Source organism: Tenacibaculum sp. IB213877 (assembly GCF_034043975.1).
GTDB lineage: Bacteria > Bacteroidota > Bacteroidia > Flavobacteriales > Flavobacteriaceae > Polaribacter.
This window is the reverse complement of record NZ_JAXCHH010000008.1, coordinates 1-57,671: the sequence shown is the minus strand read 5'-3', so window position 1 is coordinate 57,671 and position 57,671 is coordinate 1. Positions and strand designations below refer to the sequence as shown.

The following is a 57,671-nucleotide window of genomic DNA, read 5'->3' as shown; positions in this document are numbered from 1 at the left end:
TATTTTTTAATCAGTAAATTTACTGTATGAAAAAAACTATTGGAAAGTATGTTCAAGACATACAAATAATGCCACTGATATCTTGGGATATTTATTCTCAATTTACATTAACCAATAAAGAGTCACTCTCACAAGATCTTAAACAATTATCTTTATATGCTTCTAAATTTAATTGGGAACATAATTTCAAATCAATTTTACAGAATAACACCTATGATGCTCTAGTTTTAACTAATAATTTAAAAGAAATTATATGGGTAAACAAAGGTTTTACTAAAATGACAGGTTATACTAAAAAGCAAGTCATAAATAAAAAACCTAGCTTTTTACAAGGAAAGGATACTTCTGAAAGTAAAAAAATAGTCATCAGAAAAAAACTCAACGGAAAAATCCCTTTTAAAGAAGTAATTTTAAACTACAAAAAAGATGGAACACCATATAAGTGTGAAATCTATATTATTCCTATAAAAAAAGAAAAAGTAACACATTACTTAGCTTTAGAAAGAGCAGTGTAACAACTTATCAGTTATCTCAATTAGCTTCTTGATTATAGTTAACTTTTATTTGTTAACTTAGGCACTAATCTTATCTAAAAACAATGAAAACACACCAAGTTTTTAATCAATCTCCAGTTTTTGAGAACGTAAATTTATACGAGTTTGATGCCATCATGCAATCTTTAGTCAAAAAGCAAGATATAAGTTGGATTGAAGATACACTTAAAAATTACGGTAAACATTTAGGAGATAAAGAATGGATTTATAAAGGAAAGTTAGCTAATGAATACACTCCAAAATTCCACACACATAATACCAAAGGCTTTAGAGTTGATGAAGTTGAATTTCATCAATCGTATCATGATTTAATGCAATTAGCAATTAAAAATGAAGTACATAGTTTACCTTGGGTAAGTCAACAAAAAAATGCACATGTTGCCCGTTTGTTTCTTAATTATTTAGATAATCAAAATGAAGCAGGAACCAGCTGTCCGTTAACCATGACGTTTTCTGCAGTTCCTCCGTTAAAAAAATATTTTCCGCAAGCGGATGAATGGTTGCCGAAGATTCTAAATCAGGAATACGATCCGTCAAACAAACCTTATTTTGAAAAGAAAGGACTCACCATTGGTATGGCAATGACCGAAAAACAAGGAGGTACCGATGTACGAGCCAATACAACTGTTGCAATTCCTGAAAACACAAAAGAACGCGGTGCTGTGTATCATTTAACAGGACATAAATGGTTTTGCTCTGCACCCATGTGTGATGGATTCTTAACCTTAGCGCAAACCGAAGGCGGACTATCCTGTTTTTTATTTCCTCGTTGGAAACCAGACGGAACTAAAAACAACTTCAGAATTCAACGTTTAAAAGACAAATTAGGAAATAAATCAAACGCATCCAGCGAAATTGAATTTGATGGTGCTTTGGCTTGGTTAGTCGGTGATGAAGGAAGAGGCGTACCCACCATTATTGAAATGGTAGCACTTACCCGTTACGACTGTATGATTGGTTCTTCCGGATTGATGCGCAGAGGCTTATCAGAAGTTTTACATCATATTAAATATAGAAGTGTTCTTAGTAAAGAACTCATTAACCAACCTTTAATGCGTAATGTGGTTGCCGATTTATGTTTAGAGTCGGAAGCGTCTTTAACCATGACATATCGAGTAGCACAATGTTTAGATAATTTTAAAAATGAAGAAGAGCAATTATTACTTCGTCTTTTAACTCCAATTGGTAAATTTTGGATCACTAAAAGAGCTATTACTTTTTTAGGTGAAGCTATGGAATGTTTGGGTGGTAACGGTTATGTTGAAGATAGTATTTTACCAAGACTCTATAGAGAAGCTCCTGTAAATGCCATTTGGGAAGGTAGTGGTAATGTTCAATGTTTAGATGTGTTAAGAGCTTTTCATAAATCACCAGAAATTAAGGATGTTTTGTTCCGTTTCTTAAATCAGGAAAAAGGAAAGATTGAAGCTTATGATGCGTATGTTGAACGTTTAAAAAATCGTATCAATAGCACAAAAAATATGGAAGGTAATGCAAGAATTATGGCTTCAGAAATGGCTTTAAGTATTCAAGCCTCTTTAATGATTACATATTCTACTGAAGAAAGTGCATTAGCTTTTTGCGAAACTAGATTAACTGGTGGAACTGGATATCATTTTGGATATTTAACCGAAGAAAAGTGGATTGATCATATTTTAGAAAGAAATAGTATGTAACAAAAAATCCGTTGAAAGCTTTCAACGGTTTTTTTTATGTGCATAAATAAAGAGGTTACGCTTTTTCAGAAGCGATATACTCATCAACTTTATTTTCTAAAACATTTAATGGTAACGGTCCGTTTGTTAAAACCACATCGTGGAATTTTCTAATATCAAACTTTTCTCCTAGTTCTTTTTTAGCTTTTTCTCTTAACTCAACAATCTTCAGCATTCCAATTTTATAAGCTGTTGCTTGACTAGGCATTACAATATGACGTTCTACCATTTTTACAGCATCTAACTCAGTATTTGGTGTGTTTTCGGTATAATAGTTAATTCCTTGCTCACGCGTCCATTTTTTAGCGTGAATTCCTGTATCAACTACTAAACGACAAGCTCTCCATAATTCCATTGCTAAACGACCAAAATCTGAATACGGATCTGAATAGAAGCCCATTTCTTTCGGAATTAATTCAGAATATAAGCCCCAACCTTCAACATAAGCTGTATAGCGAGCAAATTTTCTAAACATTGGCACATCTTTCAATTCTTGTGCAATCGCAAATTGCATATGATGTCCCGGAATACCTTCATGATATGCTAACGCTTCCATTTGGTATGTTGGCATACTACTCATATCATATAAATTTGCATAATAGGTTCCCGGTCTTGAACCATCTAAAGCTGGTTGTTGATAAAATGCTTTTCCTGCTGATTTTTCTCTAAAAGCTTCCACCGCTTTTACTCGAATATCTGCTTTTGGTTTAGTGATAAACAATTCATCTAAACGAGTTTTCATACTATCAATAATATGGGTTGCTTTCTTTAAGTAGGCTTCTTTTCCTTCGGCTGTATTAGGATAATAGAATTGTTTATCAGTTTTCATAAACTTAAAAAAGTCTTGTAACGAACCTTCAAACCCAACTTTGTTTTTAATACCTTCCATTTCACCATGAATTCTACCAACTTCTTTTAATCCGATTTCGTGGATGTCTTCAGCAGTTAAATCGGTTGTAGTTGTTCTTTTTAATGCATTGTTATAAAATGCTTCTCCGTTAGGAAATTTCCAAGCTCCATCATCTGTAGTAGCAACTTTCTCTTGCTCTTCTAACGTAGAAATTAAATTTTGATAAGCGGGTAATACTCCGTTTAATAATGCTTCTTTACCCTTACTTAACAATTCATTCTTTTCATCTGTTGAAATATCTAATCCGTTTACTTTCGATTCAAAATCATTTAATAACGTTGATTTTTTTGCTGATTTATCAAAAGGCTGACCTTCAATAACATTTCTAGAATCTTCTAAAACCTTTGCAAAAACAAATTTTGGAATCATGATTCCAGCTTCTTGTCGCTTTTTTAAATTAGCCGATAATTGCTCAAATAAAGGCTTCATATTTAGCAAACGACTGATATAGTCTTCAGCACCTTTTTTATCTTTTACCTGATGCATATTGATTAAAAATGCAGGAATTTCAGCTTGCATCCCGTGCATTTGGTTTACAGGGTATGTATACAGTCTGTATTTGTCATCTGCAATAGTATTTTCTAAGTTTTGTTTGAATAAATCTAGACTCAATTTAGCATCAGAATCTAAAGCATCAACTTTTACCGAATCTTTAATCCATTGTAACGCTTGTTTAGTTAACTCTAATTCTTTATCTGCAAACTCATCAGAAATATTGTTCCATTTATCAGCATCTTTAGTAATACCTAAATAGGTTTGATACATTGGATGACGATCTAAATTCTCATCAAATTGCTTTTGAAAAAAAGCATTTACTTTGTCTGATTCTTTTTTAATTTCTTCAGCTGTATATGTTTTGGCAACCTCTTTTTTACAAGAACCCAAAACTAGTAAACCAACAACAGCTGTTACTTTTACAAAATTTGATTTCATTAATTATGTTTTAAAACTGAAAGATACTAAAACCAAATTGTTTGCTAATTTAATTTCTATTAACTTAGCTATCTATGAATATCCACAATTAAAACAAATGGATATTCTTTTACCTTTTGTAAGCAATTCTCGAAATAATGCAAAAAATCATATTATTTTCTTTATTACTATTCATTAATTGTTCGAACTCTGAACAAAAAGACAAAATCAAAAAAGTAAAAACTACTGTTGAGTTATCAATCAAAAGAGTCTCTTCTAAATCAAATAAAATAATTTGGGCTTTTAATGAAAAAAAGGCAAAAGGAATTGATAATTCAGATGAACTTCAAAAACTTTATGAAGAAGCTTCCATTACCAATAAAGCTTGTAGAACATTATTAGAAAATCTGGAAAATATAGATTCTAAAATCGATTTAAAAAAAGAGGCTATAAAGTATGTAGATTACAGTGAAGTATTATTGACAAAATTCTCCAAACCAATTATTAAAACTAATCTAGATACTCTAGCAAACGATACAAAACTTATTGAAGAAATGTTTCGAGTTGTAAAAGAAGGAATGGAAGTTACTCAAAAAATGAATGATAAGTTATTTGCTTTTTGTAAGGAACATAAGCTAAAATCAGAATTTACAACGTATGATAAGTCTGAATTTGATGAAAAAGTTGAGGAAGTTGAAAGATTAATAATTGAAAGAAAATAACTGCTTACAATAATAGCTAAACATTAAAATATAATCCATAAAAAAACCGAAACTCATGAGTTTCGGTTTTTTGTTTTATGCTTCACCAGTGGTTCCACCAAAATTCATAGGAATAGGCGGTTGTTCATAGTCTTTTATTTCACCATTATTCTGCTCAAACTTTCTAATATTATCTGCTAATGCTTTACTTAAACGTTTGGCATGCTGAGGTGTTAATATGATTCTTGATTTTACTTTTGCCTTAGGTACACCTGGCATAATATTAATAAAATCTACAATAAACTCAGATACTGAATGATTGATAATTGCCAAGTTACTATACGTTCCTTCTGCAATTTCTTGATCTAACTCAATATTTAATTGAGGTTCTTTGTTCTTATTATCTTCCATTAAAATTCTTTTAAAAAAGAAAGACCTCTAAAATTAGAGGTCTTTACATATTGAATTATAAACTTTTTTCAATTTCTTCTTTAGAACCTACAATAATGTTTTCGTATTCCTTCATACCTGTACCAGCAGGAATTCGTTTACCTACAATAACATTTTCTTTTAATCCGTCTAAAGTATCTACTTTTCCATTAACAGCTGCTTCATTTAACACTTTCGTTGTTTCCTGGAACGATGCTGCTGAGATAAATGACTTAGTTTGTAACGAAGCTCTTGTAATACCTTGTAATACTTGTTCTGCTGTTGCAGGTTGAGCGTCTCTTGCTATTACTAAATTTTTATCTGCTCTACGTAAAATTGAATTTTCGTCTCTTAATTGACGTACGGTAACTAATTGTCCTGACTTTAAGTTTTGAGAATCTCCTGCATCCTCAACAACTTTCATTCCGTAAATATCATCATTTTGTTGGATAAAATCATTCTTATGTACTAGTTGGTTTTCTAAGAATAATGTATCTCCAGAATCAATGATTCTTACTTTTCGCATCATTTGACGTACAACTACTTCGAAGTGTTTATCATTAATCTTCACCCCTTGTAAACGATATACTTCTTGAATTTCGTTTACTAAGTACTCTTGTACTGCAGATGGCCCTTTAATTCTTAAAATATCTTCTGGCGTTGTTGCTCCATCAGATAACGGCATACCTGCTTTGATAAAGTCATTCTCTTGAACTAAGATTTGATTAGAAAGTTTTACTAAATACTTTCTTATATCTCCAGTTTTAGATTCTACAATAATTTCACGGTTACCACGCTTAATTTTACCAAATGTTACCACACCATCAATTTCTGCAACTACTGCAGGGTTAGATGGGTTACGTGCTTCAAATAACTCCGTTACACGTGGTAAACCTCCTGTAATATCTCCGGCTTTACCAGATTTACGAGGTATTTTAACCAATGTTTTACCCATTTCAACATCGTCTCCATCATTTACCATTAGATGTGCTCCTACTGGTAAGCTGTATGAACGTAAAGCATTACCATCTTTATCTTCAACTATTAAAGAAGGTATGATTTTCTTATTTTTAGAATCTGTAATTACTTTTTCTTGGAAACCTGTTTGTTCATCAATTTCAACAGAATAGTTTATACCTTGTTCTAAGTTATCAAATCTAACTTTTCCTCCAAATTCTGATACAATAACTCCGTTAAATGGATCCCATTGACAGATTGCATCTCCTTTTTTAATGGTATCTCTATCTTTATTAAAAATAATAGAACCATAAGGAATGTTATTAGTACTTAAAGTAATACCTGTACGTTTATCAACAATCTTAATTTCAGCTGTACGAGAAATTACAATATCCACTTCCTCTCCTTGACTATCTTTACCTTTAACGGTACGTAAGTCATCAATTTTAACATTTCCTTCAAATTTAGCAACTAAAGTGTTTTCTTCAGAAATGTTTCCTGCTACCCCACCAACGTGGAATGTACGTAATGTTAACTGTGTACCTGGTTCTCCAATAGACTGTGCGGCAATTACACCAACAGCTTCTCCTTTTTGTACATTAGAGTTGGTAGATAAACTCTTACCATAACATTTAGCACAAATACCTGAATCAGCCTCACATGTTAATGGTGATCTTACTTCTACTCTATCAATACCTGATGCTTCAATTTTCTCAGCAACAGGAATAGATATTAATTGACCAGATTTTACTAATAACTCATCAGATACTGGATCATATACGTCATGTAAAGAAACACGTCCTTCAATTCTATCTGATAAAGACTCAACAATCTCATCATTTTTCTTTAAAGGAGTAACTTCTAATCCACGTAAAGTACCACAATCTTCTTCATTAATAATCACATCTTGTGAAACATCTACTAAACGACGCGTTAAGTAACCTGCATCGGCTGTTTTTAATGCGGTATCGGCAAGACCTTTACGCGCACCGTGTGTAGAGATAAAATATTCTAAAATTGAAAGACCTTCTTTAAAGTTAGATAAAATTGGGTTTTCAATAATTTCTCCACCACTAGCTGTAGATTTTTTAGGCTTAGCCATTAATCCACGCATACCAGTTAACTGACGAATTTGTTCTTTAGATCCACGTGCTCCAGAATCTAACATCATAAATACTGAGTTAAATCCTTGTTGATCTTCACGTAAACGCTTCATAGATAATTCTGTTAAGCGGTTGTTTGTAGAACCCCAAACATCAATTACCTGATTATAACGTTCTTTTTGGGTTAACATACCCATGTTATAGTTCATTACAATTCCATCAACTTCTTTGTTTGCCTCAGCAATCATCGTATGTTTTTCTTCTGGAATAATAATATCTCCTAATGAGAATGATAATCCTCCTTGGAATGCAAACTTATAACCCATGTTTTTGATTTCATCTAAGAAGTTTCCTACAGAAGGAATATCAGTAACTTTTAAAATACCACCAATAATTCCTCTTAAAGATTTCTTAGTTAAAACCTCATTAATATATCCTGCTTGTTCTGGTACTACTTCATTGAATAATACACGACCAACAGTGGTTTCAATAATTTTAGTTACAATCTCACCATTTTCACCAAGGTCTTTTGTTCTAACTTTAATTCCAGCATTTAAATCAACTCTTTCTTCGTTGAAAGCGATAATTACTTCTTCTGGTGAATAGAAAGTTAATCCTTCTCCTTTAATTGGCACTTCTGGAGTAGATTTTCTCTCTTTAGTCATATAGTAAAGACCTAATACCATATCCTGAGATGGTACAGTAATTGGAGCACCATTTGCAGGGTTTAAGATATTGTGAGAAGCTAACATTAATAATTGTGCTTCTAAAATAGCCTCTGGACCTAATGGTAAGTGAACCGCCATCTGATCCCCATCAAAGTCGGCGTTAAATGCCGTACATACTAATGGATGTAAACGAATAGCTTTTCCTTCAATTAACTTAGGTTGGAATGCTTGAATACCTAAACGGTGTAAGGTAGGGGCACGGTTTAACAATACCGGATGTCCTTTAATTACATTTTCTAAGATATCCCAAACAACAGGCTCTTTTCTATCTATAATCTTCTTTGCAGATTTTACTGTTTTAACAATTCCTCTCTCGATTAACTTACGAATAACGAAAGGCTTGTACAATTCAGCTGCCATATCTTTTGGCAATCCACATTCGTATAATTTTAATTCTGGACCTACAACAATTACAGAACGAGCAGAATAATCAACACGTTTACCTAATAAGTTTTGACGGAAACGACCTTGTTTACCTTTTAAACTATCAGATAACGACTTTAATGGTCTGTTTGATTCTGTTTTTACTGCAGATGATTTACGTGTATTATCAAATAATGAATCTACAGATTCTTGTAACATACGTTTTTCGTTACGTAAGATTACTTCAGGAGCTTTGATCTCCATTAATCTTTTTAAACGGTTGTTACGGATAATTACACGACGATATAAATCGTTTAAGTCTGAAGTAGCAAAACGACCTCCATCTAATGGAACTAATGGACGTAATTCTGGTGGAATCACCGGAACTACTTTCATGATCATCCATTCTGGATTGTTCTCTCTATTTTTTTGAGAATCTCTAAATGCTTCAACAACATTTAAACGTTTTAATGCTTCGTTTTTACGTTGTTTAGAAGTTTCTGTATTTGCTTTATGTCTTAATTCATAAGAAAGTTGATCTAAATCAATTCTTTCTAATAAATCAATTAAACATTCTGCTCCCATTTTAGCGATGAACTTGTTAGGGTCAGAATCTTCTAAATACTGATTATCTTGTGGTAAAGTATCAACAATGTCTAAGTACTCTTCCTCAGTTAAGAAATCCATTTTTTGTAATGGCTCTCCTTCTGCATTTTTAGCAATACCTGGTTGAATTACTACGTAGCGCTCGTAGTAAATAATCATATCTAACTTTTTAGATGGTAAACCTAATAAGTATCCCATCTTGTTAGGTAATGATCTGAAGTACCAAATATGCGCAACTGGTACTACTAAATTAATATGACCTACTCTATCTCTACGTACTTTCTTTTCAGTTACTTCAACACCACAACGGTCACACACTATTCCTTTATAGCGAATTCTTTTATATTTACCACACGCACATTCGTAGTCTTTTACAGGTCCGAAAATACGCTCACAAAACAAACCATCTCTTTCTGGTTTGTGTGTACGGTAATTAATGGTTTCTGGCTTTAACACCTCTCCTTTTGATTCTGCTAAAATAGACTCAGGAGATGCTAATCCAATTGAAATTTTGTTAAACTTCTTAACAGTGTATTTTTCGTTTTTTCTTGCCATGATAATGGATTCGAATTAAAAAAATTGACAGTCTTTAAAAGACCAATATTGAAAAAATGATTTGCCTCTGAGCCAAAACTCAGAGACACTTCACTGTACTTATTCTTCTAACTTAACGTCTAGTCCTAAACCTTTAAGTTCATGCATTAATACGTTAAAAGATTCTGGTAAACCTGGTTCTGGCATAGGTTCTCCTTTAACAATACTTTCGTATGTTTTAGCTCTACCTAATACGTCATCTGATTTTACCGTTAAGATTTCTCGTAAGATACTTGATGCTCCATAAGCCTCAAGTGCCCAAACCTCCATTTCTCCGAAACGCTGACCTCCAAACTGTGCTTTACCTCCTAATGGTTGTTGTGTAATTAACGAGTAAGGACCAATAGAACGCGCGTGCATCTTATCTTCAATCATATGTCCTAACTTAATCATGTAAATTACTCCAACTGTTGCTGGTTGATCAAAACGCTTACCTGTACCTCCGTCATATAAATAGGTATGACCAAATCTTGGAATTCCGGCTTCATCAGTTAATTTATTAATTTCATCTAATGATGCTCCATCAAAAATTGGTGTTGCATATTTTTGACCTAATTTTTGACCTGCCCATCCAAGTACAGTTTCATAAATCTGACCAATGTTCATACGCGATGGTACCCCTAATGGATTTAATACGATATCTACAGGTGTTCCGTCTTCTAAGAAAGGCATATCTTCTGCACGAACAATTTTTGCAACAATACCTTTGTTACCATGTCGACCTGCCATTTTATCACCTACTTTTAATTTACGTTTTTTAGCAATGTAAATTTTAGCAAGCTTTAATATTCCGGCTGGTAATTCATCTCCAACAGAAATGGTAAACTTCTCACGACGTAATACTCCTTGTAAATCGTTTACTTTAATTTTATAGTTGTGAATTAATTCACCTACTAATTTATTTAAGTCTTTATCAGTAGTCCAACTTCCGCTTAAATGAGTAAAATCATCTACAGAGTTTAACATCTTTTGGGTGAATTTCTTTCCTTTAGGAAATACTTCTTCTCCTAAATCATTAAAAATTCCTTGAGATGTTTTTCCGCTGATTAAACCGAATAATTTTTCTACTAATATATCTTTTAAACCTTCAAACTTAGATACAAAAGATGCTTCTAAAGCAGCAATTGCTTCTTTATCACGAGCACGCTTGTTTTTATCTTTTACTGCACGTTTGAATAATTTCTTGTCAATTACTACTCCTCTTAATGATGGTGAGGCTTTTAATGATGCATCTTTAACATCACCTGCTTTATCACCAAAGATTGCACGTAATAATTTTTCTTCAGGAGTTGGATCAGACTCTCCTTTTGGAGTAATCTTACCAATTAAGATATCTCCAGGATTTACTTCTGCTCCAATTCTAATCATTCCGTTTTCATCTAAGTCTTTAGTAGCCTCTTCAGAAACGTTTGGAATATCGTTAGTTAACTCTTCTGCTCCTAATTTTGTATCACGAACATCTAATGAATACTCGTCAATATGAATAGAAGTAAAGATATCTTCACGAACAACTTTTTCAGAAATTACAATTGCATCCTCAAAGTTATACCCTTTCCAAGGCATAAAGGCTACTTTCATGTTTCTTCCTAAAGCTAATTCTCCTTTTTGCGTTGCATACCCTTCACAAAGAACCTGACCTTCTTCAACTCTGTCTCCAACTTTTACAATTGGTTTTAAGTTGATGTTTGTTCCTTGGTTAGTTTTTCTAAATTTAATTAAGTCGTATGATTTTTCATCAGAATCAAAACTTACTAAACGCTCTTCATCTGTTCTGTCATACTTAATTATAATTTTGTTTGCATCTACATACTCTACCGTACCTGCACCTTCTGCATTGATTAAGATACGAGAGTCTTTTGCTACTCTACGCTCTAAACCTGTACCTACAATTGGTGATTCTGGACGTAATAATGGAACTGCTTGACGCATCATGTTAGATCCCATTAATGCACGGTTTGCATCATCGTGCTCTAAGAACGGAATTAACGATGCAGAAATAGATGCAATTTGGTTAGGAGCAACGTCCATATAATTAACTACATCTGGAGTAACTACCGGAAAATCTCCTTCTTCACGTGCAATTACTTTATCTCTATCAATAGTTCCGTCTTCTTTAACTTCAATATTAGATTGTGCAAACTTCATTCCTTCTTCTTCTTCCGCACTTAAATAGATTGGATCTTCAGAAGAAACTTGACCATTGTCAACCTTTTTATATGGGGTTTCAATGAAACCTAAGTTATTTACTTTAGCATACACAGCTAAAGATGAAATAAGACCAATGTTAGGTCCTTCAGGAGTTTCAATCGGACATAAACGACCATAATGTGTATAGTGAACGTCACGAACCTCGAAACCTGCTCTTTCTCTTGATAAACCTCCTGGTCCTAATGCCGATAAACGACGCTTATGAGTAATTTCTGCTAATGGATTTGTTTGATCCATGAACTGAGATAACTGGTTAGTACCAAAGAATGAGTTAATAACTGAAGATAATGTTTTTGCGTTAATTAAGTCGATTGGTGTAAACACCTCGTTATCACGAACGTTCATACGCTCACGAATTGTACGAGCCATACGTGCTAAACCTACACCAAACTGACCTGCTAACTGCTCTCCTACTGTACGTACACGACGGTTAGATAAGTGATCGATATCATCAACTTCAGCCTTTGAATTGATTAGCTCAATTAAATACTTAATGATGGTGATAATATCATTCTTAGTTAATACCTTTTGATCGATATCTTCATTTAAGTTTAATTTGGTGTTCATTCTAAAACGACCAACTTCACCTAAATTATAACGTTGCTCTGAGAAGAATAACTTATCTATAATACCACGTGCAGTTTCCTCGTCTGGCGGTTCTGCATTACGTAATTGACGATAGATATGTTCTACGGCTTCTTTTTCAGAGTTTGTAGGATCTTTTTGTAATGTATTATGAATGATTGCATAATCTGCTTGCTGATTATCTTCTTTATGTAATAAGATAGTTTTAGCTCCAGCTTCGATTATTTCATCAATATGTTCTTTCTCTAAAATGGTATCACGGTCGAAAATAATTTCGTTACGTTCAATTGAAACAACTTCTCCTGTATCCTCATCTACGAAATCTTCAAACCAAGTTTTTAATACTCTTGCTGCTAATTTTCGCCCTAATACTTTCTTTAATCCAGCTTTCGATACTTTTATTTCTTCTGCTAGATCAAAAATTTCTAAAATATCTTTATCTCTTTCAAAACCTATGGCTCTGAATAATGTAGTAACTGGTAATTTTTTCTTTCTATCAATGTAGGCGTACATTACCTGATTGATATCGGTTGCAAATTCAATCCAAGATCCTTTAAAAGGAATTACTCTTGCTGAATATAATTTTGTTCCGTTAGCATGAAAAGATTGTCCGAAGAACACACCTGGTGAACGGTGCAACTGAGATACAACAACTCTTTCTGCCCCATTAATAATAAAGGTTCCTGAGTTAGTCATATAAGGAATTGTACCTAAATATACATCTTGAACAATAGTTTCAAAATCTTCGTGTTCTGGGTCGGTACAGTATAACTTTAAACGTGCTTTTAATGGAACGCTGTAAGTTAATCCTCTTTCAATACATTCTTGAATGCTGTATCTTGGTGGATCTACAAAATAATCTAAAAATTCTAATACGAATTGATTGCGTGTATCTGTAATTGGAAAGTTGTCCATAAAGGTTTTGTACAAACCTTCTTCACCTCGCTCTTCAGCTTTTGTTTGCAATTGGAAAAAATCTTGAAAAGATTTTACTTGAATATCCAGAAAATCTGGATAGTCTGTTCCTAATTGTGATGATGCGAAGTTAATTCTTTCAGTAGTGTTTATTGTTGCCAAAAGAGTATCTATTTTTTAATTAAAAATATTTAGATGCAACCCTTAATACATTGGGTATTGCAACACTTAGTATTAATATTGAGTGTTATAAAGTTAACAATCAATATTTTAAGATAAAAATATTACAAAACAAATTTTGTAATAAATTGATTAATGAATATATACACAAAATGGTTTAGGGCTAAAGCTAATGCTTTAGCGCCTAAACCTGTATTTGTTTTTCCCTTTTTATTCGGGAGTGTAGATTACTTTAACTCTACTTCAGCTCCAGCTTCCTCTAAAGACTTTTTAAGACCTTCTGCCTCATCTTTAGATACTCCTTCTTTTACTGCTTTAGGAGCGCTATCTACGATTTCTTTAGCTTCTTTTAATCCTAATCCAGTTAATTCTTTAACTAACTTTACTACAGCTAATTTAGAACCTCCTGCTGCTTTTAAGATAACGTCAAATTCAGTTTTCTCTTCACCAGCATCTCCTCCAGCTCCTCCTGCAGGACCTGCTACTGCTACTGCTGCTGCAGCTGGCTCAATACCATACTCTTCTTTTAAAATATCAGCTAATTCATTAACTTCTTTTACAGTTAAGTTAACTAATTGTTCTGCGAAATCTTTTAAATCTGCCATTTTAATTGTTTTTTAAAAATTTTATTATTTAGTTTATTAGTGCGCTTAATTATTTTTCTGATAATGTTTTTAAGATACCTGCTAATTTACCTCCACCTGATTTTAAACCAGAAACAACGTTTTTAGCTGGTGATTGTAATAACATAATAATATCTCCAATAAGTTCTTCACGAGACTTGATGTTAACAAGTGCGTCTAATTGATCATCACCAATATAGATAGCTTCTTCTACGAATGCTCCTTTTAATAATGGTCTATCTTTAGACTTTTTTCTGAACTCTTTAATTACTTTAGCAGGTGCATTACTTGCTTCAGCAATCATTAAAGAAGTATTACCTTTTAATGTGCTTGGTAATTCTCCAAAATCTTTATCAGAAGCCTCCATTGCTTTTTCTAACAATGTATTCTTCACTACAGCCAATTGTACGTTTGCTTTAAAACAAGCTCTACGTAAATTTGATGTGGTACCTGCATCTAGTCCAGAAATATCTGCTAAATAGACTACATTAGTATCTGCCAATTGCGCTGTTAAATCTTGAATTACTTGTGATTTTTCTTCTCTAGTCATAATTGAAAAGTTTTAACTGCCTTATGATACAGATTTTACATCTACAGGAACAGAAGGACTCATGGTTGAAGACATAAAAATGCTTTTAATATAAGTACCTTTTGCCGCTGTTGGCTTTAATTTAATAAGTGTTTGAACTAATTCATTAGCGTTTTCTTCAAGCTTACTTGCATCGAAAGACGCTTTTCCTATTGCTGCATGTACAATACCAGTTTTATCAACTTTAAAATCAATTTTACCAGCTTTTACTTCTTGTACTGCTTTACCTACCTCCATAGTTACTGTACCAGTTTTTGGGTTAGGCATTAAACCTCTTGGACCTAATACACGTCCTAAAGGACCTAATTTACCCATTACTGAAGGCATTGTAATAATAACATCAACATCAGTCCAACCTCCTTTAATTTTTTGAAGGTATTCATCTAACCCAACATAATCTGCGCCAGCCTCTTTAGCTTCTGCTTCTTTATCTGGAGTAACTAATGCTAATACTTTTACATCTTTACCTGTTCCGTGTGGTAAAGTTACCACTCCACGTACCATTTGATTTGCTTTACGAGGATCTACTCCTAAACGCACTGCTAAATCTACAGATGCATCAAATTTTACGTTTGTTATCTCTTTTACTAAAGCTGATGCTTCTCCTAAATTATAAACTTTTGAGCTATCAATTTTAGCACGAGCTTCTTTTTGCTTTTTTGTTAATTTTGCCATTTCGAATCTCTTTTAAGTTTAAGCAGGAGCATCACCTGTTACTGTTAATCCCATAGAGCGAGCTGTTCCTGCAATCATTTTCATTGCTGATTCAATTTCAAAGGCATTTAAATCTGCCATTTTATCTTCTGCAATAGTTTTTATTTGATCCCAAGTAACACTTGCTACTTTTTTTCTGTTTGGTTCTCCAGAACCTTTTTTAACTTTGGCCGCTTCTAATAATTGTACTGCAGCTGGTGGTGTTTTTACAACAAATTCAAATGACTTGTCTGTATAAACTGTAATAACAACTGGTAAAACTTTACCTTGACTGTCCTGTGTACGAGCATTAAATTGCTTACAGAACTCCATGATATTAACACCGGCAGCACCTAAAGCGGGTCCAACTGGTGGCGATGGATTCGCAGCACCTCCCCTAACTTGTAGTTTAACTAACTTACTTACTTCTTTTGCCATTGTTTAAAATTTAATGATATGTTTAAAATTGGAAGCTAAAAACATATCTTTTTCAAAATATATTAGTTGTAACAATTATATTTTCTCTACTTGCATGTAACTTAATTCTAATGGTGTTTTTCTTCCGAAAATTTTCACCATTACTTCAAGCTTACGTTTTTCTTCATTTACCTTTTCAATAGTACCATCAAAACCATTGAAGGGTCCATCAATAACTTTTACAGTTTCTCCTACTGTATAAGGAATTGCAACATTTTCATCTTTAACAGAAAGCTCATCAACTTTACCTAACATTCTGTTAACTTCTGATTTACGCATTGGCACAGGATCTCCTCCTTTTGTTTCACCTAAAAAACCAATAACACCTGTTACTGATTTGATTACGTGAGGCACTTCACCTGCCAAATTTGCTTCAACCATAATATAACCAGGAAAATAAACTCTTTCTCTATTTATTTTCTTACCGTTTCTTATTTGAACAACTTTCTCTGTTGGCACAATTACCTGACTTACATAATCAGATAATCCTAAACGAGAGATTTCAGTTTCAATGTAGTTTTTAACTTTATTCTCTTGACCTCCGATTGCTCTCACAACATACCATTTCATCACCGAATCAGCCATCATTAAAACATTTTAAAGAAGTTATCTAAACCTGTTTGAAAAACTTTATCTATCGCCGCTACTGCTAAAGCAAATAAAATAGTAAATACAGCTACAACTATAGTAGACTTTTGTGCTTCTTCACGAGAAATCCAAGTCATATTTGTATTTAATTCTTCAAAAGAATCTTTGATATATTGTATAAAGTTGCCCATTATTTTATTATTTGCACGGGTTGAGAGACTCGAACTCCCGACACCTGGTTTTGGAGACCAGTGCTCTACCAACTGAGCTAAACCCGTTTATTCATTTATAAAGGCGTCTCGAATGAATCGAGACACCCTTAAAATTTATTATAATTAAACTATAATTAGTCTAAAATTTCAGTTACCTGACCAGCTCCAACTGTTCTACCTCCTTCACGGATAGCGAACTGTAAACCTAAGTTTAATGCAATTGGCTGGATTAAGTCTACTGTGATAGTTAAGTTATCACCTGGCATTACCATTTCTACTCCATCAGGTAAGTTAATGTTACCAGTTACGTCAGTTGTACGTACGTAGAACTGTGGACGGTAGTTATTATGGAATGGCGTGTGACGACCACCTTCTTCTTTCTTTAAGATATATACCTCAGCTTTGAACTTAGCGTGTGGAGTTACAGAACCTGGCTTAACGATTACCATACCTCTCTTAATCTGAGTTTTTTCAATACCTCTTAATAAGATACCTGCGTTATCTCCAGCCTCACCTCTGTTTAAGATTTGACGGAACATTTCAATACCAGTTACTGTAGAAGTTAACTTCTCAGCACCCATACCGATGATCTCTACAGGATCTCCAGAATTGATAACTCCAGTTTCGATACGACCAGTTGCTACAGTACCACGACCAGTAATAGAGAATACATCCTCGATTGGCATTAAGAATGGCTTATCAGTATCTCTTGGTGGCTCTTCAATCCAAGCATCAACAGCTTCCATTAATTCTAAAACTGTATCAACCCATTTTTGCTCACCGTTTAAAGCTCCTAAAGCAGAACCTTTAATTACAGGACCATTATCTCCATCATACTCATAGAAAGATAATAAGTCTCTTACTTCCATTTCTACTAATTCTAATAACTCCTCATCGTCAACCATATCAACTTTGTTTAAGAAAACAACGATACGTGGAATACCAACCTGACGACCTAATAAGATGTGCTCACGAGTTTGTGGCATTGGACCATCTGTAGCAGCAACTACTAAGATAGCTCCATCCATTTGTGCAGCACCAGTTACCATGTTCTTTACATAATCCGCGTGACCTGGACAGTCAACGTGTGCATAGTGACGGTTCTGAGTTGCATACTCTACGTGAGAAGAGTTAATTGTAATACCTCTTTCTTTTTCTTCTGGAGCGTTATCAATTTGATCAAAAGCTCTAGCTTCTGAATATCCAGCATCAGCTAAAACTTTAGTAATAGCTGCAGTTAAAGTAGTTTTACCGTGATCTACGTGCCCGATAGTACCAACGTTTAAGTGTGGTTTCGAACGATCATAAGTTCCTTTTGCCATGATTATAAATTTTAATTCTTAGTTAAATATATTTAGTGTTATTTTAAACTCTTAAATAAACTCTAAAATAGAGCCAACAACGGGATTTGAACCCGTGACCTCATCCCTACCAAGGATGCGCTCTACCAACTGAGCTATGTCGGCAACAGTTTTGAGCGGGAGACCGGGTTCGAACCGGCGACATTCAGCTTGGAAGGCTGACGCTCTACCAACTGAGCTACTCCCGCATTTTTTAAGGATTTTGTGGGGAGAGCAGGATTCGAACCTGCGAAGTCGTAAGACAACGGAGTTACAGTCCGTCCCATTTGGCCGCTCTGGAATCTCCCCATAAACCTTAAAATATTTTAAAGAACTTGTTCTTTTTGAGCCGATAGAGGGACTCGAACCCACGACCTGCTGATTACAAATCAGCTGCTCTAGCCAGCTGAGCTATATCGGCTATTGTTATAAAAAAACAATCCGCTATTTCTAACGGACTGCAAATGTAAAAAGTAATTTTTAATTTCTAAAACTTTTTTTAATTATTTTTTAATCTTTTTACGACACTAAGGAATCTTTGTGTTTTTCTTTTGATTTTCTTAATTGTCGCTTTAAGGATTCTACGCCAACACTTATACCCTCTTCAAAGGTTTTTGCTACTTTTTTAACAATCATTTCATCACCGGGAACATTAATTTTTACTTCTGTTATTTTGTTCTCCTTATCACTTGTTTTTTGAACTTTTAAAAACACTTCTGCATCTACGATCTTGTCGTGAAATTTTTCTAAACCTCCTACTTTTTTTTCGATAAACTTAATTAAATCTCCATCTGCTTTGAAGTTTACTGATTGAGTGAATACTTTCATAGTGTTAATCGTTTTTGTTGCTCCTAGGATGAGCTTTGTTAAACATATCTTTAATTTGACTCAAATTATTGTGAGTATAAACTTGAGTTGATGCTAAACTTGAATGTCCTAGTAATTCTTTAACTGAATTTAAGTCTGCGCCTTCGTTTAGCAAATGTGTCGCAAACGTGTGCCTAAGTATATGTGGACTTTTTTTTACTTTAACAGACACCTGACTAAAATACAAATTTATTGTTCTGTAAACAAGTGTTTCGTAAATTTTTAACCCTTTTTTTGTTACTAAAAGTTCCTCTACTTTTGAGGGATATTCTTTTTTAAATTCGAGGTATTTTGTAAGAGTTTGAATAACAGAAGGCAACAAAGGCACAAACCTTTCTTTATTCCTTTTCCCTAAGACCTTAATCGTTTTATTGTAAAGATCAACATCTTTTTCTTTTATATTGATTAACTCATCTCTACGCATTCCTGTTGAATACAATAACTCTACAATTAATTTATTTCTTACGGACTCAAAATCATCTTCCTCAATACCTTCAATTACCTTATCTACTTCTTTTTGAGTGAATGGTATTTGCACATTCTTTTGGGCTTTTAATGCTTTATGTTTTTGTAATGGATTTACACTTATAACTTCCGTTTTTTGTAAAAATTTATAAAAGGTTTTTAAGGAAGTAATTTTTCTGTTGATAGTTCTATTAGTTAATCCTTGATTAACCATGCTCACAATCCAACTTCGTATTTGATTGTAATGGACATTTTCTAAATCTGTTTGATCGAATTCAACTTCGCAAAAATCTTTAAAAGCCATCAAATCTGTTTGGTAAGCCAATACAGTATGTTTGGAATAATTTTTTTCTAATAGAAGGTAATTAAGAAATTGTTGAATTAACATATACAAGTTACATGAGTAAAACTCAAATTTACAAAATGATGTGCAAATAAAAATCCCACACAATAACTTGTATGGGATTTTTTATTTTGATGAAGACATCTACTATCCGATTTCTTCTTGAGTTCTTAATCTTTGAACGTAAGATGCTTTAATCTTTTGAGCTCTTTTTGCTACAGATGGCTTAGTGAACTGCTTACGATCACGTAATTGTCTCATAGTTTTTGTACGATCAAATTTACGCTTGTAACGTTTTAACGCTCTATCGATATTCTCTCCTTCTTTAACTGGAATGATTAACATGTTTTTGCACCTCCTTTCATTGTAGTATCTTTATATTTTAAGTAATGAACAGACACTGATCTGCTTATTACATGATTAATTCTTATTTTTTCGGATTGCAAAGATACAAACTTCTTTTTATTGGACAATTATTATTTTTTAGTTTTTTTTGCGTTAGGGGTTGTAGTGGCATCCTTTTGCTTTGCAAAAGATATAACGAAAAACCCGACGGTTTTATTCATCGGGTTTTCTAAAAACAAGCTAAAAGCTTTGTCTGGGGATTATACTTGTAAATATTTTTTAAATAAAACCGGAACGCCCAAATTATTTTGGCGCCCAAACTGAATAACTTTTTGGTGGTACTTGAATTTTTACCCATTTGCCAGATTGTGTAACTGGTTCCCAGTTTGAGTGACCTGTGTAATCTTTTATAGTTGTGTTTGACCAATTGGTTTCTACCCAACGCTCTTGCCATGAATTTGAATTATTAATATACACTACAATTCCTGCGCTATTATAACCGTTTCTTTTTGCTATATACTCATCATTATCTGTATATAAAATTGAAGTGCTACCCGATGCTAAATTGTTATGTATCCAAATTAAATTGTTTAATCTTTCTTTATTTAACCACTCTTCATAATCTCTATAAAATATGGTTGGATACCCTTCGTGTGTTAAAATATAGGCATAGGCTAACATTTTTCCGTTAATAATTTCATCTGTATCATGATTGGTAACAAAAGTTACTGCTTTCATTGAGTTACGTTTCCATAACATATCATCATTCAAACGATTTAAATCATTTCCTTCAAAAGCATCTTTCATTCGATAATAACATGCAAAATCGAATGCGCTTACTTCTGCTTGACCCGACCACCAATCTAAAGTAGCTGCATTACCATCCCAATACTCTCCTACTGAGAATCCACCAACTTCGTTTTTCCAATCTTTCACTACCCAAGGTTCGAAACCTTTTACATAGTCAAAACGCCAACCGTCAAAGCCCATTACATTTTTATAATACTTAGCAACACTTTCAGCTCCTTTCCACAACCAATCCTGTACATAAGCTTGATCGTGACACAAATCTGGGAAGCCACCAAAAGCACCTGAATCATTATTGTGAATACCGTTTGGATGGAAATCATTATAGCTTCGGTAGAATTTTCCTGATAACGGATTGAAGTCAGTCCAGTTAGATTGACCTGTAAACGGATTCACTTCACTATCTCCTCCACTGTTATGATTGATAACAATATCTGCAATTACACTTAACTGTGCTGTATGCGCTTCGGTGATTAAACTTTGAAGTTCTGCTTTAGAACCAAAACGTGTTTCAACGCTTCCCATTTGATTATACTGGCCGAAATCATAATAATCAAAAGGATCATATCCCATTGAGAAAGCTCCGTTTTGAGCTTTAGAAGCTGGTGGTAACCAAATAGCATCTATACCTGCATTACTCCAATCTTGCACTTTGCTTTCTACTGTTTGCCACCAAGTTCCGCCTGCTGGCACATCCCAATAAAAGGCTTGCATCATAACACCTGATCCGATGGGTTTTAATCCGCTACGTGCTGCTACTTGCTCTTCTTTTTTGTTAATTTCTGTTTGAGTTTTTAATTGATCTTCTGTTTTTTCTGAAGAACAACCAACGCCTAAATATAGAATGACTATTAAGGCGCTTAATTTTTGAAGGGTTTTCATGGTTTGTTTGATTTTATTCACGGTAAGTTAAATAGAGAAAATCAAACTACGAAATCGATATAGAAACGAAATCGATTTCGTGTTAATAACTTATTGTTATTTCAATAAAAAACACAAAAACATAAACTAATTATAAATTTTAAGGTGTTTTTTTGACAACTAAATAAAAAAAAGAGCCTCCTTATCAAGAAAGCTCTTACAAAATATCATTTATAAAAATCTTATGTAGCCGGCTTATATTCCTTCTTATCAATTATCATTTTTGCGATGCGAGAACGCATTTTCGCAAAAATGAATTTATGTAGCTGGCTTATATTCCTTCTTATCAATTATCATTTTTGCGATAATCTCTTTTAAGATTTCAGAAGTACCACCACCAATTGGTCCTAAACGACTATCGCGTAACATGCGTGCCAGCGGATAATCTTCCATATACCCATAACCCCCCAACATTTGAAGTGCATCATAAATTACTTCGTCAGCCATTTTAGTCGACAATAATTTACTCATACTTGCTTCTTTTACTACGTATTGCCCATTATTTAAACGTTTAGCAATTGAATAGTTATACTCTTTACACATATCTACTCTACTTGCCATTTCTGCTATTTTATGGCGTAGTGCTTGAAACTTATCGATGGTTGTACCAAACGCTTCACGCTCACTCATATATTGTAAAGCGTATTCAACAGCGTATTCTGCGCGCGCATGAGCATTAATACCCATAACCAATCTTTCTAAAGCAAAGTGTTGCATAATGTATGGAAATCCTTTCCCCTCTTCTCCCATTAAATTTTCTGCAGGAATAACCACATTGTCAAAAGCTATTTCACCTGTATCGGATGCTCTCCAACCTAATTTATCTAATTTAGTTGATGAAATTCCTGGTGTATCTCTATCTATAATAAAAATACTCATTCCTTTATGCTTATCTTCTGGATTGGTTTTGGCTGCAACCACTAAATAATCTGAATACACCCCATTAGTAATAAAAGTTTTTGATCCATTGATTACATAAGTATCTCCTTTTTTAATAGCAGTGGTACGCATACCTGCCACATCACTACCTCCAAAAGGTTCTGTAATACATAAACAACCTATTTTATCTCCTTCTATACTTGGCGTTAAGTATTCTTTTTTAATTCTGTCATCCCCTTCTTTATTAACATGTGTCATGGCTAAATAAGCATGCGCCCACATGGCAGCTGCAAATCCACCAGAATTAATGCGTTGTAGTTCTTCTAGGAAAATAACGGTGTAAAACAAGTCAAGATTCAATCCTCCATACTCTTCTGGTTGGTTTAACCCGAAGTATCCCATCTCTCCAAACTTCTTCCATATAAAACGATCAATAGTTCCTGTTTTTTCCCATTTTTCAATGTGCGGAACTACTTCTTTTTGTAAAAAGTCTCTAAAACTCTGACGAAAAGCTTGATGCTCTTCGGTAAAATACATACTATTCATAAGTTAAAATTGGTTGTTTGTTTGTTATTTGGCTTCCAAATATAAGACTATTCTATCGTATTTTTCTACTGGGAAACCATCTATATTTTTTAACTCATCTATGTTTTGAAGTTCAGCCACTTCATCTCTATAGTCAAATATTTTTTTACAGAGTTCGTAATTTATATATGGATTTTTTAATACTTCTTTAAAACTAGCTGTATTTACATTCACTTTTTTAATGATTGGTTTATTTTGAATTTTGAAGATATTTAGCAACTTATCTACAATATTAGCCTCTAAACCCCAAACTTCATTTACTTGGTTTTCATAAGTAAAACCTTGTAATTTTGTTCTGTATTTTATAATTCTTTCGGATAATTTATCTCCTATTCCGTAAATTGTTTTGAAATCTTCTGACGTTGCTAAATTGATATCATTTGTGGAAATTTCTTTCTTTGAATATTCTTTTTGAAAAGATGATGTTGATTTGTTTGACTTATTCTTTTGCTTGTTTCTTTTCACCACCCAATCTGGGAATTTAAAATACGAAGAAAGTTTTGCCAACAAACTATCTGACACTTTTGTTACTTGTTGAAAATCGGATGCAGAGTTAATCCATTTATTTTGTTTTCTATATATAAGAAGTCTATCAATTTCTTCAACTGACATTCCTAATTGATATCCTTTAAAGTCAGTTATGTAATTCGGATTAAAAGGATATATTTTAGGTTTTCTTTTTTCAATTTCAACTACTTTTAAACTATCTATTTCATTTAAAAATGAAGTTATTTCATACTTATTTGTATCTACTCTTTCTTCCGAAGAAAAATCAACAAAAGCATAAACACATTGAAAAAGAATGATAAGTATTACTAAAAACAAAATCCCATTTCGTTGGCTTTTGGTATACCTGAAATGGGATTTTAATGTTTTCATATTGTCTATTTTATTCGATAGCTTCCTTTTTTAAATTGATGGCTTCTAAATAACGCTTTAGTTGTTTTTTCACAACCGGCATCAATAAATATAAACCAACCATATTAGGGAATACCATTGCAAAGATCATTGCATCTGAAAAATCCCAAATTGATTTCATACTTGCCGCAGCACCAATTACTACGAAAGTTAAAAATAATAATTTATACGTTAAATCTGCTTTTTTACCTCTACCAAATAAGAATTTCCATGATTGTAGTCCGTAGTAAGACCAAGAAATCATCGTAGAAACTGCAAATAATACTACCGCTATTGTTAAGAAAACGTTTGAATATGGAATGTATTTAGCAAATGCTTTTGAGGTAATTCCGGCGCCTTCATAAGCTACACCATCAATAAATACAGCACCACTCCCGTCGCCTCCATAATTAAACTCGCCTCCAAAGTTAAAAATGATGATTACTAAAGCTGTCATGGTACAAATAACAACCGTATCAATGAAAGGCTCTAATAAAGCCACTAATCCTTCAGAAGCAGAATATTTGGTTTTTACAGCTGAGTGAGCAATTGATGCAGAACCTGCACCTGCCTCATTAGAGAATGCCGCTCTTTTAAATCCTACCAATAATACACCTATAACACCACCAACACCTATTGCTTTCGGGTTAAAAGCTTCTGTAACTATTAAACTTACTGCATCATCAATTAAGCTAAAGTTTGCAAAAATGATATATAAACAAGCTACAATGTATAATACTGCCATAAAAGGCACTACTTTTTCGGTAACCGAAGCAATTCTTTTTATACCTCCAATAATAATGATTCCTACTAAAACAGCTAATACAAGACCTACGATAGCTCCTGCGCTTGTACTTTGCCAACCAAATAACTCTTTAATAACAACAGTTGCTTGGTTTGATTGTGCAGCATTACCTCCTCCAAAAGATCCTCCGATACAAAAAACAGCAAATAAAACTGCAGCAACTTTACCTAACATTCCATAACCTTTCTCCTTTAAACCTTTTGATAAGTAGTACATAGGACCACCATACACTGTTCCATCTTCACCAACATCACGATAATGAACACCTAAAGTACATTCAACAAATTTTGTTGACATTCCTAATAAACCGCATACAATCATCCAAAAAGTTGCTCCAGGCCCTCCTAAAGCAATTGCTAATGCTACTCCTGCAATATTACCGTTACCTACAGTACCTGATACTGCTGTTGCTAACGCTTGGAAGTGAGATACCTCTCCATCAGAGCTTTCATCTCTAATTGTATCTTTAATATCTCCGTCTATTTCTAAATCACTGTGAATTTCTTCAATATTTTCAATATGTTCTTCAATATCATCTACCTCGTTCATATCTACTCCTTGAGCAATACCTCCTTCTCCATATAACAATTTAGCTCCATGTTTTTCTATATCTTCATACTTTCCTCTCACAACATTAATAGCCGTCCAGAAATGACGAATATTTGGAAATCCAAAATAGATGGTAAAAAATGCTGCACTCACCACTAAAAGGATCAATACAAAAGGAGTACCTGCAATTTGAAAGAAGATAACGTTGCTAAAAAAATCAGAAAAAGGTTTAAACCATTCATCAATTTTTTGATCAATTCCTTTTTCTTGTGCAAACATCAACATCGGTGCTATAGTAAATAGCAACGTAAGTAGCTTTTTATTCATAATGTAATAATTATTTTTGAATTAGTGATGCGCAATATCTTAAAAAACTGACCTTTTGCCAACTTTTTATTGTTAAATCTGAATTTTAGTTTAACTTTTGTTTAAATCTATGTAAATCTTCTCTAAAAGATTTAAAGTGTAATCCTAGTTCCTTTTCTGTTTTAGCTAAATTAAACCCTGTTTTAGCTGGTCTTTTTGCTTTTTGATTGAGAGTTTGAGTTGAAATTGGTTTTAATAAAGATGTATCTAACTCAAAAACTTCTGCAATTTGTTGTGCGATTTCATAAATACTTAACAACGTGTTAGATGATACATTAAAAACTCCTTTCACCTTAGCGTCCATTGCTTTTTTACAGGCCAATGCTAAATCAACCACATACGTTGGCATTCTATATTGATCTTCAACAATAGTTAACTCTTTTCCTTCTTCTAATGATTTTTTTACCCAAAGTACAATATTATTCCTACTCATATCATGCACTTTTCCGTACACTAAAATAGTTCTTAAAATAGTATAATCTATTCCTGAGTTAAGAATAATTTCTTCGGATTTTAACTTAGACACCCCATAGTAGCTTAACGGATTAGCCTTATCATTTTCTTTATATGGACCATCATTTCCGTCAAAAATAAAATCGGTTGAAATATGAATTAAGTGACAATCTAATTTTTTAGATACATCTACTAAGTTTTGAACTAATTCTACATTAATCTTATCACACTCTTCTTTAAACTCTTCACAAGCATCTACATTGGTCATTGCCGCTGTGTTTATGATAAAATTAGGTTGGATTTGCTTAACGAGTGTATCAAGAGACTTTTTATCTGTTAAATCGATAGAAAAGTAATTATATCCTTTGGTTGTTGGATATCGATTCTTTCCTTTTGATAAAGCAAAAATTTGATATTCATGCTCAGGAAGCAATAAATCTAATAACGACTGACCTAACAACCCATTGCTACCAGTTATAAGTACTTTCTTCATTAAAAAATCTCTCGTAGTTTATTAATTTGTTCTGGGCGACCCAATACAATTAAATTAGAATCTTTAGTAAGTTCGGTAGAAGCTTCTGGATTAATAATATAATCTTGTTCAGAATTTTTAAACCCAATTACGGTACAGCCTGTTTTTCTTCTTAAATCTAAATCTAAAATGGTTTTATTTAAGTACTCTTTAGGCAAATCATTCACTGCTATTTCTTCTAAGTTTGTAGTAGTATCTCCAGAAATTGTTAACCTATCAACAAACTCTATAACATCAGGTGTAACTACTAAAGATGCCATATGAGCACCACCTAATTTATCGGGCATAATTACATTATCTGCTCCGGCAAACTTTAATTTTTTATAGGAACTTTCTTTAGAAGCCCTACTAATAATTTTACAGTTTTTATTCAATTGATTGGCAGTTAGCACTACAAATAAATTATCTGCATCTGAGGCTAATGCCGTAATTAAATACTTTGCATTTTCAATTCCAGCGCGCAGCAAAACATCATCTGACGTAGCGTCTCCTTCAATATTCAATACTTTATCGGCATCTAACTTTTTAATTAATTCTTTATCCTTTTCAACCACCACTACATCTCGTTTATAACTCTTTAATTTGGTCAAGGCTTGCTTACCGTTTCTGCCGAATCCGCATACAATTATATGTCCGTTTAATTGCTCAATTTGTTTTTGCACTTTTTTAATTTTTAATTGATAAAAAAATGTACCACTTATTAAATATTCTGAAAAGGATGATACTGCATAACCAAAAGTAAATAAACTAGAAATAATTAACCCTACTGTAAAAATTTTTTCTCCTACCGTAAAAGGATGCAACTCTCCAAAACCAACTGTAGTAACAGTAATTACGGTCATGTAAAGTGCATCTATGAAAGAGTAACCAAAAAATAGCTCATAACCTACAATTCCTATAAATAAGGTTAATGCTGTAAAAAAAATAGCTTTGTATAATCTAGATTGTAAAACAATGTTCATTATAAATCAAATACTGAAGTTCGTTTTGTGTAAATCATATCTTTTAATCGTAATAAAAAAGCTAAAGTAAGATATATACCAAATGATAAACCAACGGTTACAAAAGATATATAAATAAAAAATAAACGTACATTGGTAGCTCGCATACCCAACCTGTCTGCAAACCGAGAGGACACATTAAATCCGTGACGTTCAAAAAAGTGTCTTACCTCGTGAATAAATTTCATATACTCAATTTAATTTGCAAGATACTATTTTTGTTTTCAACACTACACGCAAAAATAAATTGGTTTTGGTAACTTTGCTTTTTTTCGTAAAAACCTCACATTGAAAGAACAAGAATATATTGAAGTTTACGGAGCAAGAGCTCACAATTTAAAAAATATTGATGTTAAAATTCCGCGTGAAAAACTGGTGGTAATAACTGGTTTGAGTGGTAGCGGAAAATCATCTTTGGCATTTGATACTATTTATGCCGAAGGTCAACGTCGTTATATTGAAACATTTTCTGCCTACGCACGTCAGTTCTTAGGCGGATTAGAAAGACCAGATGTTGATAAAATTGATGGACTTTCTCCAGTAATTTCTATCGAACAAAAAACCACAAATAAAAGTCCGCGATCTACAGTTGGAACCATTACAGAGATTTATGACTTTTTACGCTTACTTTTTTCTCGTGCTTCAGATGCCTACTCATATAATACTGGAGAAAAGATGATAAGCTATTCAGACGAACAGATCAAAGAATTAATTTTATCTGATTTTGCTGACAAACGCATAGCAATTTTAGCCCCATTAATTAAATCAAGAAAAGGACATTATCGCGAACTTTTTGAACAAATTTCTAAGCAAGGTTTTGTAAGAGTTAGAGTTGACGGAGAAATTCGTGAAATTGAAAAAGGCATGAAGTTAGACCGTTACAAAACTCACGATATTGAGGTTGTAATTGATAGACTTATTGTAAATGAATCTGCTGAAAAACGTTTAGAAGAAACCATTAAAACCGCCATGTACACAGGCAACAATATTTTAATGGTTATTGATGTAGATAATGAAAAACCACGTTATTTCAGTCGTGAATTAATGTGTCCTACCACAGGAATTGCATACCCAAGTCCAGAACCAAACACTTTTTCATTCAATTCTCCAAAAGGAGCTTGTGACACATGTAATGGATTAGGAATTACCAACGAAGTAAACATTCATAAAATTATACCTGATGATTCTATTTCTATAAAAAATGGAGGAATTATACCGTTAGGTGAACAAAAAAACAGTTGGATTTTCAAACAACTTCAAACTATTGCAGAAAGGTATGATTTCAAATTAACAGATCCTATTAAAAAAATTCCGAAGGAAGCTTTAGAAGTCATTTTACATGGAGGAAAAGAAAAATTTGAAATACAGTCAAAAAACCTTGGTGTTACTCGTAATTATGAAATAGATTTTGAAGGGATTATTGCTTTTATTGAAAACCAATATAAAAACACCGACAGTACATCTATAAAACGTTGGGCAAAAGATTTTATGGATGAAGTTGATTGTGGTACATGTGATGGAAATAGGTTAAAAAAAGAAGCACTTCATTTTAAAATTACAGATAAGAACATTAGTGATTTAGCTAAAATGGATGTTACAGAATTAGCTAATTGGTTTTCAAAAATTGATAAAAAATTATCAGAAAAACAGCTCATCATTGCTTCAGAAATACTAAAGGAAATTAGAACCCGAATTCAGTTTCTGCTAGATGTTGGATTGGATTATTTAACGTTAGACAGAACCTCAAAATCTTTATCGGGTGGTGAAGCTCAACGCATCCGTTTAGCTACCCAAATAGGCTCTCAATTAGTTGGTGTTCTCTATATTTTAGATGAACCAAGTATTGGTTTACATCAGCGTGATAATCAAAAATTGATTGATTCTTTAATCAAACTTCGAGATGTAGGAAACTCAGTTTTAGTCGTTGAACATGATGAAGATATGATTAAAAATGCTGATTTTGTATTAGATATTGGTCCGGGAGCAGGACGTCATGGAGGAGAAATTGTAAGTGAAGGTGATTTTAAAGAATTACTCTCACACAACACCCTCACAGCCGATTATTTAGCTAAAAGAAAAAAAATTGAAGTCCCTAAAAAAAGACGTGAAGGTAACGGTCATACCATAAAACTTATGGGAGCCAAAGGAAATAATTTAAAAAATGTTTCCGTAGAATTTCCTCTTGGAAAAATGATTTGCGTTACTGGAGTTTCGGGTAGTGGAAAATCTACGTTAATTAATGAAACACTTTATCCTATTTTAAATGCTCATATATATCGTGGTGTAAAAAAACCAATGCCCTATAAAAAAATTGAAGGTTTAGAGCATGTAGATAAAGTGATTGATATTGATCAATCTCCTATTGGAAGAACACCTCGTTCAAATCCGGCAACCTATACTGGTGTTTTTAGTGAAATTAGAAGTTTGTTTTCAAAAACTCCTGAAGCTTCAATTCGTGGTTATAAACCTGGTCGTTTTAGTTTTAATGTAAAAGGCGGACGATGCGAAACTTGTCAAGGTGGCGGTGTTCGTGTTATTGAAATGAACTTTTTACCCGATGTTCATGTAGAATGTGAAACCTGCCAAGGAAAACGTTTTAACCGTGAAACACTCGAGATTCGTTACAAAGGAAAATCGATTGCTGATGTATTAGAAATGACCATTAATCATGCTGTTGAGTTTTTTGAACATATTCCTAAAATCCACAGAAAATTAAAAACCATTAAAGATGTTGGACTTGGATATATTACACTCGGACAACAATCTACTACGCTTTCGGGAGGAGAAGCACAACGTATAAAATTAGCTACCGAACTATCTAAAAAAGATACAGGAAATACATTTTACATACTTGATGAACCCACCACTGGGTTGCATTTTGAAGATGTCAGAATTTTAATGGACGTTTTAAATAAACTTACCAATAAAGGAAATACAGTTTTAATTATTGAACACAATTTAGACGTGATTAAACTTGCCGACTATATTATAGACATTGGTATGGAAGGCGGCAAAAAAGGTGGTAAAGTTCTTACAACAGGTACTCCAGAAGAAGTTGCGAAACATAAAACAAGTTATACAGCTAAGTTTTTAAAAAAAGAACTAAATTAGCAGGCTTGTTTTTAAACAGATTTAAAAATTAAAAAAGAAGATAATGACAATTGACGACAGAAAAATTAGAGAAAAGTTTCAACAAAAAACATGGAATGAGATAAAAACAAACGATTCTTGGGCAATTTTTAAAATAATGTCTGAGTTTGTAGATGGATATGAAAAACTGAGTAAAATTGGTCCATGTGTGTCAATTTTTGGTTCTGCACGTACTAAAACCGATCATAATTATTACAAATTAGCTGAAGAAATTGCTTATCAATTAACGCAAAACGGATTTGGAGTAATTACCGGTGGTGGTCCTGGAATTATGGAAGCAGGTAATAAAGGAGCAAACCGCGGTAAAGGAACTTCAGTAGGTTTAAATATTGAATTACCGTTTGAACAACATGATAATCCTTGGATTGATAGCGATAAAAATTTAGAGTTTGACTATTTCTTTGTACGTAAAGTAATGTTTGTAAAATATTCTCAAGGATTTGTAGTAATGCCAGGTGGATTTGGTACTATGGATGAATTGTTTGAAGCTATTACTTTGATCCAAACAAAAAAAATAGGTCGTTTTCCAATTGTTTTAGTAGGTAAAAAATTCTGGGGAGGTTTATTAGACTGGATCAAAAACACCTTAATTGAAGAAGGTAATATTAGTCCGGAAGATTTAAATTTATTCAGAATTGTAGATACACCAGAAGAAGCGGTAGATCATTTTAACAAGTTCTATGCTAAATATCAGTTAAAACCAAACTTCTAAAAAATAAGTTTTATATTCAACTCGTTGTTCATTGAGCAACGAGTTTTTTATTTGTGAAAATTTGAAGTTAAAACTAAGCCTTGTTATTATTTTTCTTGTGAGCATGTATTCTACAAATGCTCAAGAGAATGCTATTTCAATAACTGCCGAACTTGACACTTTAAATCAAACATTAAAAATTCAACAAAAAACCATTTTCTACAATAAAACCGGTGAACCTTTAACCTCTGTTTATCTACACAATTGGGCCAATAGTTTTAAAAATAAAGAAACTCCCTTAGGAAAAAGATTAATTGAAGATTATAAAAAAGATTTCTTTTTTGCAAAACCTAAAAACAGAGGCTTTTCTAAAATATACAATATTACTGTTAACAAAGAACAAGTATCATTTAGCACACCTAAAAATCACCCTGATGTTGTAAAAATTTTACTTAACAGACCCTTTTCTTATAAAGACAGCATAGAAATAAGATCCACTTACATAGTTAAAATACCAAGTTCTGAATTTACAGGGTATGGAAAAAATAAAAACGGATATCATCTTCGATTTTGGTATATGACGCCTGCTGTTTTTAATAAAAAATGGCAATTAATGAGTAACTTAAATATGGATGATTTATACCAAGATATTGCTGATTATGAGATCAATTTAAAACTTCCAAAAAATTATTTTTTAGAAAGTAATTTATACCAATATGAAAATAAAGATAGTTTAGCGACAAACTATTACTTGGTTGGTGGAAAAAAGAAAGATATTATTCTGAGTATTACCCGAGATAAAATATTCAAATCTTTTCAAACAGAAAACACACAAGTAAAAACAGATATACACTCAGAAAAAATAGAACATGATGTAGCTAGAAAAATTATTAATCAGCAAGTAAATTTTATTGAAGAATACATGGGAAAGCATCCTCATGTTGAAATTCTAGTAGATGCAAACACAGTAAATAGAAACTCTTTAAAGGAACTGTTTGGTTTACCAAGTTGGCTAAAACCATATCCTGAAAATTTTAGATGGGAAATGCGTTTTTTTCAAGCATTGTCTTCAAAATATTTACATGATATTCTGTTATTAAATCCAAGAAAAGATTATTGGCTTACCGATGGTATTCAAACTTTTTTAATGATGGAGTACATTAAAAAATACCATAATAACGTTACTTTATTAGGTAAATACTCAAAGTATTGGGGTTTAAGAACCTACAATATTGCTAAAATGAAACAGGTAGATAAGTATCCTTTCCTGTATCAAATAAGTGCCAGGAAATTTTATGATCAAGCATTAACTACACCATCTGAAAAACTTTCCAATTTTAATAGAAAAGTAATAAGCAAATATAAAGCCGGTTTAGGGTTGAAGTATTTACAAGGATACGTAGGTGATTCTACTTTAAGAAAATCGTTAAAAGAATTTTATACAAATACAAAACTTAAAATATCAGAGAGCGCATCTTTTGATTCTATCCTTACTAAAAATACAGACAAAGATGTATCTTGGTTCTTTGGTGATTATATTCATACAACTAAGAATGCCGATTATAAAATTACCAAAATAAAACTCAACAAAACTAAAGATTCTTTAGCTGTAACTATTAAAAACAAAAGAGATTTAGTTGCTCCTGTAGCATTGTATGGTGTTCATAAAAAAGAAATAAAATTCAAACAATGGGTTGCAGGAGTTGACAGCACAAAAACGGTAACTATAGCTAGAAATGGTTTTGATAAATTAGCGTTGAATTATGAACAAATTTACCCAGAATATAACTCATTTAATAATTTCAGAAATGTAAACAACACTTTACTAAATAAACCTTTGCAATTTAGGTTATTTAAAGACGTAGAAAACCCATACTACAATCAAGTTTTTTTTACTCCTGATGTTAAATACAATTTTTACGATGGAGTTCTATTAGGAATAAAATTTAATAATCATCATTTTATTGAGCGTAACTTTGAAGCTAGTTTTACCCCATATTACGCTACTAAATCAAACAACATTACAGGAGGCTTTTCTTTAAAGTACAATCATTATGTTGACAATAACACCATATACAAAATAGTATACGGAATTTCTGGCAGCAATTATCATTATGCTCCCAACTTAGGCTACCATACTTTTAGCCCCTATGCATCTATTAATTTTAGTAGAAATAGTTTGCGAGATGTGGGTTATAAATACCTTTTAGGACGATTAATTTATATCAATAAAGAAATTGAAACAGGATTTCAAGAGCTAGAAAAAGACAAATATAAGATTGCCAATTTAAGGTATGTATACAGTAAACCTGATGTAATTAAAAGCTTTCAATATGCCCTAAATGCTGAGTTAGGAAATAATTTCACAAAACTATCTGCTGATGTTAGGTATAGAGAGTATTTTGATGTAGACAGAAGCTTCGATATTCGTTTCTTTGGCGGAATTTTTGCTACCAACAATACTGACGGAAACTATTTTAGCTTTAGCCTAAACAGAGGATCCGATTACTTATTTGAACAAAATCTTTTTGGTAGATCTGAACAAGAAGGTATTTTTAGTCAGCAATATATTGTAACTGACGGAGGTTTTAAGTCTTTTTTCAAACAACCTTCTTTTGCCAATCAATTAATTATGGCTGGCAACTCTAGCATAAGCGTATGGAAATGGTTAGAAGTATATAACGATTTAGCAATGCTGAAAAACTATGATGAAAACCCTAGAATGTTTTATGAAAACGGAATTCGATTAAACTTCATTCCTAATATTTTTGAATTTTATTTCCCAATTTACACAAATGAAGGTTGGCAAGTCAACCAACCTGCTTACCCATCAAAAGTTAGATTTGTTATCACCACTAATCTTGATAGGATTTATAATTTTATTAGACGAGGTTTGTTGTAAATTATTCAACAAAAACTCAATATTCAACATAATTTTACGATTTGTGCAAAAAAACGTTCTATTTTTAAATTTCATTTAAAAAAACTACCTTTGTAGCAATACCAATTACACTTAATATATGTCACAAAAAATAGAAGTTTCTAATTCTCAACAACTTTCATTCAACGATTTTAAAACAGAAGTTTTAAATGATTATAAAATTGCTCGTGTTTCTCGTGAATGTAGTTTACTAGGTCGTAGAGAGGTTTTAACAGGAAAAGCAAAATTTGGAATTTTTGGCGACGGAAAAGAAGTTCCGCAATTAGCCATGGCTAAAGCTTTTCAAAATGGTGATTTCCGTTCAGGATATTATCGTGATCAAACTTTTATGATGTCTATAGGAGAGTTAACTCCAACTCAGTTTTTTGCGGGTTTGTATGCACATACTGATATTGACCAAGAGCCAATGTCGGCAGGTCGACAAATGGGTGGTCATTTTGCTACACATTCTTTAGATGAAAATGGTAATTGGAAAAATTTAACTGCTCAAAAAAATTCATCAGCAGATATTTCTCCAACAGCAGGACAAATGCCTCGTTTGTTAGGGCTAGCACAAGCTTCTAAAATATATAGAAATGTAAAAGGATTGGAGAGTTTTACCAACTTTTCAAAAGATGGTGATGAAGTTGCTTGGGGTACTATTGGTAACGCAAGTACATCAGAAGGATTATTTTTTGAAACTATTAACGCTGCCGGAGTTTTACAAGTACCAATGGTTATGAGTGTTTGGGATGATGAATATGGTATTTCGGTACATGCACGTCATCAAACGACTAAAGAGAGCATTTCAGAGATCTTAAAAGGTTTTCAAAAAGAAGAAGATAGCAACGGATATGAAATTTTAGTGGTAAACGGTTGGGATTATGTAAAATTGATTGATACTTATAACAAAGCATCTCAAATTGCAAGAACCAATCATACTCCTGTATTAATTCACGTAAAAGAATTAACGCAACCCCAAGGTCACTCTACTTCAGGTTCACATGAACGCTACAAATCTCCTGAACGTTTGCAATGGGAACAAGAATTTGATTGTATTACTCAAATGCGTAAATGGATCTTAGAATTCGAATTAACAGATGAAACAGGTGATGTATTACGTTTTGTAGAAAATGAAGACGAATTGGTAGCTCTTGAAAAAGAGGCTAAAAAAGAAGTTTCTACCGCAAAACGTGATGCTTGGAATAATTATATCAATGAAATTAAAGCAGAAGTTACAGAAGCTGTAAACTTATTAGACCGTGTTGCCCAAAAAAGTGCAAACGGTGCGTTCATTAGCAAATATAAAAATGACTTAGCTGCCATTATTGAACCGATTAGAAAAGATATTTTAGTAGCCTGTCGTAAAACCTTACGCTTACTTCGTGAAGAAAACTTTGCTGAAAAAACAGAACTACAAAACTTCATTCAAAATGCTATTCATAAAGCTCAATTTAAATATTCATCTCATTTAATGAGTGAAACTGAAAAAGCAGCAGAAAATATTAGCGAAGTTAAACCAACTTTTAGCTCAGAAAAAAATATAGTAGATGCTCGTGTTATCATGCGCGATAACTTTGAAGCTATTCTAAAAAAGCATTCTGAAGTTTTAATTTTTGGTGAAGATGCAGGTCATATTGGTGATGTAAACCAAGGATTAGAAGGCTTACAAGAAAAATTTGGTGAATTACGTGTTTCTGATACCGGAATTCGTGAAGCAACTATTTTAGGTCAAGGTATTGGTATGGCAATGCGTGGTTTACGTCCGATTGCTGAAATTCAATATTTAGATTATTTATTATACGCTTTACAAATTATGAGTGATGATTTAGCAACACTTCGTTACCGTACATTTGGCAAGCAAAAAGCTCCATTAATTATTCGTACGCGTGGTCACCGTTTAGAAGGAATTTGGCACTCGGGTTCTCCAATGGGAGGAATTATTAATAACATTCGTGGAATTCATGTATTAGTTCCAAGAAATATGTCTAAAGCAGCTGGTTTCTACAATACTTTATTAGAAAGTGACGATCCTGCTTTGGTAGTTGAATGCTTAAACGGATACAGATTAAAAGAAGAATTACCAACCAATTTAGGCGAATTCAAAACTCCAATTGGTGTAGTTGAAACCATTAAAGAAGGAACAGACATTACTATTATTTCTTACGGATCAACTCTAAGAATTGTAGAAGAAGCGGCTAATGATTTAGCACAAGTGGGTATTGATGTTGAAATTATAGATGCTCAAAGTTTATTACCTTTTGATATCAATCACGACACGGTAAAATCGGTTGCAAAAACCAACAGATTATTAGTAGTAGATGAAGATGTACCAGGAGGAGCATCTGCCTATTTATTACAAGAAATAGTTGAAAACCAAAATGGATACAAACATTTAGATAGCAAACCACAAACCTTAACAGCAAAAGCACATCGTCCTGCATATGGTACTGATGGAGATTATTTCTCTAAACCATCTGCTGAAGATATTTTTGAAAAAGTGTATGAAATTATGCACGAAGCAAATCCTGCTAAATTTAAGAGTTTGTACTAATTGAGAAGTGATATTACTTCTTTAAGACAACAACATAAATAAAACCTTACAGATTAGATACAGAGCGTAGCCGAAGTATCATCTGTGAGGTTTTTATATCATAAAACGTCATTACGAAGAATTTTAATTCTGAAGTAATCTCAAAATAGAGATTCCTTCATTTCACTCGGAATGACATTAATACCTTAACAAACTATTTCCTATTGCACATTGTAAACAACGTTTCGGTGTGCAATAGTTGTTTTTAAGCTCTAACAAAGCTTGTGTTTCAAAAGCATTATTGGCTTTAATTTTAAAATCGGAAAACTTAGAAATGATAGAATTTTTCTCAGGTTTTAACTGCTGAATTAATCGCAAAATATTTTCTTCATCTACTTCTCCTCTACTTTGTAGCCAAACAAATTTTAAAGGAATGACCGTATTAATAAGTAACAGATCAACAAAAGACTTGGTAAGTTTTTTAGCAGATTTTTTCGATTCCTTTTCAAAAGTGTAATGTATTTTCCAAAAGTCGTTTACATCAACAGAAAACAACGAATAAAAATCTTCCAGCTTTTCAATTGTCATCAGTTTTGAAAATAAATTTTGATGTTGATGATACAAAGCTACCAATTGTGCAATTCTAATCGTTGGAAAATTATTTGGTCGCATCCTAAAAAATTGAAAGCGACTTATAGATAATGGTTTCAAGTTATACTTATGCTGTTGATATTTGTATTCCTTTTTTAACAATTGAAAATATTCATCTTCTGTATCCTCTTCTAAAAATCCTGCTTGACCAAATAGTAAAGCCGATAAAGCTTCTTCTTTAAATCGTTCTTTTCGAATCACAGAAAAATCAACAGATGTTGCTAAGCTTAAAAATGCTTCTCCATTTACTTTTAATCCAAAGTTTTTAGCTAATAATTGAAATAATACCGCTTCAAAATCATTGTTACTTCGTTGTAATAATTCATTTATTACTACCGATTTATTTTCCAACCGTTCAAAGTACAATCGTTCTAACCAATTCTTAAGTAAAAAAGAATCAACATCTTGTAATTGATTTTCACAAGGAATCCATCTTAATTGTTTTGAAGTTAAATTTTGATAATTGTTTAGCAAACTTTTATCAATCTTACCTTTTAACTCTAAAGTTGGTAGCGGTTGATTATTCTTCATAAAAACTTCCGCATCATCTTCATACACTACATGTAAAATTACAGCATCATAATTTGAGTCTGTTTCATGTTGATGCGCATACCAATCGGAAGATTTCACATGAATTTCAACATTCCCCACCCACTTTTGACCATCAATGGTAAGTTGAGCATTCAAAAAATCAGGTCCAGAATTCGTATTGTAGGTTCCAGACTTCAAAATTGAAATCCGTTCGTTATTCCTTGTTATTAATTCTGAAGAAAATAATTGATATTGCCACACGTAGTGCAAAAAATCTTCTTTCATAGCTCAAAAGTTTGATTATCAATGTACAAAAATTTTGTCTATCAATCTATCAATTTTTTCAATCATTAATTTATTTCCCACGGAAACTAAATTGTATTTTAGCACCAAAATTAAAATTCATGAACACAGTAGAAAGTTTACAATGGAGATATGCCGTTAAAAAATTTGACGAAAACAAATATTTAACGGATACACAATTAAACACCTTAAAAGAAGCATTTAATTTAACAGCCAGCTCTTTTGGTTTACAACCGGTAAGTTTAGTTGTTGTTAAAAATAAAGAAATCCAACAACAATTGGTTGAGCATTCTTGGAATCAACAACAAATTGTTCAAGCATCTCATTTGTTAGTATTCGCTATTCCTGTTGAGCATACTGAAAAAGATGTTGAAAAATATTTTAGCTTAGTAAAAGAAATTAGAAATACTCCAGATGAAATTTTAAATCCGTTCAAAGAATATTTAATGGGTAGTTTTTCTGGTAAAACTCAAGAAGAATTATACCAATGGAACAAAAACCAAGCCTATATAGCTTTGGGTAATTTATTAACCGTTTGTGCTATTGAAGGTATAGATTCTTGCCCTATGGAAGGCTTCATTCCTGAAAAATATGATGAGATCTTAGATTTAAAATCTAAAAATTTACAATCTGTTTTGGTGTTACCAGTTGGTTTTAGAGCCGAAGACGATTTTATGAAAGATTTAAAAAAGGTGCGTAAACCGGTAAATGAAGCTGTTTTACACATCGATTAATAATGGGGGTTATTAATTTTGAAAATGCTGATAATTTTAACCGATTATCGGCATTTTTTATTTGTTATATTCGTAGCAACATAAATTTAGTATATGCAACCGTTTCATATTTTACTACTTATACTCGCCTATTTTGGAGTGCTTATTTTAATCTCTTACTTAACAAGTAAATCTGCCACCAACGAAACCTTTTTTAAAGCCAATAATTCATCTCCTTGGTATTTAGTTGCCTTCGGTATGATTGGTGCTTCGCTTTCGGGAGTTACGTTTATTTCGGTTCCGGGTTGGGTAGAAAATAGCCAAATGAGTTATATGCAAATGGTATTAGGTTATGTGCTTGGTTATGCCATTATTGGCTTGGTACTTCTCCCACTCTATTACCGATTGAATTTAACCTCAATTTACACCTATTTAGAAGATAGGTTTGGTAAATATTCCTACAAAACCGGAGCGTCATTCTTTTTATTATCAAGAACTGTTGGAGCTTCATTTAGATTATTTTTAGTTGCAAATGTGCTACAATTAATTTTGTTTGATGCGTACGGAATTCCGTTTTGGGTAACGGTAGTCATTACCATTTTATTGATTTGGTTATACACCTTCAAAGGCGGAATAAAAACCATTGTTTGGACGGATACTTTGCAAACCTTATTTATGTTAATTGCTGTTGGCGTTTGTATTGTAATGATTAAAGATGAAATGCAAATTGATAGTTTGTTTAGCTACGTAAGTGAAAATAAACTGTCAAAAATGTTCTTTTTTGACAATTGGAAAGCAGGAAATTTCTTTTGGAATCAGTTTTTTTCGGGAGCTTTTATTGCCGTAGTGATGACTGGTTTAGATCAAGATATGATGCAAAAAAACCTAACCTGTCGTAACTTACAAGATGCACAAAAAAACATGTTTTGGTTTACCATTGTATTGGTAATTGTAAACTTTTTCTTTTTAGCTCTAGGTGTGTTACTAACCGATTATGCTGCTTCATTTGATATTGATGCACACAAAGATAATTTGTTCCCAACCATTGCTATGAGTGGTGAATTAGGTATTGCTACTTCTCTCTTCTTTTTATTAGGTTTGATTGCTGCCGCTTACTCAAGTGCCGACAGTGCGTTAACTTCGTTAACTACTTCGTTTAGCATTGATATTTTAGAGGTTGAAAAGAACTACGAAAAAAGTGAGCAGGTTAAAGTGCGTAAGAAAATACACGTGTTATTTTCTTTGATTTTAATAGCTACCATTTTAGTATTTAAGTATTTTATTGCTGATGAAAGTGTAATTGCTAACATTTTTAAGTTTGCGGGTTACACCTACGGACCTTTATTAGGTTTATACGCATTTGGACTCTTTACCAAACTTAATGTTGCCGATAAGTTTGTACCTGCGGTTTGTATTATTGCTCCAATACTAACCTATTTAATTAGCACCTACAGTAAAAATTATTTAGGTTTTGACTTTGGCTTTTTTGTATTGGTATTAAACGGAGTACTAACTTTCTTTGGACTGTTGACGATTTATAAAAGGAACAACCAAGTTCCTTCTTAATTTATTTTTATTGAAATCTGCTGTTTAACAATCTCAATCATTGACTAATACCTTAATATATTGTAAGAAATTAAAATGAAAGAAAAGAGTATATTTAGAATATTCTTAACCACATTAATTATAATTATTACTCAATTTAAAATTTTTGAGTATTATGGTATAATTGCTAGTACTGGGATTGTTATTCTTTTAGTATTTGATATTTTTGAAAAAAACCATTCTTCTGATTTAATACCTGAATTAATTTACTATGCTAATTGGATTTTAATTGGAGTATCTACTTTTTCAATTAGAGGTAGTTCAGTGGTTCCTTACACTCCAATATTTATAATATTAATTATCAAAACAATTTCTTGCTTAATATTTCTACTTAGATATAAAAGTCTAATTATAACTAGAACAATAATTTCAAAAATAAATTTGATATTTATAGCATTATATTTTATGGAATTGTTGTTTAACTCTACTCATGGTATAGCTAGAAATACAGTATTTTGGACAAAAATTTCATTTATTGAACTTTTAGCATTAATCATTCTTTTCAAAAATCGAGTAGAATATACACCAATAGTTATTAAACCAATATTTCAAAAAATTAAAAACTACGTACAAAAATGATTCTAGTTTATCTTAGTAGTAAAGTTTAACTAACAGAATAGCTGTTTTCAATTACGAAAAAGTCACAGACATTTTCAAAATAAAATTATTACAGAGAACGATAGCGAAACTTTTTAAAAAATAACTAAATCCTATTCTCAGAAAGAAATCCCATGAAATGTCTAATAAATAAAACCATAAAGACAATTTTAACTAGCCTTTTGTTTGTATTCACCGCATGCAAATCAACACAAACCCTACCCGATCCGCTAGCAACAGGTTGGAAGGGTAAAAAGGTATGTAAAACACTTAGTGAAAATGAAAAACTACGTACCCTAAAATGTACTTTCCCTCCTGGTGTAGGTCACGAAAAACACTTTCATGCAGAACATTTTGGTTACACACTTAAAGGTAGTAAGTTTAGAATAACTGATGCATCAGGCACTCGTGAGGTAAAAGTACCCACAGGTTACGATTTTTACAATAAAAAAATTGAGTGGCACGAAGTACAAAACATTGGTGATTCTACTGCTGTTTTTTTAATTATTGAACCTAAAAAGTAAACATCGACTTATATCGTTTGAATAATTTTGATTACCTGAATGTCAGTTCGAGTGATTTTTTTCTGACTAAAGAAAAAAATGTATCGAGAACTGTTTTTAAGTGTGAAAATTCTTGTTCTCGATACAAATTGTACTCATTTCAATCGTAAAATTCACTCGAAATGACAGAATTTTATAAAAAAACTCCCAAGCTTTCACTTGGGAGTTTTTTATTTTGGTATACAACCAATACTATTTATCAATAGAACCTAAAACACGTTGCATAAAATTGTTTAACGCTTCTTTTTTAGGAGTTCCTTCTTTAATCATTTTATCTACTTCTATCGCACCATACATGTTAGAAATTAATTCTCCAATAACATCTAATTCCTCATCTTTTAACGATGGAACTTCTGTTAATGCTTCTAACGTTTCAATGGTTTCTAAAACGAAATCTTGATCGTTTTCTTCAATAAAAGCAGTAAGGTGTTTTATAACGGGTAATTTCATATCATTGTTTTGTCATTCCTGCGAAGGCAGGAATCTGTTAGTTAATAATTCATGAGATTCCTGCCTACGCAGGAATGACATTTCTAATTAGATTACCTCAGCAACCAAATCTTTTAAAACCTCAAACTTGTTAGTTTGTGTTTGGTTTACAAACTTACCATCAACAAACGTTGCAAAGGTTGGTAAATTATCTACAGTAGCTAACTTGCGACTTTCAGTAAACTTTTCAGCATCTGCCATTACAAATACTACATCTTCATTTTCTGAAGCTAATTTTTTAAATTTTGGCTTCATAATTCTACAGTTACCACACCAAGTGGCTGAATACTGAACTACAACTTTTTTATTCCCTGATACGATTTCTGATAAATTATCTTGACTTAATTCTTGAACCATTTTTGTGAATTTAAAAACGTCATTGCGAACAAAGTGAAGCAATCTAAATTCAAAGATTACTTCGTCGTCTCTCTCCTCGCAATGACGAAATATTTTTAGTTTGAAGCTAAATACTCAGCAGTTGCTTTAGCGTTTGGCGCCATTGCTTCTTTACCTTCTTCCCAGTTTGCAGGACAAACTTCACCTTTTTCTTGTACGTGTGTATACGCATCAATTAAACGTAAAAACTCATTTACGTTACGTCCTAATGGCATGTGGTTGATACCTTCGTGTACAACTGTACCTTCTTCATCAATGATATAAGTAGCTCTGTAAGTTACATTATCTCCTTCTACTTGTACTGTACCTGTAGCTTCGTCAAAAGTTTCATTAGTAATGTCTAAAATACCTAAGATAGAAGATAAGTTACGGTTGCTATCTGCTAATAAAGGATATGTTACTCCTTCAATACCTCCGTTATCTTTAGATTGGTTTAACCAAGCAAAGTGTACTTCTGGAGTATCACAAGATGCACCAATTACAATAGTGTTTCTTTTTTCAAATTCTGGTAAAGCTGCTTGAAAAGCGTGTAACTCTGTAGGACACACAAAAGTAAAGTCTTTTGGGTACCAAAATAATACTACTTTCTTTTTGTTGTTTACTGCTTCATCTAACACATTTAATTTAAACGTATCACCCATTTCGTTCATTGCGTCAACGTTTAAATCTGGAAATTTTTTACCAACTAATGTAGCCATTTTTATTACTTATTTTTAAAAATTAATATTCGTTTTTAATGAGTGTAAAGATACTATCAAACACAGCATAAAGAAAAAAAAGTTGATGCTAATATTTTATATCAGTATCAGCTTTATCTATACTTTTAAAAGATAAAAATCGATTTCGGTTATTTATATAAAGTCTGAAAATTACTATCTCAATGAATATCATTTTCAATTATTAAACAACATTTATATAAACTTTGATATATTTAGTGTTTCAATTAAGAGTTTTCTTGTGTTTTTAAAAAACAAATTATTATTTTTTCTGCTCACATTAAATTTCTACATAAGTAATTGTAAAGCAGAACAACTAGCATCCAAAAATCCAAAAATTGAATATAAAAATTTTGATATTCAAAAAGGTTTTGAAGTATATTCAGCAAGTTCTATGGAATTTGATGATTTAGGCTGGCTGTGGGTTTCAGGATCAAATCTTCAATTGGCAAAAGGAAAAATATATGAAAGAACAGGTATTATACAAAGATATGATGGTAATAGATTTTATACAGTTGAAATACCAAATTTTCCTGAAACACCAAATTTAATAAGCTTAGTAAAGAGATTAGATGGGCAATTTTATGTGATTTTCCATTTCTTTAATAAAAACTTGCTCTTTTTAATAAACCCTAAAACTTTAGTTTTCAAAGAGATAAAACTTCCTTTTTCAAAAGAATATCAAAATATTTTTTTATTTCCATACAAAGATTATTTCTTAACATATGCTAGAGAGAAAACCGAAATCCAATTATTTAGACTCGATAATAATTTAAAATTTACCTTATATCCTTTCAAGCCAATTACTTCTAAAGAAGAAAAAGACATTCCAGATTTTCAACATTTTATAGGTTTTGAAAATCACTATATGGTTAGTGATACTCGTATGGGGACATATGTCTATAATAAAGATGGGAGTTTATTAGAAAAAGTCTCACTATCTAATCTTGGATTAAAAAATAAAGAAAAGGATTTTTTACTAAATATAGATTTTTGGTTTAAAATAGATGATCTAGTGTACATTTATTTTTTAGGTATTAAAGATTGTTTTGAATACAATCCACAAAATAAAAAATGGTCTAAAACAAAAAATATAAAAGAACAATTTCCTAGTAAATATGATAGACAACAATTTTTATCAGATACAAAAGGAAACTTGCTTCAGCAAAATATATTTAAAGATAATATTACTATAACAATTAATCTAAAAGATAATCCAAACAAAACTATTATAGATACAAGTTTAAATAGCTTTTCTATGATAGCCTCTAGAGATTATTCTAAAGAATTGTTTATGGTAAATAAAGGGGGTTTTTATCATTACACATTTAAGAATACAGTAGTAAGTACATTTTTAGAAAATAATAGCATCCGTGGAATGTTACAATTAAATTCAGATGAAGTTCTAGTAACCACAAATCAATCAGGATGGTATATTGTTAATTTAAAAACAAAAACAGAAAAAAAATACATAGCGACTCTTAAAGGAGAGCCTTATCAACTGCCATATAGTAATAATATATACGAAGATAGAGATTATTATTGGGCCAATAATCATAAGGGAATTATCTGGATAAACAAAAAAACAAAGAAAGCTGAGTCACATATCTTTTACCCAATAGTTACCTCTGTTGAAGATGGAGACTATATTTATAGTGGTACTTTTTATTACAACCTAATGAAGTTTGATAAACAAAGGAAAAAAAATAGCATTCTCACATCTACAAGTAACTATGATGTTCAAAATATATTAAAAATCAATAATACAATTTATTTAGCTTGTGTAGAAGGGCTATTGGCATATGAAAACAACCAAAAAACACTTTATAATCCTAAAAAAGAGATTGGAAACTCTTTATTTATATGTATTGTACAACATCCAAAACATGGGATTTTATTAGGAAATCAATTAGGAGAATTATTTCGATTTAATCCAGTTTCAAAAGTATTCACACTTTTATATAAAGATGATTTAAAAGCAAGTATTGCCACTATTTTATTTGATAATGATGATATTTGGTTAAATACTTACAATGGTATTATTTCCTTTAATCCAAAAACAAAAGCAACCACAAGATATACAATGGATGATGGATTAAGTTTTTATGAAGCAAATAGATATAGTGCATTAAAAACAAACGAAGGTTCTTTTTTGGTAGGTACTATAAAAGGTCTTAATTATTTTGATCCTAAGAAAATTTCCAAAAAAATTATAAATGCAGATTTTAAACTAACCTCTACCACTTATTTTAATAAAAATACCAAAACTGAAGTAAAAGAAATATCACCAGAAAAACTTACTGCTTTAAAAACTATAACATTACCACCAGAGAGTAAAAATTTACAACTTCAGTTTAGTTTATTTGGCCTATACAATTCTAATAAAATTAAGTATAGATATAGATTAAACAAAGAGTTATGGGTTGATCTTTTTACAGATACAGAAATAAGGCTATCTAATTTATCTGCTGGAAAGCATATTTTAGAAATTGAAGCTATTGATTCTGCAAATAAAATCATAGGAAAGCCTATTATGCTTTCAATTTTTGCGGGTGAGTTTTTTTATAAATCAGACTGGTTTTATTTTTTATTTTTCTTAGGAATAGTTGTAATTATTTTTGGGTTTTATTTAGAAGAACGAAAAAAAAATATACTCAAAGAACACTTTTCAAACAAAATAATTAGCACACAAGAAGAAGAACGCTCTAGAGTAGCAAAAGAGTTGCATGATAGTATTGGACAACGATTATTAGTTTTACAAAAAACAGTCTTGAAAAACAAAAGCAAAGAAGAGACTGAATTAAAAATGATTAATGATGTAATAAACGAAGTAAGAAACATCTCTCATAATTTACATCCATTTCAATTTAAAAAATTAGGTTTAGCTAAATCTTTAGAAAACATGATGGATGCTTTTCAAAAAACTTCCGATGTATTTTACTCTTATGAAATAGCTGATAATATTGATGTATATATTTCAAAAGAAAAAGGCTTATTTATTTTTAGAATGCTGCAAGAATGTATTGCTAATGTAGAAAAACATGCCAAAGCCACTGCATGTAATTTAACTATTACAAATGAAGCAAAAATTATAAGATTTGTATTAAAAGATAATGGCTCTGGGTTTATAGTAAACAATGCTATGAATTCAAACGAAAGTTTAGGATTAAAAAGTTTACAAGAACGAGCTCAATTTATAAATGCAATTCTAAACATTCAATCAAACCCAAAAACCGGCACCGTAATTACAATAAAAATAGCAAAATAATGAATGTAACAATTGTATTAGCTGATGATCATCCTTTGTTATTATCAGGAAACGAGCAGTTTTTAAAATCTAAAGGATATAAAGTAGTAGCTACAGAAACAAATGGTAATAATGCTTACAACTCTATTTTAAAATACAATCCCACTTTAGCTATTTTAGATTTTGACATGCCCATTCAAAATGGTTTAGAAGTTGCTAAATTGTGTGTTCAAAATGAACTAGATGTTAAAATTATCATTCTCACTCTACATAAACAAGAGGCGATCATTAAAGAAATAGGCAATTTAATTCAGGGGTATGTTCTAAAAGATGACGATTTATTAGAACTAGAAAATTGCATAAAAAAGGTTTTAAAAGAAAAAACGTATATCAGCAAAAACATACAAAATGCTGTTCATCTTTCAAATAAAAAAAATGTGTTACAAAATTTAACAGTAACTGAAATAAAAATATTACGCTATTTGGCACAAAACATGTCTTCCTCTGATATTGCTGAGAAATTATTTATTTCCAAACGTACTGTTGAAAAACACCGCAGCAATATCATTCACAAATTAGGAATAAAATCTACACAAAACGGACTGTTGTTATGGGTTCAAAAAAACACTAATTTGTTTAATACGTAGGTGTACGTATAGTTTAAAATCATGTTCTTGGTTAACTTTGAGATTATGAAGTCTCAAGGGGGTGTACGGCTAACTTTATCTGAAATTGAAATTCTTTTTTATATTAAAGAAGGATTTACCTCTGCACAAATTGCAAAATTAAGAAACTGCTCTGTAAGAACTATTGAAAAGCATAGGAGTAACATAATCTCAAAACTTAAAATACCCTCTTCTCAAAATGCTTTATTAGTATGGATATTAAAACATCCAGATTTATTTAATACGTAGGTCTACGTATTTCAAGGACTCTTTTTATATAATAATTTTACCCTAATTAAAATCATAAAACCCTACTACTATGCTAGATTACCTTGGAGAAATCCGAATTTTTGCTTTTGACTTTGTGCCTCATAACTATGTTATTTGTGACGGTAGACGATTATCTAAAAAAGATAATTTCTATTTACATCAATTTTTGGGTGATAAATTTACGTATGACAACAGTGATCCAACAACATTTGCTATACCAGATTTAAGAGATAGATTTCCGAAACAACCTGGAGAAACTATTAATTTTGGAGAACAAAAAGGTGCAGATGAAGTAATAATGGATATGCAACAAATGCCCGAACATACGCATGAAACTCATATTGAAGTTGATAACACTACAGGAGGAGATGAACTAGTCAATACTCCCAAAAATGCATTTTTAAATAATAATAAAAGCGTAAAAAAAAATAGAAATTTTAGTGTAAAGCCTAGTGAGAATACTTTTTTAGGAGGTCTTACACAAGAGGACGTTGGCAATTCAGCACCAATTAATATTAAAAATGCGCATGTAAAAATGGTGTTTGCTATGTGCATAAAAGGAGAGCCTATAACTTCATCACAATCTAATGTTGAGGATCTAGGGTTTATGGGAGAAATTAAAATTTGGCCAAGTACCATTATACCTAGAGGATGGATTCTGTGCAACGGAGAAAGTAACTATACTGTATCAAATAATAGTGGCTTGTCAAATATTATAGGAGATCTGTATGGTGCAATTGATAAAGATACTCCCAATGAAAAATTATTGTATCCAAACTTTAAAGACAAATTTGCAGCAGGAGCAGTCAAAATAAAAGATGTTGCTAAAAAAGGTGGAAAAAATAATGTATTACTAAGTAAAAGCAACTTACCCTCACACATACATAATGTTCAATTAGCTGTAAATAATAATACAAACAGTAAACCACATACAGGTTTACCTAATGATGCTTTTATTAATAGCAATGCAGGAAAATTTAGTGCCGAAGTTTCTACTTCTACACATTTGGGTGGAATTACACAAGAAAACAGAGGAGGGTTAAAAGAGATAGATATTGCCAATTCATCAATAGGTCTTAACTACATTATATGTACTAGGGGTATGTATAAACCTATAAGTCATAATACTTATAAAGGAGAGATTAAGTTATATGCTGCTAACAAGAAATCTTTTATTGTAGATACTGGATATTATATCTGCCAAGGACAAAAATTAAACATTAATATGAATCAAGGTTTATTTTCTCTTTTAGGAACAAAATACGGAGGTGATGGTAGAACATATTTTAATTTACCTGATCTAAGAGATAGGCTACCTATATGTGTTACAAATTTAACCCAAGTTGGTAAGTATGGTGGTGCTAATACCATACAATTAACTAAAGAGAATTTACCAGCTCATAATCATAATGTACAATTAGCTGCCAATGTTGAAGCTGATGGAACGAAAACAGAAATTCCTAATGGAATTTTAAATGAAACGTCAGGTGATTTCAGTACAAAAGAAAGTGAATCTGCTTATCTGGGAGGTGTGAAAGAAATCACTTTTAAAGGAGAAAAAGTAGCTATAAGAAACCCGTACTTAACAATCAATTATTTGATTTGTACTGATGGAAAATTTCCCTCGCGTAATTAAAATAATTAATCAAAAAGTATTATTAACAACCTAAAAATAATTAAATCATGAATGAAGTAAAAAACAATTCAGCTCTTACTACATCTTTCAATGAATCTTTAAAAAAGATGTTAAGTAACAAAATGACTAAAAGTGAAATTGATAGTTATATACAAGAAAGGAGTAAAATAATAGATTCTATTGATGCAAAAATAGACTTGAAAATGCTTGGTTTTGATGGCAGTATAAAATGTGAACCCACAGATAGTGAGTATCCTTATGAATATAATCACAGAATTTATGGTGTAGGTATCATAGACTTAAAGTGTGAAGGATCACTTACTACAGGCTATACAGATTGGAGTGGACTTTGGAGTAATACAACTTCAGTAGCAGTAACTTCAGCAGATATAAAAATAGGCGTTGTCTTAGCTGTTTTTTTTAGAAAAGATGGAGCTCCTATTGGAGATTTTAGAGGTGTTCCTGTTGGAAGTATAGGAGCAATAGCCGCTGGCGGAGAAGGTGGTTGGGAAAAAAAATAGATTCTTAAAAACCGCTATGACTCATAATTTCAATCCCCTTTTTTGATATTTAATATAATAAATTATATAAATTTCATTACCTCTGTTTTTAAATTTCAATATAATGAAAAAAGCATTTCTTTTAATTTTAATCGGTTTGTTTAATTACACTTCTCAAGCTCAAAAAGTAGCTATCGTTGGTTCAAAAAGCCTTGAAACAACTGAAGATGGTGTATCCATTTTAGCACTAGAAAACCTAACTGTTGGAGAAATCTATTATTTTACAGAAAATGAATATGATAATACTACTCATGCATTTGTTGATGCTGCAGAAAGTGTTGTGTCTATTACCGTTACATCAACCATTAATAAAGGAAATGTCATTTATTTTAAAGAAAGCGCCAGTACTCCAAATACTTTTACTACATCTGTTACCGCAGGTTCAGGTACAGTTACAGTAACACACGTAGCAAGTAGTGGCGCTTTTTCAATTGGTAGTTTAGGAGAAATTCTTTATTTGTATTCAGATAATGATACAGATCCAACCAATGGTGTTACTGAAATTCATTCAGCATTTTTCCCAGGTTCAGGTTCTAATGCAAATACAGGAGGAGCTATACCGGCAACCGAGAATCCAAGTTCAGATTTTCCTAATGCGGTAATAACTCACAATTTTCCTGAATATGATTATGGTGTAGAACCATATTTTTCAAATGGGGTTAATAGAGTAGAATACAACATTTCTATAGCTGATAGAACAGATGTTAATAAAGTAAAACTCGAGAACCCTGCTAATTATGTTTTTGCCGGCAGCAATCAAGATTTATCTGTTAATCAATTTACAAATTTTAATTTAGTAACTTCTAATCCTGTAATTACATTAACCACTTCTACAAGTCAGTTAGATGAAAATAGCAGTAGTAATTTTAGTTATACGTTTATTGCAGATGTTGCACCCACAACCGATTTAGTGATAAATTTCTCTGTAAATGGAAGCAGTGCTAATGGTATTGCACTCTTTGGAAGCGATTATACTCAATCGGGAGCAACATCAATGAATACCACTTCGGGAACCGTTACAATTGCAAGCGGAACAACTTCCAAAACAATAATTTTAAACCCTACTGAAGATACTACCTTAGAGCCTGATGAAACTATAGAAATTTCTATTCTTGCAGGTACAGGTTATGATTTTGGTAGCCCAAGTATAGCAACTTCTGTTATTAAAAATGATGATACAAAAACAGTTCTTCCAGAAGTTGCAATAACAGGATTAAGGCATTATACAGGGACTGAAGATGATGTTAGCGAGTTCTCATTTGTAGCCTTAAAAGACATTCCTGCAAATAGTGAGTATGTATTTTCAAGCAATTCTTTTGATAAGAACACCTTAACTTTTTCTGATGTTTCTACGTACTCATCAGAATTAAAATGGATAGCTCCTGCTGGAGGTATTTTAAGAGGTGATGTAATAGTTGTTAAGAAAACAGCTCCTAGTACATTTACCATTACCCGAAATGGTTCTTTAACTTCTGCTGGATCCGTTACAAAATTAAGTCCTTCCAAAAACTTTTTTATATCTGAATACCATGGATTATTTATAGCGCATACAGATACTGATGATAATCCTTACAATGGCATTTCAGAAATACACAGTATGATATATACCTACGACAATTTAGGGAATTTTGGAGGAGCTGTACCTTCATCTCTAGATTTATCAACACTTTATATAGGTGCTATATTAGTAGATGGCTTTCCTAACACATCTCCAGGTAGATTAGAATATAAACCATCCTTAAGAACAATATCAGTAGATCAATCAAATTTTGAAAGCCCTTCAAATTGGTTGTATGCAGAGGCATTAGAAGATTTATCTCCAGTACCTTTTACCAATATTATTATCAGTGAAGGATCTGCAAATCCAAAGGCAACAGTTGTTGTTTCAGCAAGTTCAATTATTGAAGATAGTGAAACAGCAATATATACATTCAGTTTAAACTCACCTGCTGCTTCTGATATAACCATAAATTTTTCTGTAGCAGGTACTGCAACATATTCTTCTGATTATACCGTAACAGGTGCCAGTTCTTTTACTTCATCTGAAGGAAGTATTGTAATCCCTAGCGGAACATCATCATCTCAATTAATTTTAACGCCTATAAATGATATTAATTTAGAAACTACAGAAGATGTACTATTAACAATTACGACAGGGATTGATTATGATGGAGGTTCTCCTGGTGCTGCAACAGTTTCTATTACTAATGATGATGCTGATGATTCAGAAGCGAAATTAGCAATTATAGGAATCAATCATGAAAGTCCAAGTAGTATGTCTTTAGTAGCAATGAATAATATTGATGCTAACTCTACATTTTATTTTATAAGAAATCAATTTAATAAAGAAACCTTATCCTTTCAAACCGGAGGAAAATACAAACTTATAACTCCCAACACTTGTATACCCAAAGGAACTGTTTTAACCATTACAGGAGACCTCAATGGTCCTTTGACCGTGAATTGCAATGGTACGTCTGGTAGTGATTGTGGAACAGCAATCATTATTGGAAGCGGAAATGTATTCGACTTTTTAGATATTGGTACAAAATACTATGTGTTTCAAGATACCGATGAAGATCATACAAATGGAATTTCACAAATTCATTCCGTATTTCATACCGGAGGTACATACCCTTCAAATCATACAGGAGGAATATTAACTCCGGAAGAAAACCCTAAATCGGTATATAGCAACGCTGTTGTTGTAGATGGGTTTCCAAATACCACTCCAAATAGGACTGAATTTGATTCTTCAAAAAGAAATATAGATGTTTCTACCACAGCTATAGAAAATATTGGAAACTACCTACACGCGCAACCTAATACAACTTTAAATACAACTAATTTTAATACAGCGTCTTTTGCAATTGTATATGTAAACTCAAGTGCTACTTCTGGAGGAGATGGTACAAGTTGGGCAACAGCCTATAATTCTTTACAAGAAGCCATAGCCAATGCTTCTACTTGTTTTAATAATGAAATTTGGGTAGCTACGGGAGTGTATAAACCTCACGAAACTAATCAAAGTGTTTCATTTTCAATTCCTGCAAACACCAAAATATATGGAGGTTTTTCAGGGACGGAAACAGATTTAACACAAAGAAACTTTTCTTTAAACCCAACTATTTTAAGTGGTGATATAAATAACTCTAATTCTTCAAATGATGGAGATAGTTATACAATTGTAAAAATAGAAAATGATAATGTAGTTTTAGATGGTTTTATTTTAGAGCATGGTTATGCAAATGGAACATCAGGAACTACTGACGCTAAAGGGGCAGGAATATATGTTAACGGAACTAATATAACTATAAACAACACTGTTTTTAGAAATAACACAGTGGTTGATGGTATTGATGGTTCTGGTGGGGCAGTTTTTAATATGGGTTCTATAGATTTTTATAACTGTCTTTTTTATAACAATAGTACTTCTGGAAAAGGAGGTGCGATTTATACCGTAAATGGAGTTGTTAATATGGTAAATTGTACTATAGCTAACAACAATGCTAATGAAGGTGGTGGACTTGCCACATCTAATGATGATATTACTATAGTAAATACCGCTTTCTATAATAATGTTGCAACACAACAAGACATTTACGAAGTAAGTGCTTCAAACACTTCTATTTCTTACAGCTTGTTTGACAGTTCTTTTCCTAGTGGAGCTACAAATGCAGGTAATAATTTCACCAATTCTGATCCATCGTTTGTTGATGCTAATACTAACAATTATCAGTTAAAACTTACTTCCCCATTAATTAATACTGGTAATAACACAGTAAATACCCAAACCCAAGATTTAGCTGGAAACTCAAGAAAAACAATGAATATAGATATTGGTGCCTATGAATATGATACAGAAGTTACAGAATGGTTGGGTACAACTGATATAAATTGGGATGAAAGCAATAATTGGAGTAACGGAACACCCTCAAATACAACAAGTGTTATTGTACAGACAGGAACTTTACATGAACCTATAATTGATATTCCACAAGCAAAAGTCAAAGATATAGCTATACAATCAGGTACAACTCTTACTATAAATTCGGGAAAATCTTTATTAATAGAAGGAAATTTAGACTTATTAGGAGATCTTGTAGTAAAATCTGATGCAACAAGTAGTGGATCGTTAATTTTAGAAGGTGATTTTACAGGAAATTCAACTATCAACTATCAGAGATATGTTACAGATAATTGGCATTTAGTTTCAGCTCCTGTAATAGGAGAAGCTTATGATGATAGTTGGATGAGTGCTAACTCTATTGCATCTGGAACAGGTAATAATAGAGGAATTAGCACTTATAATAACAATGGTTTAGCATGGGAATATATTCAAGCAGGTAGCTCAGGTACTTTTACTTCCGGAGTAGGATATTCTATAAAAACCACCTCTCCTTCAACTTTAAACTTTATTGGGAATATAGCAACAGATAATGTTTCTGTTGCCACTACGGAAGGAACTGCTAATAAATGGAACTTAATAGGAAATCCATATTCTTGTTTTTTAAATGCCAATAGTGCCGCTCACACCGATAATAATTTCTTAACCATAAATAGTACGAAATTAGATCCTTCTAAAGTTGCTTTATATTTTTGGAATCCTATAACTAATTCTTATGATATTGTTAATCATAGTTCAGGAGTAACTTTTATAGCACCTGGTCAAGGTTTTTTTATAAATACTATAGATGGTGGTTCAACTATTAGTTTCACTGAGACCATGCAAAGTCATCAAACAGGAAATCTTTTTTACAGAACTTCTATTGTTCAACCACAAATAAAACTTTCAATTTCTAATGGAGAAACAACTAAAAGTACTCTTATAAAATATATTAATGAAACCACTACGGGTTTAGATATAGGATATGATGCAGGTGTATTTTCAGGAACATCATCAGACTTTAATATTTACACTCATTTGGTTACTAATAGCCAAAATATTGATTTTGCTTTACAATGTTTACCCAATGCTAATTATGAAAACATGGTAATCCCTATAGGAATCAATGCTAATGTAGGTACAGAAATCATTTTCTCTGCGGAAGCATTAAACTTACCAGAAGAAATTAAAGTTTATTTAGAAGATAGAGAGAAAAATATACTTATTGAATTAGAGCAATTGGGAACTGAATACAAAATACAACTGAAAGAAGATATGAACGGTATTGGACGATTTTATCTCTACACCAGTTCTAAAAGCTTAGTTATAGAAGATATGATCTCAGAAAATATAAAGATATATAAGACTAATAATAAAACTATTCGAATAGTGGGATTAAAAGACGATCAAGCTACTATAAAAATATTTGACATCCTTGGTAAACCAGTCATAGAACAAGCTTTTAAAGCCAAAAGCACAAAAGATATTTTACTACCACAAACTTCTCCTGGAGTTTATATTGTTCAATTACTTACTAAAAAAGGAAAGTTGAGTAAAAAAATAATTATAGAATGATATGACAAACCCTAAAAATAAGTATGATGAAAGACCTAAAAAATAAAGAAAATAACGAAGAAAAAATTTCAAGAAAAGAAGCCCTTAAAAAATTAGGAAATTATAGTAAATATACAGCATTAACTGCTCTAGGAACGTATATGATTTTAAGTCCTAAAAAAGCTCAAGCTGCCAGTCCTGAACCTCCTGGTGGAGGTTTTTAACTATTTTTTTTAAGTGCTCTCAACAGTAAATATTTATACGTAGGTCTACGTATATGATTTGGTTAGAATTCATAATAACTTGCTCCCGCAATTTGATTCAACCAAACTTAAATGAAAAAAGCTACCCTCACTCTTATACTGTTTTTGGTTAATTTCTTGAGTTTTAACACTCTTTTTGCTCAAGAATTTATAACCACCTGGAAAACAGATAATCCTGGTACATCTGCCAATAATCAAATAACCATACCTATAGGTTTTGGTTCATTTAATTATAATATTGATTGGGGAGACGGTACTACAGACACCAATTTAACAAACAGTGCAACTCATACCTACGCTACTCCTGGTATATATACTGTTAAAATTAGTGGAAACTTTCCTCATATTTATTTTAACAATAGTGGAGACAAGGGAAAACTGCTCTCTATTGAGCAATGGGGAAACATTCAATGGGAAAGTATGAATAATAGTTTCTCAGGATGTTCTAATTTAATTATCAATGCTACCGATGCTCCAAATCTGTCTAACGTTACGAGTATGTATAGTATGTTTCAAGGAGCAACTTCTTTTAATCAAGATATTGGTAATTGGGATGTAAGTAATGTTCTTATAATGGATGACATATTTAAAGGTGTCACTTTATCAGTCGTCAATTACGATGCTTTATTAATTGGATGGTTCTCATTAACTTTACAGAATAATGTCAATTTTCATGGAGGCAATAGTAAATATTCTGGAGGAAAAAATGCTCGTCAAAATATAATAGATAATCATAATTGGACAATTACTGATGGTGGCTATACTGCTATAAAAGCTAATTTTAACTTATCTCCTCAAACAGGCTCTTCTCTTCCACATACAGTATTTTTCACAGACCAATCTCTTAGACCCGATACTTGGCTTTGGAAATTTGGTGATGGTACTACAAGTAGAGCTAAAAATCCTACCCATACATACACATCCTATGGAGACTATACAGTAAACCTTAAGGTAACAGATACGTTGACTTTAGGCTCTGATTTTATAGTAAAAACTGTAAAAATTGCTAGCGCAAGTACAAATTTTACAGCTTTAAATAACTTTGGTTGTAGTCCATTAACTGTAAATTTTTCAGATACTTCAACAGTTTTAGGAAATGATACCATTACTAGTTGGACATGGGATTTTGGTGATGGAAATACTTCTACAGAACAGAACCCTACGCATATTTATGAGAATCCTGGAACATATACCGTAACATTAACTACAAAATTAGCAACAACTGGCTTTATAGACACACATACTAAAACTAATTATGTTCAAGTTATTGGTCCTAACCCTGACTTTACAACATCAAGCTCTACTATTGGAAATCGGCCTTTGACCGTTAATTTTGAAGACAATACTTTGGTTAGTGCCCCAATTACTGGATGGCAATGGAACTTTGGCGATGGTAATACTTCTTTATTACAAAATCCTACACATACGTATACTACATTGGGTGTATTTGATGTAAGCTTAACTGTTACCGATATAGATGGTTGCTCACGAACCATTACAAAACAGTCATTTATAGATACTTCTGATAATATTCCTCCTAATGCCATATGCAAAACTTATACTGCACAACTAGATGCTTCTGGAAATATTTCCATCTCAGGAACTGATGTTGATGGAGGCTCAACCGATAATGATATAATAGCATCCTATACAGTAAGTCCTAATAGTTTTGATTGTACTAATATTGGAAACAATACAGTTACACTTACTGTTACAGACATTAGTGGAAACAGTGCAACTTGCAATACTACGGTAATTGTAGAAGATACTAACCTCCCTACCGCAAGTTGTACTGCTCCATTTACGCTACAATTAGACACTACAGGGAACGCTACCCTTACTGTAAATGACATTAACAATGGAAGTACCGATAATTGCAGCATTGCTTCCATGAGTATTGATAAAACTTCTTTTGATTGTAGTAATATTGGGGAC

General features: G+C 32.1%; 44 protein-coding genes and 5 tRNA genes. 19 read left to right on the top strand and 30 right to left on the bottom strand.

Features of this window, described 5'->3' with window-relative positions; translation table 11 throughout:
• Positions 1-26 precede the first annotated feature (26 nt).
• Both SLH33_RS09675 and SLH33_RS09670 read left to right on the top strand, forming a co-directional pair.
• Complete coding sequence (locus SLH33_RS09675; protein ID WP_320418889.1) at positions 27-515, top strand: PAS domain-containing protein; 489 nt, start codon at positions 27-29, stop codon at positions 513-515.
• A gap of 83 nt (positions 516-598) precedes the next feature.
• A complete protein-coding gene (locus SLH33_RS09670) occupies positions 599-2,230 on the top strand; it encodes an acyl-CoA dehydrogenase family protein (protein WP_320418888.1) in 1,632 nt (543 codons plus the stop codon).
• 55 nt (positions 2,231-2,285) lie between these two features.
• Here SLH33_RS09670 and SLH33_RS09665 read toward each other — a convergent pair whose 3' ends face one another.
• Entirely contained in the window at positions 2,286-4,112 is a 1,827-nt protein-coding gene (locus SLH33_RS09665) for a DUF885 domain-containing protein (RefSeq protein WP_320418887.1), read from the bottom strand.
• A gap of 137 nt (positions 4,113-4,249) precedes the next feature.
• Here SLH33_RS09665 and SLH33_RS09660 point away from each other — a divergent pair, with 137 nt between their 5' ends.
• The gene (locus tag SLH33_RS09660) at positions 4,250-4,813 is read left to right on the top strand and encodes a hypothetical protein (RefSeq protein ID WP_320418886.1); all 564 of its coding nucleotides are present in this window, start codon (positions 4,250-4,252) and stop codon (positions 4,811-4,813) included.
• A 75-nt stretch (positions 4,814-4,888) separates the two neighbouring features.
• On the opposite strand, the gene SLH33_RS09655 is transcribed toward SLH33_RS09660, so the two are convergent.
• From SLH33_RS09655 to SLH33_RS09535, 25 genes are all read right to left on the bottom strand, one after another.
• Positions 4,889-5,203, bottom strand: a complete 315-nt coding sequence (locus tag SLH33_RS09655) for a DUF3467 domain-containing protein (protein ID WP_320418885.1) — start codon at positions 5,201-5,203, stop codon at positions 4,889-4,891.
• A 55-nt stretch (positions 5,204-5,258) separates the two neighbouring features.
• Positions 5,259-9,533, bottom strand: a complete 4,275-nt coding sequence (gene rpoC, locus SLH33_RS09650) for a DNA-directed RNA polymerase subunit beta' (protein ID WP_320418884.1) — start codon at positions 9,531-9,533, stop codon at positions 5,259-5,261.
• A 99-nt stretch (positions 9,534-9,632) separates the two neighbouring features.
• Positions 9,633-13,442: a DNA-directed RNA polymerase subunit beta gene (gene rpoB, locus SLH33_RS09645; RefSeq protein WP_320418883.1), complete on the bottom strand. Its 3,810-nt coding sequence runs from the start codon at positions 13,440-13,442 to the stop codon at positions 9,633-9,635.
• 245 nt (positions 13,443-13,687) lie between these two features.
• Entirely contained in the window at positions 13,688-14,065 is a 378-nt protein-coding gene (rplL, locus tag SLH33_RS09640) for a 50S ribosomal protein L7/L12 (protein WP_320418882.1), read from the bottom strand.
• A 49-nt stretch (positions 14,066-14,114) separates the two neighbouring features.
• The gene (gene rplJ, locus SLH33_RS09635; RefSeq protein WP_320418881.1) at positions 14,115-14,633 is read right to left on the bottom strand and encodes a 50S ribosomal protein L10; all 519 of its coding nucleotides are present in this window, start codon (positions 14,631-14,633) and stop codon (positions 14,115-14,117) included.
• A gap of 21 nt (positions 14,634-14,654) precedes the next feature.
• On the bottom strand, positions 14,655-15,347 hold the full coding sequence (gene rplA, locus SLH33_RS09630; protein ID WP_320418880.1) for a 50S ribosomal protein L1: 693 nt from the start codon (positions 15,345-15,347) through the stop codon (positions 14,655-14,657).
• Positions 15,348-15,365: 18 nt separating this feature from the next.
• Positions 15,366-15,803 (bottom strand): 50S ribosomal protein L11, encoded by a 438-nt coding sequence (gene rplK, locus SLH33_RS09625; protein WP_320418879.1) that lies wholly within the window; start codon positions 15,801-15,803, stop codon positions 15,366-15,368.
• A 75-nt stretch (positions 15,804-15,878) separates the two neighbouring features.
• Positions 15,879-16,427 carry a transcription termination/antitermination protein NusG gene (nusG, locus tag SLH33_RS09620; RefSeq protein ID WP_320419001.1) on the bottom strand — a complete coding sequence of 183 codons (549 nt, stop codon included), beginning with the start codon at positions 16,425-16,427 and terminating at the stop codon, positions 15,879-15,881.
• Between the two features lie 2 nt (positions 16,428-16,429).
• Positions 16,430-16,621 carry a preprotein translocase subunit SecE gene (secE, locus tag SLH33_RS09615; RefSeq protein WP_320418878.1) on the bottom strand — a complete coding sequence of 64 codons (192 nt, stop codon included), beginning with the start codon at positions 16,619-16,621 and terminating at the stop codon, positions 16,430-16,432.
• 14 nt (positions 16,622-16,635) lie between these two features.
• A tRNA-Trp gene (locus SLH33_RS09610) sits at positions 16,636-16,708 on the bottom strand.
• A gap of 68 nt (positions 16,709-16,776) precedes the next feature.
• Positions 16,777-17,964 (bottom strand): elongation factor Tu, encoded by a 1,188-nt coding sequence (gene tuf / locus SLH33_RS09605; RefSeq protein ID WP_320418877.1) that lies wholly within the window; start codon positions 17,962-17,964, stop codon positions 16,777-16,779.
• A 71-nt stretch (positions 17,965-18,035) separates the two neighbouring features.
• Positions 18,036-18,108: transfer RNA gene (locus SLH33_RS09600), tRNA-Thr, on the bottom strand.
• A 10-nt stretch (positions 18,109-18,118) separates the two neighbouring features.
• Positions 18,119-18,191: transfer RNA gene (locus tag SLH33_RS09595), tRNA-Gly, on the bottom strand.
• Positions 18,192-18,208: 17 nt separating this feature from the next.
• A tRNA-Tyr gene (locus SLH33_RS09590) sits at positions 18,209-18,291 on the bottom strand.
• Positions 18,292-18,329: 38 nt separating this feature from the next.
• A tRNA-Thr gene (locus tag SLH33_RS09585) sits at positions 18,330-18,403 on the bottom strand.
• 98 nt (positions 18,404-18,501) lie between these two features.
• The gene (locus SLH33_RS09580; RefSeq protein WP_320418876.1) at positions 18,502-18,810 is read right to left on the bottom strand and encodes an HPF/RaiA family ribosome-associated protein; all 309 of its coding nucleotides are present in this window, start codon (positions 18,808-18,810) and stop codon (positions 18,502-18,504) included.
• A 4-nt stretch (positions 18,811-18,814) separates the two neighbouring features.
• Positions 18,815-19,702: a tyrosine-type recombinase/integrase gene (locus SLH33_RS09575; protein WP_320418875.1), complete on the bottom strand. Its 888-nt coding sequence runs from the start codon at positions 19,700-19,702 to the stop codon at positions 18,815-18,817.
• 102 nt (positions 19,703-19,804) lie between these two features.
• Positions 19,805-20,002, bottom strand: a complete 198-nt coding sequence (gene rpsU / locus SLH33_RS09570) for a 30S ribosomal protein S21 (RefSeq protein WP_320418874.1) — start codon at positions 20,000-20,002, stop codon at positions 19,805-19,807.
• A gap of 303 nt (positions 20,003-20,305) precedes the next feature.
• The gene (locus SLH33_RS09565) at positions 20,306-21,691 is read right to left on the bottom strand and encodes an alpha-amylase (protein WP_320418873.1); all 1,386 of its coding nucleotides are present in this window, start codon (positions 21,689-21,691) and stop codon (positions 20,306-20,308) included.
• A 297-nt stretch (positions 21,692-21,988) separates the two neighbouring features.
• On the bottom strand, positions 21,989-23,155 hold the full coding sequence (locus SLH33_RS09560) for an acyl-CoA dehydrogenase family protein (protein ID WP_320418872.1): 1,167 nt from the start codon (positions 23,153-23,155) through the stop codon (positions 21,989-21,991).
• Positions 23,156-23,179: 24 nt separating this feature from the next.
• Positions 23,180-24,073 (bottom strand): helix-hairpin-helix domain-containing protein, encoded by an 894-nt coding sequence (locus SLH33_RS09555; protein ID WP_320418871.1) that lies wholly within the window; start codon positions 24,071-24,073, stop codon positions 23,180-23,182.
• Positions 24,074-24,083: 10 nt separating this feature from the next.
• Positions 24,084-25,772 carry an alanine/glycine:cation symporter family protein gene (locus SLH33_RS09550; RefSeq protein ID WP_320418870.1) on the bottom strand — a complete coding sequence of 563 codons (1,689 nt, stop codon included), beginning with the start codon at positions 25,770-25,772 and terminating at the stop codon, positions 24,084-24,086.
• A gap of 85 nt (positions 25,773-25,857) precedes the next feature.
• The gene (gene rfbD, locus SLH33_RS09545) at positions 25,858-26,757 is read right to left on the bottom strand and encodes a dTDP-4-dehydrorhamnose reductase (protein ID WP_320418869.1); all 900 of its coding nucleotides are present in this window, start codon (positions 26,755-26,757) and stop codon (positions 25,858-25,860) included.
• Entirely contained in the window at positions 26,757-27,758 is a 1,002-nt protein-coding gene (locus SLH33_RS09540) for a potassium channel protein (RefSeq protein ID WP_320418868.1), read from the bottom strand. The genes rfbD and SLH33_RS09540 overlap by 1 nt, the downstream gene beginning before the upstream one ends.
• Positions 27,758-27,985 (bottom strand): PspC domain-containing protein, encoded by a 228-nt coding sequence (locus tag SLH33_RS09535; protein WP_320418867.1) that lies wholly within the window; start codon positions 27,983-27,985, stop codon positions 27,758-27,760. Before SLH33_RS09535 ends, SLH33_RS09540 begins: the two co-directional genes overlap by 1 nt.
• 100 nt (positions 27,986-28,085) lie before the next feature.
• On the opposite strand from SLH33_RS09535, the gene uvrA reads away from it, so the two are divergent.
• From uvrA to SLH33_RS09515, 4 genes are all read left to right on the top strand, one after another.
• Complete coding sequence (gene uvrA, locus SLH33_RS09530; protein WP_320418866.1) at positions 28,086-30,908, top strand: excinuclease ABC subunit UvrA; 2,823 nt, start codon at positions 28,086-28,088, stop codon at positions 30,906-30,908.
• A 43-nt stretch (positions 30,909-30,951) separates the two neighbouring features.
• On the top strand, positions 30,952-31,659 hold the full coding sequence (locus SLH33_RS09525) for a TIGR00730 family Rossman fold protein (RefSeq protein ID WP_320418865.1): 708 nt from the start codon (positions 30,952-30,954) through the stop codon (positions 31,657-31,659).
• A 103-nt stretch (positions 31,660-31,762) separates the two neighbouring features.
• Positions 31,763-34,540: an aminopeptidase gene (locus SLH33_RS09520; RefSeq protein WP_320418864.1), complete on the top strand. Its 2,778-nt coding sequence runs from the start codon at positions 31,763-31,765 to the stop codon at positions 34,538-34,540.
• Between the two features lie 118 nt (positions 34,541-34,658).
• On the top strand, positions 34,659-37,112 hold the full coding sequence (locus SLH33_RS09515) for a thiamine pyrophosphate-dependent enzyme (protein WP_320418863.1): 2,454 nt from the start codon (positions 34,659-34,661) through the stop codon (positions 37,110-37,112).
• 177 nt (positions 37,113-37,289) lie between these two features.
• On the opposite strand, the gene SLH33_RS09510 is transcribed toward SLH33_RS09515, so the two are convergent.
• Complete coding sequence (locus SLH33_RS09510; RefSeq protein ID WP_320418862.1) at positions 37,290-38,558, bottom strand: DUF2851 family protein; 1,269 nt, start codon at positions 38,556-38,558, stop codon at positions 37,290-37,292.
• Positions 38,559-38,677: 119 nt separating this feature from the next.
• On the opposite strand from SLH33_RS09510, the gene SLH33_RS09505 reads away from it, so the two are divergent.
• The 4 genes from SLH33_RS09505 (at position 38,678) to SLH33_RS09490 (ending at position 42,015) form a co-directional block, all read left to right on the top strand.
• Positions 38,678-39,310: an NAD(P)H-dependent oxidoreductase gene (locus SLH33_RS09505; protein ID WP_320418861.1), complete on the top strand. Its 633-nt coding sequence runs from the start codon at positions 38,678-38,680 to the stop codon at positions 39,308-39,310.
• A gap of 93 nt (positions 39,311-39,403) precedes the next feature.
• Positions 39,404-40,855, top strand: a complete 1,452-nt coding sequence (locus SLH33_RS09500) for a sodium:solute symporter (protein ID WP_320418860.1) — start codon at positions 39,404-39,406, stop codon at positions 40,853-40,855.
• 75 nt (positions 40,856-40,930) lie between these two features.
• Entirely contained in the window at positions 40,931-41,473 is a 543-nt protein-coding gene (locus SLH33_RS09495) for a hypothetical protein (protein WP_320418859.1), read from the top strand.
• Between the two features lie 200 nt (positions 41,474-41,673).
• Positions 41,674-42,015 (top strand): cupin domain-containing protein, encoded by a 342-nt coding sequence (locus tag SLH33_RS09490; protein ID WP_320418858.1) that lies wholly within the window; start codon positions 41,674-41,676, stop codon positions 42,013-42,015.
• 231 nt (positions 42,016-42,246) lie between these two features.
• Here SLH33_RS09490 and SLH33_RS09485 read toward each other — a convergent pair whose 3' ends face one another.
• The 3 genes from SLH33_RS09485 to SLH33_RS09475 all read right to left on the bottom strand — a co-directional run bounded on the left by SLH33_RS09485 (position 42,247) and on the right by SLH33_RS09475 (position 43,637).
• Positions 42,247-42,504 (bottom strand): DUF6952 family protein, encoded by a 258-nt coding sequence (locus SLH33_RS09485; protein ID WP_320418857.1) that lies wholly within the window; start codon positions 42,502-42,504, stop codon positions 42,247-42,249.
• A gap of 87 nt (positions 42,505-42,591) precedes the next feature.
• Positions 42,592-42,942, bottom strand: a complete 351-nt coding sequence (locus SLH33_RS09480) for a thioredoxin family protein (protein WP_413818265.1) — start codon at positions 42,940-42,942, stop codon at positions 42,592-42,594.
• A gap of 53 nt (positions 42,943-42,995) precedes the next feature.
• Complete coding sequence (locus SLH33_RS09475; RefSeq protein ID WP_320418855.1) at positions 42,996-43,637, bottom strand: peroxiredoxin; 642 nt, start codon at positions 43,635-43,637, stop codon at positions 42,996-42,998.
• Between the two features lie 259 nt (positions 43,638-43,896).
• On the opposite strand from SLH33_RS09475, the gene SLH33_RS09470 reads away from it, so the two are divergent.
• The 8 genes from SLH33_RS09470 to SLH33_RS09440 all read left to right on the top strand — a co-directional run.
• Positions 43,897-46,923, top strand: coding sequence for a sensor histidine kinase (locus tag SLH33_RS09470; RefSeq protein WP_320418854.1), 3,027 nt, complete (start codon positions 43,897-43,899; stop codon positions 46,921-46,923).
• Positions 46,923-47,549: a response regulator transcription factor gene (locus SLH33_RS09465; protein WP_320418853.1), complete on the top strand. Its 627-nt coding sequence runs from the start codon at positions 46,923-46,925 to the stop codon at positions 47,547-47,549. Before SLH33_RS09470 ends, SLH33_RS09465 begins: the two co-directional genes overlap by 1 nt.
• Positions 47,550-47,570: 21 nt before the next feature.
• Positions 47,571-47,816: a helix-turn-helix transcriptional regulator gene (locus SLH33_RS13045; RefSeq protein WP_413818264.1), complete on the top strand. Its 246-nt coding sequence runs from the start codon at positions 47,571-47,573 to the stop codon at positions 47,814-47,816.
• 70 nt (positions 47,817-47,886) lie between these two features.
• The gene (locus tag SLH33_RS09460) at positions 47,887-49,473 is read left to right on the top strand and encodes a phage tail protein (protein ID WP_320418852.1); all 1,587 of its coding nucleotides are present in this window, start codon (positions 47,887-47,889) and stop codon (positions 49,471-49,473) included.
• Positions 49,474-49,520: 47 nt separating this feature from the next.
• The gene (locus SLH33_RS09455; RefSeq protein ID WP_320418851.1) at positions 49,521-49,994 is read left to right on the top strand and encodes a hypothetical protein; all 474 of its coding nucleotides are present in this window, start codon (positions 49,521-49,523) and stop codon (positions 49,992-49,994) included.
• Positions 49,995-50,097: 103 nt separating this feature from the next.
• The gene (locus tag SLH33_RS09450) at positions 50,098-55,494 is read left to right on the top strand and encodes a T9SS type A sorting domain-containing protein (RefSeq protein WP_320418850.1); all 5,397 of its coding nucleotides are present in this window, start codon (positions 50,098-50,100) and stop codon (positions 55,492-55,494) included.
• Positions 55,495-55,517: 23 nt separating this feature from the next.
• On the top strand, positions 55,518-55,697 hold the full coding sequence (locus SLH33_RS09445; protein WP_320418849.1) for a hypothetical protein: 180 nt from the start codon (positions 55,518-55,520) through the stop codon (positions 55,695-55,697).
• 111 nt (positions 55,698-55,808) lie between these two features.
• Positions 55,809-57,671: PKD domain-containing protein (locus tag SLH33_RS09440; RefSeq protein ID WP_320418848.1), on the top strand; the 1,863-nt coding region annotated here is incomplete at its 3' end.

What these genes read in the sequence shown, in the direction of transcription:
- SLH33_RS09675 (WP_320418889.1), top strand. Translation starts at nt 27, where the DNA reads ATGAAAAAAACTATTGGAAAGTATGTTCAAGACATACAAATAATGCCA.
- SLH33_RS09670 (WP_320418888.1), top strand. Translation starts at nt 599, where the DNA reads ATGAAAACACACCAAGTTTTTAATCAATCTCCAGTTTTTGAGAACGTA.
- SLH33_RS09665 (WP_320418887.1), bottom strand. Translation starts at nt 4,112, where the DNA reads ATGAAATCAAATTTTGTAAAAGTAACAGCTGTTGTTGGTTTACTAGTT.
- SLH33_RS09660 (WP_320418886.1), top strand. Translation starts at nt 4,250, where the DNA reads ATGCAAAAAATCATATTATTTTCTTTATTACTATTCATTAATTGTTCG.
- SLH33_RS09655 (WP_320418885.1), bottom strand. Translation starts at nt 5,203, where the DNA reads ATGGAAGATAATAAGAACAAAGAACCTCAATTAAATATTGAGTTAGAT.
- rpoC (WP_320418884.1), bottom strand. Translation starts at nt 9,533, where the DNA reads ATGGCAAGAAAAAACGAAAAATACACTGTTAAGAAGTTTAACAAAATT.
- rplL (WP_320418882.1), bottom strand. Translation starts at nt 14,065, where the DNA reads ATGGCAGATTTAAAAGATTTCGCAGAACAATTAGTTAACTTAACTGTA.
- rplJ (WP_320418881.1), bottom strand. Translation starts at nt 14,633, where the DNA reads ATGACTAGAGAAGAAAAATCACAAGTAATTCAAGATTTAACAGCGCAA.
- rplA (WP_320418880.1), bottom strand. Translation starts at nt 15,347, where the DNA reads ATGGCAAAATTAACAAAAAAGCAAAAAGAAGCTCGTGCTAAAATTGAT.
- rplK (WP_320418879.1), bottom strand. Translation starts at nt 15,803, where the DNA reads ATGGCAAAAGAAGTAAGTAAGTTAGTTAAACTACAAGTTAGGGGAGGT.
- nusG (WP_320419001.1), bottom strand. Translation starts at nt 16,427, where the DNA reads ATGGCTGATTCGGTGATGAAATGGTATGTTGTGAGAGCAATCGGAGGT.
- secE (WP_320418878.1), bottom strand. Translation starts at nt 16,621, where the DNA reads ATGGGCAACTTTATACAATATATCAAAGATTCTTTTGAAGAATTAAAT.
- tuf (WP_320418877.1), bottom strand. Translation starts at nt 17,964, where the DNA reads ATGGCAAAAGGAACTTATGATCGTTCGAAACCACACTTAAACGTTGGT.
- SLH33_RS09580 (WP_320418876.1), bottom strand. Translation starts at nt 18,810, where the DNA reads ATGAAAGTATTCACTCAATCAGTAAACTTCAAAGCAGATGGAGATTTA.
- SLH33_RS09575 (WP_320418875.1), bottom strand. Translation starts at nt 19,702, where the DNA reads ATGTTAATTCAACAATTTCTTAATTACCTTCTATTAGAAAAAAATTAT.
- rpsU (WP_320418874.1), bottom strand. Translation starts at nt 20,002, where the DNA reads ATGTTAATCATTCCAGTTAAAGAAGGAGAGAATATCGATAGAGCGTTA.
- SLH33_RS09565 (WP_320418873.1), bottom strand. Translation starts at nt 21,691, where the DNA reads ATGAAAACCCTTCAAAAATTAAGCGCCTTAATAGTCATTCTATATTTA.
- SLH33_RS09560 (WP_320418872.1), bottom strand. Translation starts at nt 23,155, where the DNA reads ATGAATAGTATGTATTTTACCGAAGAGCATCAAGCTTTTCGTCAGAGT.
- SLH33_RS09555 (WP_320418871.1), bottom strand. Translation starts at nt 24,073, where the DNA reads ATGAAAACATTAAAATCCCATTTCAGGTATACCAAAAGCCAACGAAAT.
- SLH33_RS09550 (WP_320418870.1), bottom strand. Translation starts at nt 25,772, where the DNA reads ATGAATAAAAAGCTACTTACGTTGCTATTTACTATAGCACCGATGTTG.
- rfbD (WP_320418869.1), bottom strand. Translation starts at nt 26,757, where the DNA reads ATGAAGAAAGTACTTATAACTGGTAGCAATGGGTTGTTAGGTCAGTCG.
- SLH33_RS09540 (WP_320418868.1), bottom strand. Translation starts at nt 27,758, where the DNA reads ATGAACATTGTTTTACAATCTAGATTATACAAAGCTATTTTTTTTACA.
- SLH33_RS09535 (WP_320418867.1), bottom strand. Translation starts at nt 27,985, where the DNA reads ATGAAATTTATTCACGAGGTAAGACACTTTTTTGAACGTCACGGATTT.
- SLH33_RS09525 (WP_320418865.1), top strand. Translation starts at nt 30,952, where the DNA reads ATGACAATTGACGACAGAAAAATTAGAGAAAAGTTTCAACAAAAAACA.
- SLH33_RS09520 (WP_320418864.1), top strand. Translation starts at nt 31,763, where the DNA reads ATGTATTCTACAAATGCTCAAGAGAATGCTATTTCAATAACTGCCGAA.
- SLH33_RS09515 (WP_320418863.1), top strand. Translation starts at nt 34,659, where the DNA reads ATGTCACAAAAAATAGAAGTTTCTAATTCTCAACAACTTTCATTCAAC.
- SLH33_RS09510 (WP_320418862.1), bottom strand. Translation starts at nt 38,558, where the DNA reads ATGAAAGAAGATTTTTTGCACTACGTGTGGCAATATCAATTATTTTCT.
- SLH33_RS09505 (WP_320418861.1), top strand. Translation starts at nt 38,678, where the DNA reads ATGAACACAGTAGAAAGTTTACAATGGAGATATGCCGTTAAAAAATTT.
- SLH33_RS09500 (WP_320418860.1), top strand. Translation starts at nt 39,404, where the DNA reads ATGCAACCGTTTCATATTTTACTACTTATACTCGCCTATTTTGGAGTG.
- SLH33_RS09495 (WP_320418859.1), top strand. Translation starts at nt 40,931, where the DNA reads ATGAAAGAAAAGAGTATATTTAGAATATTCTTAACCACATTAATTATA.
- SLH33_RS09485 (WP_320418857.1), bottom strand. Translation starts at nt 42,504, where the DNA reads ATGAAATTACCCGTTATAAAACACCTTACTGCTTTTATTGAAGAAAAC.
- SLH33_RS09475 (WP_320418855.1), bottom strand. Translation starts at nt 43,637, where the DNA reads ATGGCTACATTAGTTGGTAAAAAATTTCCAGATTTAAACGTTGACGCA.
- SLH33_RS09465 (WP_320418853.1), top strand. Translation starts at nt 46,923, where the DNA reads ATGAATGTAACAATTGTATTAGCTGATGATCATCCTTTGTTATTATCA.
- SLH33_RS13045 (WP_413818264.1), top strand. Translation starts at nt 47,571, where the DNA reads ATGTTCTTGGTTAACTTTGAGATTATGAAGTCTCAAGGGGGTGTACGG.
- SLH33_RS09460 (WP_320418852.1), top strand. Translation starts at nt 47,887, where the DNA reads ATGCTAGATTACCTTGGAGAAATCCGAATTTTTGCTTTTGACTTTGTG.
- SLH33_RS09455 (WP_320418851.1), top strand. Translation starts at nt 49,521, where the DNA reads ATGAATGAAGTAAAAAACAATTCAGCTCTTACTACATCTTTCAATGAA.
- SLH33_RS09450 (WP_320418850.1), top strand. Translation starts at nt 50,098, where the DNA reads ATGAAAAAAGCATTTCTTTTAATTTTAATCGGTTTGTTTAATTACACT.
- SLH33_RS09445 (WP_320418849.1), top strand. Translation starts at nt 55,518, where the DNA reads ATGATGAAAGACCTAAAAAATAAAGAAAATAACGAAGAAAAAATTTCA.